This window comes from Sphingobacterium siyangense (assembly GCF_023277505.1).
GTDB classification, from domain to species: domain Bacteria; phylum Bacteroidota; class Bacteroidia; order Sphingobacteriales; family Sphingobacteriaceae; genus Sphingobacterium; species Sphingobacterium siyangense.
Map to the genome: position 1 here is coordinate 3,283,931 of NZ_CP080574.1, position 57,671 is coordinate 3,341,601.

General features: G+C 39.3%; 49 protein-coding genes (2 of these 49 running past the window's edge). 22 read left to right on the forward strand and 27 right to left on the reverse strand.

The features are described 5' to 3' along the window. On the reverse strand, window positions 1-173 hold the 5' portion of the coding sequence (locus K2F45_RS13475) for a glutamine synthetase family protein (protein WP_157626096.1). The gene continues 1,189 nt to the left of window position 1, outside the view; the window shows 173 of its 1,362 coding nt (coding positions 1-173); its start codon is at window positions 171-173; its stop codon lies beyond the left edge, outside the window. Next, entirely contained in the window at window positions 170-1,492 is a 1,323-nt protein-coding gene (eat, locus tag K2F45_RS13480) for an ethanolamine permease (protein ID WP_075992640.1), read from the reverse strand. The genes K2F45_RS13475 and eat overlap by 4 nt, the downstream gene beginning before the upstream one ends. A gap of 192 nt (window positions 1,493-1,684) precedes the next feature. Here eat and K2F45_RS13485 point away from each other — a divergent pair, with 192 nt between their 5' ends. After that, window positions 1,685-2,149 carry an Lrp/AsnC family transcriptional regulator gene (locus K2F45_RS13485; RefSeq protein WP_075992641.1) on the forward strand — a complete coding sequence of 155 codons (465 nt, stop codon included), beginning with the start codon at window positions 1,685-1,687 and terminating at the stop codon, window positions 2,147-2,149. Window positions 2,150-2,318: 169 nt separating this feature from the next. Here the strand turns inward: K2F45_RS13485 and K2F45_RS13490 are convergent, their stop codons facing one another. Next, complete coding sequence (locus K2F45_RS13490) at window positions 2,319-2,726, reverse strand: pentapeptide repeat-containing protein (protein ID WP_075992642.1); 408 nt, start codon at window positions 2,724-2,726, stop codon at window positions 2,319-2,321. 295 nt (window positions 2,727-3,021) lie between these two features. Between K2F45_RS13490 and K2F45_RS13495 the strand changes: the two genes are divergently transcribed. Then, on the forward strand, window positions 3,022-4,599 hold the full coding sequence (locus K2F45_RS13495) for a Na+/H+ antiporter (protein WP_075992643.1): 1,578 nt from the start codon (window positions 3,022-3,024) through the stop codon (window positions 4,597-4,599). A gap of 72 nt (window positions 4,600-4,671) precedes the next feature. On the opposite strand, the gene K2F45_RS13500 is transcribed toward K2F45_RS13495, so the two are convergent. The 3 genes from K2F45_RS13500 to K2F45_RS13510 form a co-directional block, all read right to left on the reverse strand. Beyond that, window positions 4,672-4,947, reverse strand: a complete 276-nt coding sequence (locus tag K2F45_RS13500) for a hypothetical protein (protein WP_075992644.1) — start codon at window positions 4,945-4,947, stop codon at window positions 4,672-4,674. Between the two features lie 38 nt (window positions 4,948-4,985). Continuing rightward, window positions 4,986-6,782 carry a serine hydrolase gene (locus K2F45_RS13505; RefSeq protein ID WP_172840690.1) on the reverse strand — a complete coding sequence of 599 codons (1,797 nt, stop codon included), beginning with the start codon at window positions 6,780-6,782 and terminating at the stop codon, window positions 4,986-4,988. Window positions 6,783-7,154: 372 nt separating this feature from the next. Further along, complete coding sequence (locus tag K2F45_RS13510) at window positions 7,155-7,502, reverse strand: hypothetical protein (RefSeq protein ID WP_157626098.1); 348 nt, start codon at window positions 7,500-7,502, stop codon at window positions 7,155-7,157. A gap of 216 nt (window positions 7,503-7,718) precedes the next feature. Between K2F45_RS13510 and K2F45_RS13515 the strand changes: the two genes are divergently transcribed. Together K2F45_RS13515 and K2F45_RS13520 are read left to right on the forward strand one after the other, a co-directional pair. Then, complete coding sequence (locus tag K2F45_RS13515) at window positions 7,719-8,378, forward strand: FadR/GntR family transcriptional regulator (RefSeq protein ID WP_075992647.1); 660 nt, start codon at window positions 7,719-7,721, stop codon at window positions 8,376-8,378. An 88-nt stretch (window positions 8,379-8,466) separates the two neighbouring features. Then, window positions 8,467-9,678 carry an MFS transporter gene (locus K2F45_RS13520; RefSeq protein ID WP_075994804.1) on the forward strand — a complete coding sequence of 404 codons (1,212 nt, stop codon included), beginning with the start codon at window positions 8,467-8,469 and terminating at the stop codon, window positions 9,676-9,678. A gap of 49 nt (window positions 9,679-9,727) precedes the next feature. Here K2F45_RS13520 and K2F45_RS13525 read toward each other — a convergent pair whose 3' ends face one another. Then, on the reverse strand, window positions 9,728-11,605 hold the full coding sequence (locus K2F45_RS13525; protein ID WP_075992648.1) for a RagB/SusD family nutrient uptake outer membrane protein: 1,878 nt from the start codon (window positions 11,603-11,605) through the stop codon (window positions 9,728-9,730). A 37-nt stretch (window positions 11,606-11,642) separates the two neighbouring features. Further along, the gene (locus K2F45_RS13530; protein WP_083663633.1) at window positions 11,643-14,858 is read right to left on the reverse strand and encodes a SusC/RagA family TonB-linked outer membrane protein; all 3,216 of its coding nucleotides are present in this window, start codon (window positions 14,856-14,858) and stop codon (window positions 11,643-11,645) included. 492 nt (window positions 14,859-15,350) lie between these two features. Here K2F45_RS13530 and K2F45_RS13535 point away from each other — a divergent pair, with 492 nt between their 5' ends. After that, window positions 15,351-15,893, forward strand: coding sequence for a GNAT family N-acetyltransferase (locus K2F45_RS13535; RefSeq protein WP_172840692.1), 543 nt, complete (start codon window positions 15,351-15,353; stop codon window positions 15,891-15,893). A gap of 43 nt (window positions 15,894-15,936) precedes the next feature. Here the strand turns inward: K2F45_RS13535 and K2F45_RS13540 are convergent, their stop codons facing one another. From K2F45_RS13540 to K2F45_RS13565, 6 genes are all read right to left on the reverse strand, one after another. Then, on the reverse strand, window positions 15,937-16,833 hold the full coding sequence (locus K2F45_RS13540) for a polysaccharide deacetylase family protein (RefSeq protein WP_075992649.1): 897 nt from the start codon (window positions 16,831-16,833) through the stop codon (window positions 15,937-15,939). Between the two features lie 249 nt (window positions 16,834-17,082). After that, window positions 17,083-17,832: a succinate dehydrogenase/fumarate reductase iron-sulfur subunit gene (locus K2F45_RS13545; protein ID WP_248931718.1), complete on the reverse strand. Its 750-nt coding sequence runs from the start codon at window positions 17,830-17,832 to the stop codon at window positions 17,083-17,085. A gap of 11 nt (window positions 17,833-17,843) precedes the next feature. Next, complete coding sequence (locus tag K2F45_RS13550) at window positions 17,844-19,760, reverse strand: fumarate reductase/succinate dehydrogenase flavoprotein subunit (RefSeq protein ID WP_075992651.1); 1,917 nt, start codon at window positions 19,758-19,760, stop codon at window positions 17,844-17,846. 12 nt (window positions 19,761-19,772) lie between these two features. Then, window positions 19,773-20,429 carry a succinate dehydrogenase cytochrome b subunit gene (locus K2F45_RS13555; RefSeq protein WP_075992652.1) on the reverse strand — a complete coding sequence of 219 codons (657 nt, stop codon included), beginning with the start codon at window positions 20,427-20,429 and terminating at the stop codon, window positions 19,773-19,775. Between the two features lie 15 nt (window positions 20,430-20,444). After that, window positions 20,445-21,875 (reverse strand): anion permease, encoded by a 1,431-nt coding sequence (locus tag K2F45_RS13560; RefSeq protein WP_075992653.1) that lies wholly within the window; start codon window positions 21,873-21,875, stop codon window positions 20,445-20,447. A gap of 20 nt (window positions 21,876-21,895) precedes the next feature. Next, a complete protein-coding gene (locus K2F45_RS13565) occupies window positions 21,896-23,062 on the reverse strand; it encodes a porin (RefSeq protein WP_153847323.1) in 1,167 nt (388 codons plus the stop codon). A 322-nt stretch (window positions 23,063-23,384) separates the two neighbouring features. On the opposite strand from K2F45_RS13565, the gene K2F45_RS13570 reads away from it, so the two are divergent. The 5 genes from K2F45_RS13570 to K2F45_RS13590 all read left to right on the forward strand — a co-directional run bounded on the left by K2F45_RS13570 (window position 23,385) and on the right by K2F45_RS13590 (window position 27,522). Beyond that, window positions 23,385-24,776 carry a glycoside hydrolase family protein gene (locus K2F45_RS13570; RefSeq protein WP_248931719.1) on the forward strand — a complete coding sequence of 464 codons (1,392 nt, stop codon included), beginning with the start codon at window positions 23,385-23,387 and terminating at the stop codon, window positions 24,774-24,776. Window positions 24,777-24,879: 103 nt separating this feature from the next. After that, complete coding sequence (gene glsA, locus K2F45_RS13575) at window positions 24,880-25,911, forward strand: glutaminase A (protein ID WP_248931720.1); 1,032 nt, start codon at window positions 24,880-24,882, stop codon at window positions 25,909-25,911. A 27-nt stretch (window positions 25,912-25,938) separates the two neighbouring features. Then, complete coding sequence (locus K2F45_RS13580) at window positions 25,939-26,304, forward strand: VOC family protein (protein ID WP_075992655.1); 366 nt, start codon at window positions 25,939-25,941, stop codon at window positions 26,302-26,304. 126 nt (window positions 26,305-26,430) lie between these two features. Next, on the forward strand, window positions 26,431-26,871 hold the full coding sequence (locus tag K2F45_RS13585) for a carboxymuconolactone decarboxylase family protein (RefSeq protein ID WP_075992656.1): 441 nt from the start codon (window positions 26,431-26,433) through the stop codon (window positions 26,869-26,871). A gap of 138 nt (window positions 26,872-27,009) precedes the next feature. Beyond that, window positions 27,010-27,522, forward strand: a complete 513-nt coding sequence (locus tag K2F45_RS13590) for an SRPBCC family protein (RefSeq protein ID WP_248931721.1) — start codon at window positions 27,010-27,012, stop codon at window positions 27,520-27,522. A gap of 79 nt (window positions 27,523-27,601) precedes the next feature. Here K2F45_RS13590 and K2F45_RS13595 read toward each other — a convergent pair whose 3' ends face one another. The 8 genes from K2F45_RS13595 to K2F45_RS13630 form a co-directional block, all read right to left on the reverse strand. Then, window positions 27,602-28,288 (reverse strand): Bax inhibitor-1/YccA family protein, encoded by a 687-nt coding sequence (locus tag K2F45_RS13595; RefSeq protein ID WP_046673344.1) that lies wholly within the window; start codon window positions 28,286-28,288, stop codon window positions 27,602-27,604. A 125-nt stretch (window positions 28,289-28,413) separates the two neighbouring features. After that, a complete protein-coding gene (locus K2F45_RS13600; protein WP_248931722.1) occupies window positions 28,414-29,853 on the reverse strand; it encodes a TolC family protein in 1,440 nt (479 codons plus the stop codon). After that, window positions 29,846-33,010: an efflux RND transporter permease subunit gene (locus K2F45_RS13605; RefSeq protein WP_248931723.1), complete on the reverse strand. Its 3,165-nt coding sequence runs from the start codon at window positions 33,008-33,010 to the stop codon at window positions 29,846-29,848. Before K2F45_RS13605 ends, K2F45_RS13600 begins: the two co-directional genes overlap by 8 nt. A 21-nt stretch (window positions 33,011-33,031) precedes the next feature. Further along, complete coding sequence (locus tag K2F45_RS13610) at window positions 33,032-34,114, reverse strand: efflux RND transporter periplasmic adaptor subunit (RefSeq protein WP_248931724.1); 1,083 nt, start codon at window positions 34,112-34,114, stop codon at window positions 33,032-33,034. 178 nt (window positions 34,115-34,292) lie between these two features. Continuing rightward, entirely contained in the window at window positions 34,293-34,694 is a 402-nt protein-coding gene (locus K2F45_RS13615) for a hypothetical protein (RefSeq protein WP_248931725.1), read from the reverse strand. A gap of 84 nt (window positions 34,695-34,778) precedes the next feature. Beyond that, window positions 34,779-35,993 carry a DUF763 domain-containing protein gene (locus K2F45_RS13620; protein ID WP_248931726.1) on the reverse strand — a complete coding sequence of 405 codons (1,215 nt, stop codon included), beginning with the start codon at window positions 35,991-35,993 and terminating at the stop codon, window positions 34,779-34,781. A gap of 158 nt (window positions 35,994-36,151) precedes the next feature. Beyond that, on the reverse strand, window positions 36,152-36,802 hold the full coding sequence (locus tag K2F45_RS13625; RefSeq protein WP_201668344.1) for a hypothetical protein: 651 nt from the start codon (window positions 36,800-36,802) through the stop codon (window positions 36,152-36,154). Between the two features lie 93 nt (window positions 36,803-36,895). After that, window positions 36,896-39,817: an FAD-binding and (Fe-S)-binding domain-containing protein gene (locus tag K2F45_RS13630; RefSeq protein WP_075992663.1), complete on the reverse strand. Its 2,922-nt coding sequence runs from the start codon at window positions 39,815-39,817 to the stop codon at window positions 36,896-36,898. A gap of 214 nt (window positions 39,818-40,031) precedes the next feature. On the opposite strand from K2F45_RS13630, the gene K2F45_RS13635 reads away from it, so the two are divergent. The 6 genes from K2F45_RS13635 (at window position 40,032) to K2F45_RS13660 (ending at window position 45,460) form a co-directional block, all read left to right on the forward strand. Then, window positions 40,032-40,535, forward strand: a complete 504-nt coding sequence (locus K2F45_RS13635) for an FUSC family protein (RefSeq protein ID WP_075992664.1) — start codon at window positions 40,032-40,034, stop codon at window positions 40,533-40,535. Between the two features lie 184 nt (window positions 40,536-40,719). Further along, window positions 40,720-41,193 (forward strand): Lrp/AsnC family transcriptional regulator, encoded by a 474-nt coding sequence (locus tag K2F45_RS13640; protein WP_046673335.1) that lies wholly within the window; start codon window positions 40,720-40,722, stop codon window positions 41,191-41,193. A gap of 18 nt (window positions 41,194-41,211) precedes the next feature. Further along, window positions 41,212-42,279, forward strand: coding sequence for an EamA family transporter (locus tag K2F45_RS13645; RefSeq protein WP_075992665.1), 1,068 nt, complete (start codon window positions 41,212-41,214; stop codon window positions 42,277-42,279). Between the two features lie 145 nt (window positions 42,280-42,424). Further along, window positions 42,425-43,186 (forward strand): 5'-nucleotidase C-terminal domain-containing protein, encoded by a 762-nt coding sequence (locus tag K2F45_RS13650; protein WP_248931727.1) that lies wholly within the window; start codon window positions 42,425-42,427, stop codon window positions 43,184-43,186. Beyond that, window positions 43,164-44,123: a bifunctional metallophosphatase/5'-nucleotidase gene (locus K2F45_RS13655; protein WP_075992666.1), complete on the forward strand. Its 960-nt coding sequence runs from the start codon at window positions 43,164-43,166 to the stop codon at window positions 44,121-44,123. Before K2F45_RS13650 ends, K2F45_RS13655 begins: the two co-directional genes overlap by 23 nt. 122 nt (window positions 44,124-44,245) lie before the next feature. After that, the gene (locus K2F45_RS13660; protein ID WP_248931728.1) at window positions 44,246-45,460 is read left to right on the forward strand and encodes an MFS transporter; all 1,215 of its coding nucleotides are present in this window, start codon (window positions 44,246-44,248) and stop codon (window positions 45,458-45,460) included. Window positions 45,461-45,534: 74 nt separating this feature from the next. Here the strand turns inward: K2F45_RS13660 and K2F45_RS13665 are convergent, their stop codons facing one another. The 4 genes from K2F45_RS13665 to K2F45_RS13680 all read right to left on the reverse strand — a co-directional run bounded on the left by K2F45_RS13665 (window position 45,535) and on the right by K2F45_RS13680 (window position 49,500). After that, entirely contained in the window at window positions 45,535-47,538 is a 2,004-nt protein-coding gene (locus K2F45_RS13665; RefSeq protein WP_075992667.1) for a M13 family metallopeptidase, read from the reverse strand. A 111-nt stretch (window positions 47,539-47,649) separates the two neighbouring features. Continuing rightward, the gene (locus tag K2F45_RS13670; RefSeq protein ID WP_075992668.1) at window positions 47,650-47,853 is read right to left on the reverse strand and encodes a hypothetical protein; all 204 of its coding nucleotides are present in this window, start codon (window positions 47,851-47,853) and stop codon (window positions 47,650-47,652) included. A 61-nt stretch (window positions 47,854-47,914) separates the two neighbouring features. Further along, window positions 47,915-48,856: a homoserine O-acetyltransferase MetA gene (gene metA, locus K2F45_RS13675; RefSeq protein ID WP_075992669.1), complete on the reverse strand. Its 942-nt coding sequence runs from the start codon at window positions 48,854-48,856 to the stop codon at window positions 47,915-47,917. A 113-nt stretch (window positions 48,857-48,969) separates the two neighbouring features. Then, entirely contained in the window at window positions 48,970-49,500 is a 531-nt protein-coding gene (locus tag K2F45_RS13680) for a TlpA family protein disulfide reductase (protein WP_248931729.1), read from the reverse strand. Between the two features lie 230 nt (window positions 49,501-49,730). Between K2F45_RS13680 and acnA the strand changes: the two genes are divergently transcribed. The 3 genes from acnA to K2F45_RS13695 all read left to right on the forward strand — a co-directional run bounded on the left by acnA (window position 49,731) and on the right by K2F45_RS13695 (window position 54,884). Further along, entirely contained in the window at window positions 49,731-52,499 is a 2,769-nt protein-coding gene (gene acnA, locus K2F45_RS13685) for an aconitate hydratase AcnA (RefSeq protein ID WP_237241669.1), read from the forward strand. A gap of 276 nt (window positions 52,500-52,775) precedes the next feature. Beyond that, the gene (locus K2F45_RS13690; protein ID WP_083663636.1) at window positions 52,776-53,360 is read left to right on the forward strand and encodes a pentapeptide repeat-containing protein; all 585 of its coding nucleotides are present in this window, start codon (window positions 52,776-52,778) and stop codon (window positions 53,358-53,360) included. Between the two features lie 138 nt (window positions 53,361-53,498). Beyond that, window positions 53,499-54,884: a WG repeat-containing protein gene (locus K2F45_RS13695; protein WP_075992673.1), complete on the forward strand. Its 1,386-nt coding sequence runs from the start codon at window positions 53,499-53,501 to the stop codon at window positions 54,882-54,884. Window positions 54,885-54,967: 83 nt separating this feature from the next. Here K2F45_RS13695 and K2F45_RS13700 read toward each other — a convergent pair whose 3' ends face one another. Beyond that, window positions 54,968-55,837, reverse strand: a complete 870-nt coding sequence (locus K2F45_RS13700) for a DUF808 domain-containing protein (protein WP_248931730.1) — start codon at window positions 55,835-55,837, stop codon at window positions 54,968-54,970. A 133-nt stretch (window positions 55,838-55,970) separates the two neighbouring features. On the opposite strand from K2F45_RS13700, the gene K2F45_RS13705 reads away from it, so the two are divergent. From K2F45_RS13705 to K2F45_RS13715, 3 genes are all read left to right on the forward strand, one after another. Further along, window positions 55,971-56,528 carry a DUF4256 domain-containing protein gene (locus K2F45_RS13705; protein WP_075992674.1) on the forward strand — a complete coding sequence of 186 codons (558 nt, stop codon included), beginning with the start codon at window positions 55,971-55,973 and terminating at the stop codon, window positions 56,526-56,528. A gap of 35 nt (window positions 56,529-56,563) precedes the next feature. After that, the gene (locus K2F45_RS13710) at window positions 56,564-57,421 is read left to right on the forward strand and encodes a DUF6265 family protein (protein WP_075992675.1); all 858 of its coding nucleotides are present in this window, start codon (window positions 56,564-56,566) and stop codon (window positions 57,419-57,421) included. 61 nt (window positions 57,422-57,482) lie between these two features. After that, window positions 57,483-57,671, forward strand: partial view of a GyrI-like domain-containing protein gene (locus tag K2F45_RS13715; protein ID WP_075992676.1) — the start only. The gene runs 270 nt beyond the window's last position; 189 of the gene's 459 nt are visible here — the first part of the coding sequence; its start codon is at window positions 57,483-57,485; the stop codon falls past the right edge of the window.

Sequence of the window (57,671 nt, forward strand, 5' to 3'; positions counted from 1 at the left end):
TCCCATCCAAACACCACCGAACAAAATCCAAATTCATTGTCCAGTGCAGAGATAAACTTATCGCGATGCATGAATTTTCCACGTAAGACCCCGTCTATATCTGCAACGGCAACTTTAACGTGAGTACTTGTGCATGCTTTTAGTTTGGAAATAATTTCATTTTTAGTTATCATAATTCGATGGTTTTATCCTTGTCAAGGAAGATTAGGAAATAAAGGTATGATAAGATGACAAGCCCAAAGAATAATAGAGCTGTCAATGGGTTATAATATATCATTGCAATGAGACAAACGACAGCGATAATCAACGCAATCGCTGGAAACAACGGATACAACGGAACTTTGAATGGGCGTTCCAGATCAGGTTCCTTTTTTCGCAAGGCAAAAAATGACCACATGGATATAATGTAAAGACAGATTGCCCCAAAACATGCGATGGTAATAATACCTGCGGTCTTCCCGGTCAGTAATGCTATGATGCCAATAGCCATATTGATTAAGAGTGCATTGGCCGGAGTCTTAAATCGTTGATGTACTTTTCCAAGAATCGACGGTGCATAACCCACTCTCCCAAACTCGAAGGTAGCTCTGCCACCAGCGAGAATGATACCATGAAATGAGGCTATAAGACCCAATAGGCCAACACCTATAAGTAATTTATAAAGAATATGGCGATTATCAATGACGTGTGCAATAGCAAGTGGCAACGGCGAATCTGACGGTTCAGTACTTCCGACAGGATACACAACAGCCTCCCAACCGCCGACACCCACCGCCGATAAAAATGTAATGATACAAAGCACAACTAAAGTCACTATGGCCGATCCAAAACCGATTAACACATTTTTCTGTGGATTGATAGTTTCCTCAGCGACATTGGCCACACCTTCAATAGCGAGAAAAAACCAGATAGCAAACGGAATAGCAGCAAAAATGCCAGAGAACCCATTGGGCAATGCGTTGTGCTCAAGGTTAGAGAATTCGAAAGCTGGAAATGTAACCCCTGCAAATATCAGTAATTCAATAACCGCAAGAACAGTTACAACCAATTCAAATGATGCAGCGAGCTTAACCCCCAGTATATTCATTGAAGTGAAAATCACATAGGCCCCAATCGCAAAAATAAGATAGTCAACCGAAGGATGCAGTAAATGTAGATAAGCACCTATAGCAGCGGCAATGGCAGGCGGTGCAAAAACAAACTCGATATTTTGTGCAATACCGGCGACAAATCCCAAATGCTTGCCCAGTCCTCGATTGGCATATTCAAAGGCTCCGCCAGCCCTAGGAATCGCACAAGCCAGCTCTGTATAGCTGAATGTAAATGTAAGATACATGATAATAACGAATACTGTAGCAATGGCCAATCCCAATGTGCCGCCTTCCGCCAAACCGAGATTCCATCCAAAATACATTCCCGAGATAACATAGCCTACACCTAATCCCCATAACATAACAGGACCAAGGACTTTTTTTAATTGAGGCTCACTCATAATTTTATTTAGGTTGGTAAATTGATAGTAATTAACTAATCTAAATTTACTACATATAGTTTAAATGATAGTGTTATATATCTGTGATTATAGCTATTTTAGTAAAATAATATGGTTAGATATCATTTACTAGTGTATACGATCTAACTATAGTCTTAGATATACTTTTTTTAGATTTAATTTACTACGATCATGAAATTGGATGAGAAAGACCTCATGCTTCTGGACCTGTTGCAACAGGATGCGAATATAAGTAACAAGGAAATATCTGACCGTGTTAATTTATCGATGACTCCCGTATACGAACGTATTAAGAAATTAATAGCAACCTCTGTTCTTAAACAGAAAGTCTTTCTGCTGGACAGAAGAAAACTTGATCTTAATCTAATGGTACTCGTATCCATCAGTATGGAAAAACATTCCAATGAAAGTGCCTTGTTATTTATGGAAGAGATACAAAAATTTCCAGAAGTAGTCGAGTGTTTTCACGTAACGGGCGCATTTGACTATCAAATAAAGGTCATGGTTAGGGATGTCGATCACTATCACGAATTCAATTTTAATAAACTGGCAACAATCAAGGGAATCAGACATATGGAAAGTTATTTTGTGATGAAAGAAATCGTGAATACAACTCGTCTCCCAATCTTTCTTTGATAATTTAGTCTAGCGTATTTTGGATTTCAAATGATTCAGCTTTCCGATTCTGCACTGATGACTCTCCTAATTTAGCCTCCCAAAATTGATGGATTTCATTGGTATAGCAACTGCACTTAGGCAATGGTTCATACCTGCAGAACCATGCCCTTTGTATGTAAAGTGTTGTTTATAGGAGGACAATATTCTCAAGCGATACGCCTACTCCCTTCAGAGCAGCATAGGTTAATTTGTCCATTGATGCTCCGTCAAAATCAATAGTTTTAAGACTCTTATAATATTTATTCGTAAGCGCAAAGGTTGGCCGAAAGAAAACATTTCTAAGAATCACCCCGCTAAATGAACTGTTTGCTAGGTCTGCATTATCGAATTTTACATCCATAAAAACTTGCCCATCGAAGCTTATGCCTCTCATATCACAAGACTGAAAGCTAACACCATTAAATTCACAGTCTTCAAAAATAGTTCTTCTGAGATCCGACGCTGTAAATTTTACATCAGCCACCTTTATACCAATACCTCCAGTTGTAATTATGCTACTATCGTTGTATTCTAACAACTTCGCGTTGTTACCCATAAAATATAGCCCTATGCAGCTGTTTAAACAGGATTTTAAGTGAAAACTCCTAAAAGACGAACCTTTGTTTATAGTGACACCATCCAATATTTTAAATCTTGGGGTAAAGTCAAAGACAAATTTTGCCTAATTTAGGAAGATTTACCATAGGAATATAAGTTAAAACATGTTGCCTTCAATTGTCCAGTTGGTAGATGACTTTCTTGTAGCAATTCGTAGGCAACCATGAATACCGCCAAGCTAGTTTAAATATTTCTAGAAATTTGATCTATATTTATGTACCTAAAATTTACATATGTTGGAGAATTTTGAGTTTTACCTTTTTTTAGTTCTACTAATCACTATGTTGATCATGTTGGCGAAGAAAATTCAGGTTGCATACCCTGTTTTACTCGTATTAGCGGGACTTGTAATAAGTTTTATCCCGGGAGTTCCTCCTATAAAGGTAGAACCCGAATTGATATTCATTATTTTTTTACCGCCACTCCTCTACGAGGCCGCTTGGTCAACTTCCTGGAAAGAACTCTGGCGATGGCGTCGGATTATCTTCAGCTTTGCCTTTGTTGTCGTCTTTTTTACAGCATTATCCGTTGCCGTTTTTGCCAACTATTTTATTCCAGGATTCTCCTTAGCTCTTGGCTTTCTATTGGGTGGAATAGTTTCCCCTCCCGATGCGGTTAGTGCTGGTGCAATTTTAAAATTCGTGAAGGTACCCAAAAGGCTGGCGTCCATACTGGAAGGTGAAAGTTTGTTGAATGATGCTTCCTCATTAATAATTTTTCGCTTTGCAATGATTGCTGCTGCTACTGGCCAATATGTTTGGTACCAAGCCGCCGGAAGCTTTATTTGGATGTGTATTGGTGGAGTGGGAATCGGACTTACAATTGCCTATGTTTTTTTGAAAATGCACAAACTTTTACCAACCGATTCCAATACAGATATATTGCTAACTTTTATTGCACCGTTCTCGATGTATTTGGTAGCGGAACAGCTCCACGCTTCTGGGGTTCTTGCGGTTGTCAGTGGCGGCTTATTTCTCTCTTATCGTAGTCACGATTTTTTGAGCAGTGCATCCCGGATCCGGACAGTAACCGTATGGGAAAGCTTCTGCTTTCTGTTGAATGGCATCGTCTTTATGCTTATCGGATTAGATTTACCGGAAATTGTTTTTGGATTGGGTGATACCAATATCTCTACTGCTATTGGATATGGCGTAGCAGTTACAATAGTCCTTATTCTTGTACGAGTTTTTGCAGGGTATGCTGCAGTAATTACCACCTTGATTATGAGAAATTTTATAACGGTCGCAGATGCTCAATCCCCGGGTTGGCAAACGCCAATGATTATCGGCTGGACGGGAATGCGTGGTGTCGTTTCTTTGGCAGCAGCACTATCCATCCCATTAACTTTAGCTGATGGATCTCCTTTCCCTCAACGAAACCTTATTCTTTTCATCACATTTGTTGTGATTCTGTTGACCCTACTCGTTCAAGGCTTGACGCTCCCTTTTATATTAAGAAAAATCAAATTAGTAGATAGAGACTTTATTAGAAGTGAAAAGGAGATCGATTATGAAATTCAGAACAGATTGGCCCAAGTCGCCGTTGACAAGATTCGTAATGATTACGCGGACAAAGTTGAAAGTTTTCCTACCTTGAAGGATCAACTACAGAAGTATGAAAATCAACTGCGGAGCTCCGAGATCATCATTAATTACGCCGAATACCGTAAAATCTATATCGATATCCTCGAAACCCAGCGCATTTGGCTTATCAATAAAAATCGTGAGGAACTTTTATTGGACGAAGAGATCATTCGAAAACACCTTCGTTTACTAGATCTTCAGGAAGAAAGATTGAATATGAGAAGTTAGTTTATCCCTAGATCAGCCTAATACTGTACATTAATGATCGACAATACCGTTTGAATTGTCGATCATTAATAGCTAATTTACTTCATCTTCATCCAAATAAATGTCGTGGACAACAAAACGAATATTTTTGCTAAACACCAACATATCCTCCACATCTTCAGAATCTATAGCATAAAGTGTTTCTACCCCACCTTCATCCAGAAGTTCGGAATCTGGTATAAGTTCAAAAAAAGTGATTCCTTCAACAATGGATAATTCTTCAACTTTAATATATGATACATCCTGGCTTTTCCAAAGTGAGAGAATTTCCTTGGAAAACAATCGATAATTATTAGCTTGATTTGACATGGTCGCAAATTAGCAAAAAAAAACTCATTATATTTCTGTTATAACGTTTCTAAAATCTTACTGACTTTTTCATTTTTAGGATTAATTTCAAAAACTTTTCGATAATTCTCCTTAGCGCTATCTATTTGTCCTGACTTCAGGTAGGCTTCCGCTAAACTATCATACACATTTTCACTTTTAGGATATAGCATCGTATTCACCTTAAATATATCAACAGCTTGATTTATTTTATGCTGATTGAGCAGTTCATAACCTACGCCATTCAGGAAACCTTCTGAAAGCAAATCATTGGAACTATCCTGTTCTTTTGCTTTTTGATAAGCTTTTAATCCATCCTCGAAATTTCCTTCTAAAATAAGCTCCAGCGGAGTCCGGTCATTTGCATTGACTTTCGGATTTCTGGAATAAATCTTTTTATCGCGCAAAATCTGTACAAGCTCATATTGACCGCTTTCGGTATCCTTTGAAAATATGACGTTTACGTTTCGATCTCGCATAGCAAATGTATTTGCCGACACTTTAACCAATTCTACAGGCTTGTCTAAATTTTGGGCTGACATTAGCTTGCCATTTTGATTATAGACCCTTATAACACCATATTTTCCAGATCTATAACGTCCACTATTGTCATGCAGTTCTTGAGGACTTAGTGGCAAAATTTTATTTATTGGAGCTAGATAATTGGGCCATTGATAAGTTAATGCGACCGCTCGGACAAGTTCGTTGATAAATTCAGGTTTGTTTGTGTTCGTAAGAATAACTACTCCATCACCGCTTGTTTTATTTCCAATAAAATAGGAGCTAAAGCCTTCGTTCCATCCACCATGGCAAAAATAAGATGAGCCGTTATAATCTTCTAGGAATACACCTAATCCTATAATAGGTTCAATATAGGGACTTGTGAATTCTTCTGCCATCTTCTTAGAGATAACAAGACTACTTTTGCCATTTAAAGTCCGTTGAATATCGATTACGAATCTAGCGTAATCTTCTGCTGTTGACCATAGGCCCGCAGCCGCCTGTTCTGGGTAGACATGATATCTTCCTTCTACCTTTTTGCCATCCATCGTATAAGCCGTCGCCGCAAATTGTCTTTTCGATTCAGGAAGAGGCTGGGCAAAAGTGCTATTTTTCATACCCAAAGGTGAGAGTACCTTTTCTTCCATAATACTGCCATAATCTTTTCCTTCAATGTCAACGAGCATCTGTTGAAGTACCGTATACCCACCGCCTGAATATCGAAAATCTGAGCCGGGAAGTTTATCAACATAAACCATAGGTGTATTAGCTGGCTTTACACCACTCAGTACTTCAACCGCTGTAGGAATTGGGTCTGTTATCCGATACCCCGGGAATCCACTTACAGTAAGTCCCGCAGTATGGCTAACGATATTTTTGAGTGTAACATTTTCCCTTTTGGTCCAGTCATTTTTAGGTATTTTCCAAGATTTTAGGTACAAATTCACATCGACATTCGATTCCAACTTGCCAAGCTCAACTTCCTTCAGTGCGGCATATGCACTTACAGGCTTGCTCATGGAGGCCACCTGAAATAAGGTATTTGACCTGACAGGCGTTTTCGAATCGAGATCGGCAAAGCCATAAGTTTTGCTCCATAATACTTCAGAGTTTTTTATCACAGCGATGCTTACCCCTGGAACCTGATAGAATTCCATACGCGATATAATATTCCATGTCGGTTCACCCTCAAAACGAACAGGGGGTATTAGACTGGATTCTACATGAGAAATCTCATTTATTTTTTGGTGGGCCGTTTGAGCAAATGCGGTTGACACTAGTATCGCAAAAATTCCAGTAATTGGTAAAGCTTTCATTTTATTTATGATCATTTAAATGGTAATACAAAGCTTCTATCCTATCAATCTTTAGCTTTGTAATTCTTCATTGAAATCTAATGCCAATTTTATTGCCAAAAACATAAGCCACTATAAGACAGTTTGATATCATACTGTTTTAATATAAATTGATCGTATTCGGACATTTAATGTCCGAATACGATCAATTTAATTAGGTAAGTGGTACCTCGATTTTCTAATATCATCACCTGTCTGCCTTATCGCATGTTCGCATGCAGCAGCCATCTTCATTGTCGTAGTAGGATCGTAAATAAAAGTTTCCTTTGGATTGTATTGCGGAAAATATGAGCGGGGATACTAGCCCCGCTACATCATTTGATTAATTGATACTTAATGATTAGGATTACCATAGTAGTTTTGGTAATTCTGAATGGTAGCGCTAAACCATGCTCCACAGCTACTATAATACATATCATTGGCTCCATAGCTGGTGTATGTTAGAACTTGAGTTTCGATCAACTGACCACTTGTATTATAGATACTCATCGTCAATCTACATAGCGTACGAGACTTTCCGAGTTTGATCTCTTTGGCTTCGCTCACAATATTCAAATTAGTTTTTCCAGTTTGTGATTCGTAAATCGTTGATTTTTCAACAACGCTGTTGTCGACCGATTTTGGACCTGTTTTTGCAAAAGTAGCAGATGACATTAAAGCCAAGGCTACGACGCTCATCATTAATTTTTTCATGTTTTTAAGTTTTAGATAAATACATTGGAGGACCAGCCTCTCTGTTAATTAATCCAAAACTGCTAATAAATTTAATTCAGTAAACCCTGTAATAAATATCTGTTGTAGTGGTAACAATATTCGGTTAGTTTGATCAAATTTTTGAAAATAAATAAGAATTCAAAAAATTCTACTACCTTTGCAATCATCAGATGATATGATTATATGAAGACTGAAGCTATCGTACGAAGATCCTTGGCGGAGGAAGTTGCCGCGGCAATAGAAGAAAAAATCAAATTGGGTGAATTTCCTGTAGAATCTAAACTTCCTACGGAACCAGAATTGATGAAGCAATTTGCTGTGGGCAGATCCAGCATTCGTGAAGCTGTCAAATATTTAAGTCAATCAGGCTATCTAAATGTGCAACAAGGGCTTGGTACTTTTGTCAAAAGTAGTACGGGGCATCATGCCCTTGATTCAAAAATTGAGAAAGCCAATTTTAACGATATTTTTGAAGTTAGACACGTATTAGAGTTGCGAATTATTGAAAAAGCAGCCTTAAATCGTACTTCGAAAGGTCTCAAAGATATGGCGCAAGCACTTAAAAATAGAGCTAGATACGCCGAAATGGGAAATTTGACCGCATGCGTTAATGCTGATATTGCCTTTCACAGTGCAATTGCTGAATCATGTGGAAATAGTATTTTGACCGCTTTATATACAACCTTATCTGAGCATGTCAATAAGTTCTTCATGACGATTTATAAGGATACAGTCCCCTTCTTAACTTCTCAACAGCAACACGAGGAACTGATGTTGGCAATTAAAGATAAAGAAGTGAAAAAAGCTGTTGATATTGCTAACCGAATTATCCAACAACTGTAATTTTCCTGTAGCATATACAAACTATCATTCTAAATATATTCAATTTTTATAAACTAAAACATCAGATGACCTGATGAATATTTCCTTTATGAAAACACAATCACTAAACCCGAGTGGATCTTGGAAAAGTTCCGAAACCGTCTATCCGATTTTATTTGCGATTAGTCTTTCACACTTGCTCAATGACCTGATTCAATCTGTCATCCCAGCAGTGTATCCCATGTTAAAGTCAAATTATGCCCTTAGTTTTACCCAAATTGGTATTATAACGTTGGTTTTTCAGCTTACCGCCTCTATTTTGCAACCTTTTGTAGGTTTGTATACAGATAAAAACCCTACTCCCCGGTCACTTGCTGTCGGTATGCTTTTTTCTTTAGCCGGATTGATATGCATTTCTTTTGCGTCAAACTTTATCTACATTCTCCTTTCTGTAAGTCTAATTGGGATGGGTTCGTCTATATTTCATCCTGAAGCTTCTCGAGTTGCTCATTTAGCTTCCGGAGGCAAAAAAGGTCTCGCCCAGTCGATCTTTCAGGTCGGTGGTAATGCTGGTGGTGCGATAGGTCCCCTTCTTGTCGCACTTATTGTGATCCCTTTTGGCCAACAATACATCGGTATGTTTGGGGTATTGGCCATTGTAGCCGTTATGATTCTTACTTATGTTGGTAATTGGTATCAAATACACCTCAAGCCTAAGGCACAAACAACTTCCGTTGCTGCTTCAAAATCTGATCTGTCAAAATCAAAAGTAATTTTTGCACTTGTAATTTTATTGATACTCATTTTTTCCAAATATTTTTACATGGCTTCAATGACCAGCTACTTCACCTTCTATTTGATCAATAAATTCCATGTTTCTGTTCAGGAATCTCAGATTTATTTATTTATATTTCTTGCTTCTGTTGCCGCTGGCACTATATTGGGTGGTCCCTTGGGCGATCATTACGGACGTAAATTAATAATTTGGGTATCAATTCTTGGGGCAGCGCCATTTACGTTACTATTACCCCATGTAGGACTTGGACTAACCATTGTCCTTGCTATTATAATCGGTTTGATCATCTCCTCGGCATTTTCTGCTATCTTGGTTTATGCGACAGAGCTTATCCCCGGGAAAGTTGGGATGATTGCAGGCTTATTTTTTGGTTTTGCCTTTGGCATGGGGGGCATTGGTTCGGCTGTATTGGGCTGGCTTGCAGATCGCACTTCAATTGAATATGTATTCAACATCTGCGCTTATCTTCCATTAATTGGAATCGTTACAGGATTACTACCTAATATTAGTCAAAAGAAAAACTAGTTATTAATAAGAAAAAGCCCTTCTACTATTAAAGAAGGGCTTTTTCTTATTAATAACCTGGATTTTGAATTAGTTTAGTATTTCTATTTATCTCATCTCTGTGTATAGAGGTAAAATACATTTTGTCGTCCCAACTTCTATTTTCAATTCCTGGATCAATATTTGAAACAGCATAGGTATAGGTGTAATTCTCTGGATTATATTGGTAAAGAGTCACATTTTTACCAGCCTTAAGGGTTCCCGTGATATTTATAATGTTCGCCTTTCTGCCTAATGTCTCAGAAGCAATCATCCAACGCCTAGCGTCAAAAAAGCGATGTTCTTCGTAAGCTAGCTCAATCCGGCGCTCGTTTCTATAGCGTGCTTTTAATGCCATACCCGTTTCGCTTGTGGATATTGCGGGCATTCCTGCTCTGAATCGGATTTTATTTAACCATATTTTAGCTTCATTCTCTTCCCCTAATTCAATACATGCTTCTACATAGTTCAATATCGCTTCCGTATAGCGAAACATTGGCCAAGGAATACGTTGTCGTGTATTTTGATCTTCCATTGTAGGATCTGGATCTGTAAATTTACGAATATAATACCCCGTCCTCGAACCATTCCAGTCTTCAATTGGACTCTTTCTTGTATCGAGACCAAATTGAATAACCTTCTGTCCTTTCGCATTAATTACTTCGTATTGTCCAGTTTGAATTTGATTTGCCTTATCTCTTTCAGCAACATCTGCTGTCCTGGGCTTCCAATCTGCACCATCATATAAAATCGTTGCCTTTAAACGTGGGTCGCGGTTTTGATAGGGGCTTGCGGCCATAGAAGGATTGGACCAATCAAATTTTTGGCCATTACTAGTCTCATAGTCGTCTACCAATAGCTGAATCGGTGTATTTCCTGCCCAGTTATGATAACCATTTGGCCCGTTGTCACGTCCTACCCAACCACCTCGCTCGTCTTTTTCATCAATAAAGAATCGACCTAAAATTATATCTTTTCCAGCTGTAAAATCAACGGTCTTACTACCCCCTCCTAATGATACAGCCATATAGTTGGCCGTTCCCTCACTAGGTGACGCTGGTTGAGTCAAGTCTAACTTATAGGCGAATTCTGTATGATCCAATACGGCTTTTGCTGCAGTTTTTGCTTTAGTCCAGCGTTCCATTTGACTACCATTGGTATACATTAGATACTCGGGATTTTTATATGCTGCTAATAAGGTAGATTTTGCTTTTGCTTTACTTCCATCATGGAGGTCACTGGCAGCATATAATAGCACTCTTGACTTTAAGGCCAATACAGCGGTTTCATTTGCACGTCCCTTTGCCGATGAAATACCCTTTAGCAAAAGAGCTGCACTATCGAGATCTTTCACGATCGCATTGACACACTCCTCATAGCTGTTTCTTGGCACCATATAGTCTTTATCATTCAATGTATAGATCTTATTATCAATCGGTATACCTCCATAAAAACGTAACAGCTGTTGATAATAATACCCACGTAGGAAATACGCCTCGCCTAAAAGCTTGTCAGCCTTTGCTTTGTCAAACTTGGGTGAGCTTAAATTAGCAATGGCGATATTTGTTGCCCGTATACGCGTATACATACGTCCATATTCATAAGTATCCATTATATAGCCTTGATCAGCTGGATTTGATCGAGATTCGGTGACAGTATTTATCCCGCGATTAGGGTGTGTAAATAAAGCCTCATCTGTCATGGACGCCATTTCCTGTTCATAAAAGCCTCCTACTCCAAAGCCGTTATAGATTTCTGTCACGAAAGCCTCAGACAACCCAGCATCCGACCAAACAATCTCCTGTGGCACTTCACTGAGTGGCTTTGTACTTACAAAATCGTCATTACAAGCTTGTAATGAAGCAGAAAGTACAAATAGTATAAGTGATATATTCTTAATTTTTTTCATTTTTTTTTCTTAGTTAAGTTCTTGCGATAACAGCTGGTTAGAACGATAATAATGCGCCGACATTAATCAATCTCGCCTGCGGATAATATTGGCCCAACGCATTCACAGCTTCTGGATCGTACATTTTTATCTTACTCCAAGTAATGAGGTTCATCCCATTTGCATAGAGACGTAATGAACCAATACCAATTTTGCTACAAATACTTGAGGCTAAATTATACCCCAATTCTACGTTTTTCAACCTTAGATAATCTGTACTGCGCATCCAATAGGTGTTGTTATAGGAATAATATTGATTACCACGATCTGTCAAACGGGGGTATACACTGCTCGGGTTACTAATGCTCCAGCGTTTATCGTAGAACTCTTCTACAAAATTTCCGATAGAACCCGATTCATCCGTGCCTACACGTATCTCTCCACCTGTAGCTCCCTGAAATAGTACCGATAGATCAAAGTCTTTATAAGTTAAGCTAAAATTGAACCCGCCCTGGAACGTAGGATCACTATTTTTGTCACGTCTAACTTTATCATCTGGTGTTATTTTTCCATCACCATTGAAATCTTGATACTTCATGTCTCCTGGACGTAAAGTTTTTGTAATGGCGCTGTAATCCAACTTATTGTTGGCAATGTCTTCCATGTCACGGAATACGCCATCATAAACATAATAAATATCCGTTTTGATAGGTTTACCTGTGCTTTGTTGCCATGCTGGCGCGCCAGGAGCTTCATCCCAGAAGATAATTTTGTTTTTCGCATAACCACCATTGACACCTACAGTATAGCCCAAATCTCCCACTTTACCACGGTAACCTAAATTAAACTCCCAGCCCTTATTATCCACTTTACCAATATTTTCTGCTGGCAATGTCATCCCTGTACTTTGCGGTATGGAAGCATTTTTCCGCCATAGAATAGAATTGCGACGATTTTTAAAGATGTCAAACTCGAAATTTAACTTTCCTTGCAAAAACTGAAAATCAAATCCAAGATTATAATTATTGGCGACCTCCCAAGTAATCATTTCGTTAGGAACGCGGCTTTCATAAAGAGTCTTAGCTAGTTTATCGTTGACGATATAGGTTCCAAAAGAATAGGTTGAAAAATACTGATATTCTTGTAACTTGTCATCATAATAGATGTTGTCATTCCCCATCTGGCCATAGGAGGCACGTATCTTGAAATAATTAATTACAGGTACATTTTCCTTCCAGAAATTTTCTTCCGATACGACCCAGCCCGCCATAGCACCTGGGAAAAATCCAAATCTTTCACTTTCAGGGAACATATACGAGCCGTCATAACGCCACAGAAATTCCGCGATGTATTTACTTTTGTAATTATAGCCGAATCGACCAAAGTAATTTAACCTTGCTCTTTTCCATGCAGATCCGTCATTATTTTTTTCCTGTTCTCCACCCGCGAAAAGATAATCGATGGCATTTGAAAGAAAATAGCGACGATATGCACTAAATTTATCATTATCGATTGTTTCTCTGTTGATACCAGCAATAGCATTCACTTGATGGTCACCAAATTTTCGGTCAAAGCTCAAGATCCCTCCAAGCAAGATATTTAGCTGATCTTCATTACTTTGATTTAAATTTGGGTCGGCAGGACCGCGTCTTCCCGGAACCAGTTGTGGTGTAGTACCATCCGCTTCATAGGCCCCTTGCCAAGAATATAATGTCCAGGGTGTAACCCATGTTTTTTGATTTTTTACATATTTGTCAACAGAGGCATTCAATGTTAATTTAAGGCCATCTATCCATGGATTTGTAATCTCAACCTGCCCATTTGTTTGAAAATAGTAGCGTTTATCGTGATCGTAGCCTGTCGCATTAGTGGTAATTACCACCGGATTTTCGCCATTTTCGATATCTGGTCCTGGCATTCCATTGGGCCAAATTGCTGGTTGTGTCGGATTTCCCCGCATCAACATCCTAAAGACAGTACCAGCACTCTTAGTAGGGAAATTCCGATTTTCCTGTCTTCCTAAAACACCAAATTGTGTTTTGATATACTGGCTGATATTAGCATCTAGATTAATCCTTAAATCATATTGTTTATATCCTGTAGCCGAGTTCTTATAATAGGCATCTTGATTTTGATACCCCAGAGACATGAGATACTTTACATCCTCGGTACCACCATTAATTTGCAAGTTATGCCGTTGTTGAGGGGACCAGTCTTTTAAAGTTGCCTTATACCAGTCCGTATTCGGATGTCCCCAAGGATCTGATCCATCCTTGAACTTTTGGATATCTTCCGGTTTAAATGGCGCATCTAATACTCCGCCCCCCTGCTTATTGTAACTACCTTTATCATTGATAGCGGTGTAAGCCGCAGACCATTCTTCAACAGGTAGGTTATAAATCTCCAACTCATTACGGATCTCAGCAAATTGAGCTGCATTGGTCAATTTAGGTATTACAGTCGGCTGAGAATATCCCTGATTAAAAGTATAAGAAAACTGAGGCTTTCCTGTCTTTCCTCTTCTTGTCGTCACAAGGATAACCCCATTTGCTGCCCGGGCACCATAAATAGCAGCGGATGCATCCTTTAAAACCGAGATATTTTCTATATCGCGGGGATTGATCCGGTCGATTCCGCCTTCCCGTGCAGGAACCCCATCGATAACGACCAGAGGACTGCTATTTCCTAATGTATTCGTACCCCGTATTTTGATATTGGAACCATCGTATCCAGGCTCAGCGCTTCCATTGGTCGCTGTAACTCCCGGTACTCGTCCTGTTAATGCATTGGAAACGTTCAACGCCGGAGATTGAGCAAGGTCACTTCCCTTGACAGTAGCTACAGCACCTGTAACCGTTTCCTTACGTTGTTTCCCGTAACCAACAACAACGACTTCTTCGAGATTGGATTCCGAATTCAAAAGCGTGACATCTATCGCATGCCGTCCTTTAACAGATTCATCCATAGACTGCTTACCCACCATCCTAAAATTAATGATCGCATTCATAGGGACCTTATCCAACTTGTACTTACCTTGACTGTCGGTTTTTGTTACAAGGTTCGTTCCATTTACAGATACTGTTACTCCAGGAATAGGAATTCCTGTTTCATCATGTACAGTTCCGGAAACGCTTTGCTCCTGTTGAAAGAGAATTCCATAGCTTGCGAGGGTTGCAGCATCAACGATTTGAGGACTCAGGGCCACTAAAGAGCACAACGATCCAGTCCAAAACGCTCTCTTCCATTGATTTGAGAAATAATGGCAGTTAATCATAAAAACTGTTTAATTGTTTAAATTTTGTGTTTAATTAGTTATTTTTTTACTCCTTAAAGACATATCGGTTTAGGCGTCTTATCAGAAGTGGTTTATAATTGTTTATCTAACATGAAAATACGAAAATAAATATACAAAGCAAGTGTTAATTTTACACTATTTAACACTTTAACTTTAATAAGCTGAAAATAAATAGTTTGCAAAAATAAAAATGGTTCGCCTTATTTTTCGATCAGGTATAAAACAACCTTATTAGGATGATACCTTGTACAAAAACGCTAACTGCTCGTCTTTAAAAGAAATTTCCGACAGAAAAGTATACTCTAGTAAATCGAAAGTATATTATCAATTTTTTAAATAATAATATGCATCTTTATTCCTTATAATTAGATCTATAATTGATTGTTTTAAAACAACTATGTGTGTACAAACAATGGAGCTCAATACGGATCTATTAATAGCAAAGAAATAGTTATATCTACGAACAAAACTATGCACATAAAAATCAGGCAAGAAAAGTCAAGTGATCCAACTATTGTATTCGAACTGATCCGACTCGCTTTTGAAAACGAACATTATAGCGATCATCAAGAGCACATTCTAGTAGAAAAACTGAGAAAGAGAGCGGAATTTATACCACAACTGTCCATGGTAGCAGAGGTTGAGGGAGAAATATTAGGCTACATCCTCCTGACAAAGGTGCAGATTATTGATAAAGAGAATCAAAAAGTTTTCGATTCTCTTGCCTTGGCTCCTGTCGCTGTGCTGCCTCTGTTTCAAGGAAAAGGAATTGGCGGAAAATTAATTCTTGGCGCCCATCAGATTGCAAAAAAATTGGGTTTTGGATCGGTAGTTGTGCTCGGACATGCAGACTATTATCCTAAATTTGGATATGTACCTGCATCAGTCTATGGTATAAAATTTCCATTTGATGTTCCTGATGAAAATTGTATGATAAAAGAACTGACAGACAATTCCTTAAAAGGTATACAGGGCACTGTCCATTATCCAGAAGAGTTTGGTGTTATTTCATAAACCAAACTCTTCATTATGATTTGATGCTAATTAACAATTCTATTTAATATTTAATCGGATAGTCTTGCATAAATTCAAACTGATAACCATCTTTTTTCAATGCATCTATTAAAGAAGACAACTCCTGCTGTCCCTTTTGCGTTTGAAACATATCATCATGCATCAAGAAAACAACATTATTAGGCACCATTGAGCTTTTATTGTTCATGTAATTCCGAATGTGTGACAAAGTAGACTCCTGGCTTTGTATTGGTGCACCAGTGATGCTATTAAGCCGCCACTCGACATCCCAACCATAAATTGTATATCCGTTCTTATGCAATAGATCGGCGGTGCTGGATCCATTCTTCAGGTCGATCTTACGAACATCATCATATATCCAGATATTCCTGCCCGGAAGTCGAACGATCTTATGTTTTAGATTGAGATCTTTTTCATTCTTTTCAAAATCAGCAAATGCATTTTGGGGGTTATTATAAAATCGAGAATACTGATTGTTTGCATGTGTATAGCTATGATTATAACAGGCTATAAGCGGATTGGATTCATAACGGGCAAGATCGCGTTTCCGCCCTTTGCTCATATTAGCGTGCTTACCAATCAAGAATACACTCACTTTAATGTTTTTTTCTTTCGCTATAGAATCAATAAAGGCACTACCAATCAATGGTCCGTCATCGAAAGTAAGGTAGATATGTTTTGGATACGTATCAAATGCTTTCCGCAGGGAATCCTTAAGTTCACGTTTTTGTTGTTTGATCGGAACAGGATGCAAGCTATCTACTGTAAATTGAATCTGATTTTTCTGAAGTGAATCCCACCTATTTAACAAATGTGGTATTTTTTCCTTGACAACCAATTTTTCCGTAAGTGTGTCTTTCAGCTCGCCTTTTCCCAAGACTTTGTTTGAAAAATCCTTACATGCGGTTACACTAAACATTGTACTACAAATGAAAAGTACCACAAACAACCTACTACACTTCATATCAATCGCTATAACTTTAATGAATTTCTTTTTTCAAAATTACTACAAAAACCTATTTATTAACCATAAAATCTTACAAATCCCTACTTTCAGGGATAAGGTTAGTAACCTTCAACAATCCCGTACACCTCTTTTTATGGCTTCAGTTTTTATTATAAATCCGATATAAGAAACAATCGTGCCACTTTTTTCGACAGTTGGTCTCTATTTCTTTTTGAAAAATAGTGCTTTGTTATATTCAAAATTCATGCGCGCTATATTCAAAACTGATATACCTTGTGGGCACTCCACCTCGCAGGCTTCTGTATTCGTGCAGTGACCAAATGACTCCAAATCCATTTGTTTCACCATATTTAAAACGCGTTCACTGCGCTCTTCTTTTCCCTGTGGAAGCAAAGCCATATGGGTAATCTTTGCGGAGGTAAATAGTGCTGCACTACCATTTTTACACGTTGCAACACAAGCACCACAGCCAATACAGGCCGCTGAGTCAAATGCTGACTCAGCTAACTCATGAGAAATAGGAATCACTGTCGCGTCTGGGGCTTGACCAGTATTGATGGATACAAATCCCCCAGAAGAAATAATTCGGTCAAATGCCGAACGGTCCACTTTCAAATCCTTTTTAACCTGAAATGCTGCTGATCGAAAAGGTTCGATAAGAATCGTATCATTATCTTTAAATGAACGTAAATGTAGCTGACAGGTGGTTGTATGCTTAAGAGGTCCATGTGCAATGCCATTGATCATCATACCGCATTGCCCACAGATCCCTTCACGACAATCATGGTCAAACTCTACAGGGTCGTCTCCATGCGTAACAAGCTGTTCATTCAGGGTATCCAACATCTCCAAAAACGACATATGTGGATTGAGATCTGTTAAGGTGTAAGTAACTAATTTTCCTGTAGCGTTGCGATCTTTTTGCCGCCATATTTTAAGGTGTAAATCCATAATCGTTCTATTTATTTATAGCTCCTTACAGTTGGTTGTATCTCTTCAAAAATTAATGGTTCCCGAATTAGCTCAGGTTCTTGCCCCTCTCCCTTCCAGGCCCAAGCGGAAATAAACTGGTATTCAGCGTCATTCCGTAATGCCTCCCCATCTGCAGTCTGATATTCCTCCCGGAAATGTGCCCCACAGGATTCGTTCCGCGTCAACGCATCATAACACATCAATTCTCCAATTTCAAAGTAATCGGCTACACGTCCAGCTTTTTCCAGTTCCGTATTTAAGGTATTGGCTTCACCACTAACAATAACATCTTTATAAAACTCTTGCTTCAACCTATTAATCTCCACAATAGCATGACGGAGGCCTTTCTCATTACGCGCGAGCCCACAATAGTCATAGAGTATTTTACCCAGTGTTTTATGAAAATAATCCACGGTTTTACTGCCTTTAATCTTTAAAAATCGATCAATTTGTGCACGAACACCTACCTCTGCACGTTCAAACTCAATATGGTCTGTAGAAATTTTTCCCGTGTGAATATCGTTTGCCAAATAATTTGCAATCGTATAGGGCGCAATAAAATAACCATCCACAGAGGCTTGGAGTAAGGAATTGGCACCCAATCTATTTGCACCGTGATCTGCAAAATTAGCTTCACCTAACGCAAATAAGCCCGGCAGGCTTGTCATCAGCTCATAATCTATCCATAATCCCCCCATTGAAAAATGCGCGGAAGGTGAAATCATCATCGGTTCTTTATAAGCATCATATCCCGTGATCTTTTCATACATATCGAACAGATTACCATATTTCTCTTGTATTTTTTGTTTCCCCTGTTCTCTAATAGCTTTCGCAAAATCAAGGTAAACAGCATTTTTAAGTGGACCAATCCCAAAGCCAGCATCAATCCGTTCTTTGGCCGCTCGAGATGAAATGTCCCTTGGAGCAAGATTACCAAATGCCGGATAACGACGTTCTAAATAGTAATCTCTCTCTTCCTCAGGAATAGCGTTTGGTTCCCGCTTCTCATCTTCTTTCAAAGGAACCCAAATCCTTCCGTCATTACGTAACGACTCTGACATTAGTGTTAATTTAGACTGATAATCGCCGGACTGCGGCAACGAAGTTGGATGAATCTGAATCCAGCTCGGGGAGGCCATTAATGCCCCCTTCTTGTGTGCCCGCCAAATGGCAGAGCCATTACAGCCCATTGCTAGTGTCGATAGATAATAAATTTTACCATACCCTCCGGTTGCCAATATAACGGTATGTGCAGCGTGTCGTTCAAGCTCCCCTGTATCAAGATTTCGAACAATAACGCCTCGGGCCTTTCCATCTATTACGACGATGTCGAGCATTTCATGTCTGGAGAAAAGCTGTACGGCACCTTTGCCGACCTGACGCATAAGTGCCTGATACGCTCCCAAAAGAAGCTGCTGTCCAGTTTGACCTCTCGCATAGAATGTACGACTTACCTGTACACCTCCAAAAGATCGATTATTCAGATAGCCTCCATATTCACGACCGAAAGGAACACCCTGTGCAACTGCCTGGTCGATTAAATTGAGCGAACATTCGGCCATACGATAGACGTTGGCCTCACGGGCACGAAAATCACCGCCCTTTAGCGTATCAACAAACATACGATAAACACTGTCCCCGTCATTTTTATAATTTTTTGCGGCATTTACACCTCCTTGAGCAGCCACAGAATGTGCCCTTCTCGGACTATCCTGAAAGCAGAAGGATTTTACCTGGTATCCCATCTCCCCAAGAGAAGCCGCGATGGAGCTACCTGCCAGTCCGGTTCCGATAACGATAACATCCAGTTTTTTACGATTTGCAGGATTAACAAGCTTGGCAGTCTTTTTATAACGGGTCCATTTTTGATCCAATGGTCCATCCGGTATTTTTGAATTTAATGTCATAACTTCTCCCCCTTATTTAACTGTAAAAAATATATAAATAGGCATCAAAGCAAAACCAATGCTGATGATGACCGAATAGCTGATACCAATAATCTTAAACCATTTAACAAATTTGGGATGGAATAAGCCTAAAGTTCGAATCGCACTATGAATCCCATGAATAAGATGATAACACAAGGCAACCATCGATAAAACGTAAATAAGAACATACCACCATTGCTGAAAAACCTCGATTACAAGTACATATAAATCCTTGTTACCGCGTTCATCAAGTGGAGGAGCGCCAAATTTGTACACGTACCAAAAATTCTGGAAATGGATAACTAAAAAAATGAGGATCAGGGTCCCTAAAATCCCCATATTGCGCGAATACCACTTACTTGCTCTTCCCCGATGATCTGAAACATAGTGGGCACCGGTCTTTTTATTCTTTACGGTGATGATCAATCCGTCCAACGCATGCAAAATAATGCTGGCATAGAGTACGTAAGAAATAATTTTGATCAAGATATTGCCTGCCAAAAAATGGGAGTAGGCATTAAATTGTAGATGTGCTTGTTCCTGCGGTAAGAATAGCTGTAAGTTCCCTAGAAAGTGAATCAGTAAAAAGAACGCTAAAAATAAACCCGTCAGACACATAAGCATCTTCTTTGACAATGTAGATAACATAATAAGATCTTAATTTTAATAATAGCCTATAACCTTCATCCACAATCCACCAACGCCCATATAAATCACCAATAACACGATACCAATTTCCAGTCCACGCAGCCACCATGATTTTAAATCGACATATCCGCTTCCAAAAAATACCGGTGCAGGGCCGTGGCCATAATGTGTCAAAACACCATAGATAGAGCCCAAGAATCCAAGCATCATTGCAAGCAACATTGGCGGAATACCCAAAGAAACACCAACCCCCAACAAGGCCGCATACATAGCCGCAACATGGGCGGTAGCACTCGCAAAAATGTAGTGACTAAAGAAATAAACAAGAATGATTACCGGAAAGGCTATTTGCCAACTTAAATCACCAATCTGTACTTTGATCAGGTCGCTAAACCAGCCGATAAAGCCAAGCTCATTTAAGGAACTGGCCATCATAACCAAAACAGCAAACCAAACAATCGTATCCCATGCTCCTTTTTCGGCTTTAACATCCTCCCAGGTCAATACAGAGGTCAGTAAAAGTAGTGTCAAACCGATGAAGGCTGTGGTTGTAGCATCAATTGAAAAAGAACCACCAAAAATCCATAATGCCAATAAGATAAAGAACGCCAAAAGCATTAACCATTCATTCCTGGAAATTGGTCCCATCTCTTTTAATTTCTGCGCCGCCATCTTAGGTGCATCACCTGTTTTTTTCAATTCAGGTGGATATAACTTATAAAGAACAAGCGGTACTACAAAAAATGCGACAATACCGGGTATAAATCCAGCAATCGCCCAGGACATCCAGGTAATATCAATTCCTAGGTTCGCAGCAAATTTTTGACACATTGGATTACTGGCCGTTCCCGTCAAAAACATCGAAGAAGCAATTAGATTCATATAATAACTATTTAAAGTTAGATAGGATCCCAATTTTCGATGTGTCTCTGGCTTATCTGGAACAGAATCAAAACTAATTGCCATCGATTTCATGATGGGATAAATAATCCCTCCCCCTCGGGCTGTATTACTGGGAATAGCCGGAGCCAAACAAACATCCGCCAAGCCCAATCCATAAGCAAGTCCTAATGAACTCTTTCCAAAAACTCGAATAAAAAGAAAGGCAATTCGATTTCCCAGTCCTGTTTTAATAAAACCCCGGGCAATGAAAAAGGAGATACCAATCAACCAAATTACCTTATCTCCGAAACCCGTCAAAGCTTTAGTAATCGACTTACCCGCATCTCCAGGGGCTAATACTTGTGTCAGGGCCGTAAACGCGATGGCCATCATACACATGGTACCCATAGGAGCTGCTTTTAAAATAATCCCAAGAATGGTTGCAGCGAAAATTGCAAATAAATGCCAAGCTTCCGGACTGACGCCTTTCGGTATTGGGATAAACCATAAAATGAGTGCTACTAGAAAAGTAATGGCAACATTTTTAATACTGATTTCTTTCATGATAAACGTAGTTTAATAGATTAGAATCGACTTTGTACTTGAACAATAAATAAATTTTTGTTGAATTCGCTGGTATTCTCTGTCTGCTTTTTATATCGGTCCAATTGAAGTCCCAACTGTATCCTTGCACCATAATTTTTTAAAAATTCCAAACCAAACATCGGCGTATATGTTTGACGCGCATTTGCATTGAGTTTATAATTAGGATCAATGTATTCATATCGACAAGATAGCTCGAAAGCGCTTAAATTGAAATAATTTACTTCATACCTTAAGTTCGGTAGAAAGTAGATGCCGCGGACCAGATAGTCACTCAACTTGGATGTCCGCGCACTTTCTTCCAAAGAATAATACAGGTTATGATTGATCGCCTGCTTTGCTTCCAGTTGCATATCAAGATTCCATCGTTTGCCAAAACTGACATTACCAGTTAGATCTACCCCCAATGCATGTACCTGTTTCTTCATCACATCGCCAACGCCACCATTAAGTCCTAAATTAACACCGTACTTCTTTGAAAGTCCAAAAACCAGACGAGTGGCATATTGCTTACCATTATCGTTATCAACAACTTGATTCTTCCCGTTCCCATTCACCACAGATAGGGAATAACTAAAGGGCATATCGCCTAGCGTAGTCTCGCCTGTCGCAGCAACCCCGATTTGAAAACTTGCCCAACCTAATTTACCGAATTCAAGATACTGGTTCGACCAGTCCAAAGATTTGATGATGTCAATAGGATAAGTTTCCTCGATGCCAAACCAAGGACGAAATTGGCCCACTGTGATTGCCAATTTGGGACTAAATGTATATTTCAAGTAGGCATTTTCGAGCACTTTTGTTTTGGGATCACTTTTGAAATCTGCAAGGTTAGCTAATACGGCAACTTCAGTACGCTTACTAATTTGAGCGCGCATCTGTACCCGCATATATTTCACCATAAAATTGTTATCCGTACCTGAACCATCACTGTGATGTAGCCCATTGACATCAACATCTTTTGTCGCACTAACAAGGTAACGGGCCTGAAACAAACCTTTCACCTGAAGCTTGGGATAAGTCGTGTCATCTTTTTTTTGTTGCACAGAATCAACTTTATTTTCTTGTACAGTACCTGGTTCTTGCCCTTTGACCAAGGTATGGCTCAATAAACATGCAATTGAAATTGGAATGTAGCGTTTCTTCATACTTAAACAATTTTATTCTTAGCCAGTAGCCCAGCTCACTTCTCATTGTTAATAATCTTGTCGTTTAAATCTAATGTTGTATTATCAACACATAGCTTTAAAAAATGTTTTGTTATTCTAATAAAATTTAATAACTGTAAGAAAATCAAACTGATTAAAAAAAGATCAGGTATAAATTCCACGTTTTTATGTAATTTCACAAGCGAATTTCAATACAATCTAAATTTAAAACCTATAGATTGATCTTTTTATGAATTTTGAACTTCATAAAAAAACTTCATCATTTAAATATGTAATACATTTTAGAATCGATAAATATATTATGAAAGAAAAACTAATCAGAACATGCTTTATTGGCCTTGCGCTCCTTTTGATCCAAAGCTTTTCAGTATCAAGCGTTCAGGCTACAGACAAAGAAAAACCCGCTATGTTTTGGACCTGGCTAGATTACAACGCCAAAACAAACTTTGATTCTATTTGCCGTGAGATGAATTATCTAGGTATCGATGGCGTGATGTTAAATGCTGCTAGTCCAGATGAGTATCGTGTAGCGATTCCTATTGCAAAAAAATACGGAATCCAGGTTATAGCCTGGCTTTGGACGATGAATCTGGAACACGACAGAGATAAAATACTTAAAGAGCATCCAGATTGGTTCAGTGTCAATCGCAATGGAAAAAGTCTCGCAGATACCACTGCATACGTTGGTTATTATAAATTTTTATCGCCTGTAGTACCAGGAGTAAAAGAATATATCAAAAAGAAAATTGAATCCTATTGTGAAGTTGAGGGATTGGAGGGTATCTCTATTGACTACAATCGTTATGTGGATGTTGTCCTCCCCACAACCCTTTGGCCTAAATACAATATTGTCCAAGATCGCGAGTATCCCGCTTGGGATTACGGATACCATCCCATTGCTATAGAAAAATTTAAAAAACAACATGGCTATGACCCTCGTGCACAAAAAGATCCATCGAAAGATCTCAAATGGCGCCAATTTCGTTGCGATCAGATAACAGATATCGCCAATATGATTGCAGAAATTGTTCATTCTCATGGCAAAACAATGGCGGCATCCCCTTTCCCGACCCCCAAAATGGCTTCACGTATGGTACGTCAAGATTGGGGTAAGTGGAATTTAGATGTTGTTTTTCCGATGGTGTACAGCAATTTTTATACAGAAGATCCAAGCTTTATTAGCGATTGTACCTTAGAAAATGTGCGCGACAAAGGTGCAAATACGACCCTATATTGTGGGTTGATGGCTAAAAATAATGAGGAAATATTTACCGATATGGATGAAGCGCTAAATAATGGTGCGCAGGGAATTTCTATTTTTACCATCCATAGCTTAAAAGATCCTCAAATCAAGGAAAAATTCAGAGCCTATACAGCTGCTGCGAAAGCGAGAAAAGCTCAAAATAATGGAACTTTAACACGCTTGGCACACGTGAAAATCGAAAATAATCCCTTCAAAAAAGAAGGAATTATGAAATTAATCAACCAAAAGATACAAGATTTAGTCCGTTCAGAAAACCCTGCTGCGAGCCCGATAGCATTATCAAAATATAAAAAAATAGATGCATATGATGTGACTCAAAAATACCTGGTTACTGATAAAGTGAGCAAAAAGAATTTTTACGTCACCTTCTTTTTCTATGGCGGTATACTTTCCGGTTGGAATGTTGATCCAGCTCCAAATGCAGCCTAAGGGATGACCTACTAGGAAGAGGTGCTAAAATGTTATCTATTTAGCACCTCTTTTCTTTTTAATACACTGTTCCCTATCTTTGGAACGAACAAATAATTAAAAAATGAGAAAAAATGTTAGGTTGGTAGCCTGTGTTATAGGCTTGATATGTTGTGGATCAATTCCTGTCGCCTTTGCTCAAAATAGCATTCAAAATCAGCAGGGTGCTAAAACCGCGATTATTGATAAAGCATTATTGGATAAAATATTGGATAAAAATAGACAGTCATTCAAAGAAGGTAAAGTGGCCGATTATATTCCGGAATTGGGTAAAGCCAACGCATCGTCCATTGCTCTTTCGGTTGTAAATAGTGATGGAACAATCGTTAGTATCGGAGATGTGCAACAAAGATTTACAATTCAGAGTATTTCAAAAATTGTTTCATTAATGGTCGCTGTATTGGAAAACGGAGAACGAAATATTTTTGATAAAATGGGGTACTTTGGTACAGACAAACCTTTCAATCATTTTGCGAATTTGGAAACATCGGGTAAACCGCTCAATCCAATGATGAACGCTGGCGCCATTTTAACGACATCGCTTATTAAAGGAACAGGTGAGGAACCTTTTCTTAAAATACTCAATATGATTCGTTTTATAACAAATAATGAAAAGATTGATTATAGTAAATCCGTATATAATTCGGAACGGGAGACTGGAAATCGAAACAGAGGTATGTTCTATCTGATGCGCAACAATGGACTCATTGATGGTGAAGGTGAAGATAAACTAAATAATTATTTTAAGCAGTGCTCAATTGAGATAACCGCAGAGGATCTAGCTAAAATAGGTTTCTTTTTTGCCAATCATTGCGTGCGCTATGATGGAAATAAGCAATACAATAATCCAAGTCTATCTCAGCTAGTTCAATCACAAATGCTCATTGCAGGAATGTACGAATTTAGCGGCGAATATGCCAGAACTGTGGGACTTCCAAGTAAATCGGGCGTTGGTGGCGGAATCGCAGTAAGTGTACCGAATAAAATGGGTATAGGAGCCTATAGTCCAGCCTTGGATCAACACGGTAACTCGGTAGCCGCTTATCGCATGATATTAGATTTGGTGAAAGAGAAATCACTGAGCCTCTTTTATTAACCTTAGTAAATTCTAGTTAACTATAACATGATACGGACAGAACCAATCATCGCAGTGGATAACGTTCCCAAAAGCTCACAATTCTACCAAAAGCTTTTAGGCTGTGCGAGTCAACATGGAGGAGAAACATTTGAAATTCTCACGGATAACGGAACTGTTATTCTCTGTTTACACAAATGGGGTGAACATGATCACCCTACTATGCGGAATCAAATACATGCAGGGAATGGATTCATATTATTCTTTAGGGTAGATAATTTAAAGCAAATTTTCGAAAACGCTACTTTGCTAAATGCAGTCATAGAGAAAGATATACATTACAATGAGAATTCTTTGAAGGATCAATTTATCCTACGTGACCCCGACAATTATTACCTAATTGTATCAGCCTAGTCAGATTTATTTGTTTGTCGATCGCATGTTTGATTGTATTCATCAGTTAAAAAAGTCCGTTCTTAAACCAGTTTAACTTTTGTGTTGAATGTTTGATGCAACTTTGTCTTATCAAAATTTAAAACAATGACCACACGATTTAATATTGCAAAAGTAGATGCAACCGCCTATAAGGCGATGATGGGATTGGAAACATATCTCAACGATATTTTTTTAAATCCTATTCAAAAGGAACTCATAAAAATACGTGCTTCACAGATCAATGGCTGTGCCTTTTGCTTAGATATGCACACAAAGGATGCGCTGAAGTATGGTGAAACTCCACAAAGGATATTTTTATTAAATGCCTGGCGGGAAACGGATCTATTCACCAAGGAAGAACAGATATTGTTGGAGATGACAGAAGAGATCACATTGATACATCAAAAGGGATTGACAGAAAGCACTTTTCAAAAAGCAAAAGAAATATTTGAAGAAAAGGAGATTGCACAGATTATTATGGCAATTATTACCATAAATGCGTGGAATAGAATTGGCATCAGCACGCATTTGGAACTATTAAAGTAGTTTTAGGCGCTTTCGCAAAAAAGCCTTGTCCAATATTGGACAAGGCTTTTTCATTTACAAATAATTTCCTTTTATTTTCCTGTTAAAATCCCAATTATCATTTATCTTTATTAGGAAAACCTATATAAATACATGATTATGAAAATTATAAAAAAAATCCTAATTGTTTTAGCGATCATCATCGCTATCCCATTAATTACAGCGATCTTCGTCAGTAAAGACTTCTCGGCCCAAAGTGAGATCACGATCGATAAGCCAAAGCAGGAAGTGTTCAACTATGTAAAAATGCTTAAGAACCAAGATAACTTTGGTGTATGGCAACTCTCAGATCCCCAAATGAAAAAAACTGAACAGGGTGTAGATGGTCAAGTTGGCTATAAATCCAGCTGGGATGGTAAGAAAGTTGGTAAAGGTTCACAGACTATTACAAAAATAGTCGATGGCGAAACGATCGAAACATCCCTCGATTTCGGCATGGGTGAACCAGCCAAGGGTTATTTCATCTTAAAAGAGATCTCGCCTAATCAAACGTCGGTGACTTGGGGGATTTCAGGAAAATCGCCCTATCCATGGAACTTTATGAACTTATTTATGCATATGAACAAAGATTTCGATCAAGGGCTGAAGAATCTAAAAAATAGACTAAAATAGAGACTATACAAAGTAAAAAAAGGTGGTTAAAATAAACTTTACTTTAACCACCGTTTCTTATTTTTAAAATGAACAAAATTTATCTTCTGCGCATTAAAATTCGTAGAATATACCAAAACAGCAACATTATTGATGAAAATAGCTGTAGGGCTGCCCCAACGTATTGTTCGTTGCCGTAACTATACTTCAGATTTTGAGTTTGATAGAGTATGCTTCCGGAAGCAAGTGCAATCATTGCAACCGAGAACCATAATCCAAGTTCAAAACCAAAAATAGCTCCAGCGACAATTGCCCCCAAGGATAAGAAACCCCCAATTACCAGGATATTCCTGAGAAATGAAAAATCTTTATTGGATACAAATGCAACGACAGTAAGCCCAGTAAACAATGCCAAAGTCATTATACTTGCTTGATAAATGACACTAATTCCTTCGGTCATAAACACCGCCATAAAAATCATTGGGAGGAAGATGATCGCTTCCAGTACAATATAGAAAGCTAGTCCTAGATATTGGGTTTGACGGCTTTGCGAAAGTGTCCATCTTGATGAAAGTGTGGACCCTAACCAAAAACATCCCAATAAGAATAACCAAATAAATTTTCCGCTAACCATCCAAACGATAAAATCATAAGGGATCAATTTGATCAGCAAAGTTTCCAAAACGATAAATGCTAAAATCGAAAGCGCAACATGAAGATAGGTTTTTTTATAAAACACTCCCCTTTCAGCGTCATCATTGATAAGAATGTACTCTTGTGATTCCATAAAACAAATACGATTGATTAAATAACGATTAAAAATAAGCATTAATTCTATTTCCACAAGAAAGAAGTTTGCATAGGCTTATAAAAAAAGAACCCCGCCTAGCGGGGTCCATTCAAACAAACAACTTATTTCCAGCCTCCTCCCAAATCTTTATAGATATTGACAACAGCATTGAGCTGCTGCTTCTTCGTTTCTATCAATTCAAGTTTCGAATCCAGCACATCGCGTTGTGTCATCAAAACCTCCATATAGTCTGCCCTCGCTGATTTAAAGAGATCATTTGACACAGACACGGAATTATTCAGAACCTCAACTTCTTTTGTTTTGAAATCGTAGCTGCGCCCTAGGTTTTCAATATTAGAAAGTTGTGTAGAGACTTCTAAGTAAGCATTCAGAATTGTCTTCTCATAATTATATACAGCCTGTATTTGTTTGGCGTTGGCCGTATTAAATTCCGCTTTAAGCCCATTTTTATTTATCAATGGTGCTGCAAGCTCCCCTATTAGATTATACAAAACTGATTCAGGCATCTTAAATAGATAAGAAGGCTTGAATGCCTGTAAACCCAAAGCCGCCGAAATCTCCAAAGAAGGGTAAAACTCTTTCCGCGCGATCTGTACGTCCAACTTCGCGGCAGCGAGCTCATACTCTGCCTCACGAATATCAGGTCTATTGCTCAGTAATTGGCTCGGTATGCCTGTTTGAACCTTCGCCGGGATCAAATCGACAAAATTGCTTTTGTCGCGTTTGATCTCTTGTGGAAAACGCCCCAATAGAAAATTAATACGGTTTTCAGTTTCTTTGATCTGTTGCCTCGTCTCAAATTCCATACCCTTGGTTTTCAATACTTCAGCCTCAAACTTTTGAACCGCCAGTTCTGTTACACGAGCAGCCTGTTTCTGCAATCGGATTACCGCAAGTGCATTGTCCTGTAGCTCGATATTCTGTTTGATAATGGTCAACTGATTGTCCAATGCCAATAATTCATAATACGAACGGGCAACCTCGGCAATAAGGCTACTCAAGACAAAATTTTTCCCCTCTACCGTAGCAAGATAGCGGTTGAGTGCGGCTTGTTCAGAGTCCTTAAGTTTTTTCCAAACGTCGATTTCCCAACTGGCATACGCACCAATTGTCAAATCTCCTAGTGGATCCGGCATTTCCTTTCCAGGAGCAATTTCTGTGCTGGCATCACCCGCCCCCTGGCTGGTATATCGCCCAACTTTTTCAACACCTCCTCCAGCACGTAAACCAACGGTAGGTTTCAACGCCCATTTTCGTAAAAGAATATCATTCTTTGCGATTGCCAACTCCTGCAAAGTAACATTCAGTTCCTGATTGTTTTTTAACGCTGTATCTATTAATACAACTAGATTTGGATCAGTAAAAAATTCACGCCACTTAACCGATGCTGAATTTGTTGTGTCAGATTTATCTACGTCTGTAAATTGCTGCGGAACAAATTTATTCTCCTGTATTTGTGTCGCTTTCGGAACCTTACATCCCGTCACTGCTGCTGAAAGCGAAAATGCAATGACCCATTGTATTTTTCTGCGATTAGTCATTATTATCAAGTTCTTCAGTTAATGGATTTTCATCCTCGTGTTTAATAAGCTTACGTCTAGAGGCAATAGTTCCGAAGATATAGTACAAGCCTGGTATCACTAAAATACCGAACACTGTTCCAAACAACATACCTCCCGCTGCTGCCGTACCGATCGTACGGTTTCCTATTGCACCTGGGCCAGACGCCATAACTAAGGGAATCAAGCCTGCGATAAAGGCAAATGATGTCATCAAGATAGGTCTAAACCTAACTTTTGCACCATCCAAGGCAGCTTCAATAATACTCAATCCTTGCGAATGCCGCTGGGCTGCAAACTCAACAATCAACACGGCATTTTTACCAAGTAAACCTATGAGCATGACCAAAGCGACCTGTGCATAAATGTTGTTTTCCAATCCCAATAACTTCAATAATAGAAAGGCCCCGAAGATTCCGATTGGTAAAGAAAGCAACACCGCAAAAGGCATAATAAAGCTCTCATACTGAGCGGAAAGTATCAAATAAACGAAACCAAGACAAATTAAGAAGATATAAATTGCCTGATTTCCACGACCTACCTGATCTTTGGAGATACCAGCCCAGTCAATGCCATAGCCTCGAGGTAACGTTTTGGCAGCGACTTCATTAATCACCTGAATGGCTTCACCACTACTGTAGCCTGGTGCGGCAGAGCCCGAGATTTCAGATGCCATATACATATTGTGCCGAGTAATCTCAGAAAGACCATAAACCTTTTCCATATGCATAAATGCTGAAAATGGGACCATTTCTTCTTTTTCATTCTTCAAATATAGCTTTAAGATATCTTCCGGCAAAGCCCTATATTGCGGCAAAGCCTGCACCATAACTTTATATTGGCGGTCGTACTTAATGAAGTTCGTTTCGTAATTACTACCAACCAAAGTCGAAAGCGTATTCAGCGCATTATCAATGGTAACACCCTTCTGTTGCGCCAGATCATTGTCTATATGCAACATATACTGCGGAAAACTCGCGCTGTAGAAGGTAAATACAGACGATAATTCAGGCCTCTTGTTCAACTCACGAACAAAATCCTTACTTACCGTTTCCATTTTCTTGTAGTCACCAGAACCTGCTTTGTCCAGAAGACGAAGCTCAAATCCACCCGCGGCACCATAGCCCGGTACGGCTGGTGGTTGGAAAAACTCGATAGACGCCCCTGGGATATTTTTGGCAGCAGCCTCTAGTTGCTCAATAATCTCTTGCGAGGATTCTTTACGTTCTTCCCAGCTTTTCAAGTTGATCAAACAAGTACCTGTATTTGCTCCAGTTCCTTCAGTCAGGATTTCATAACCAGCTAACGACGATACCGATTGTACACCATCAATGTTTTCAGCTTCTTTTTGCAATGTCTGGGCTGCTAAATTGGTTCGTTCCAATGTCGATCCCGGCGGCGTTTGAATAATGGCATAAATCATCCCCTGGTCTTCATTGGGGATAAAACCTGCAGGAACAGCATTATTCAAAAAGTAGGCTCCAATACAAAAACCAATTAATACTAAAAATGTAAACACCCGTTTATCCACTATCCCTTTCAACAAATAAACATATTTGTTGGACATCTTATCAAACAATCTATTGAAAGAATCAAGAAACTTATCGATAATGGATTTCTTTCTTGCCTTGCCATGATTATTCTTCAGCATGATCGCACATAATGCTGGAGTCAGTGTCAATGCCACAACACCCGATAGGATGATGGATGTTGCCATGGTAATGGAAAACTGCCGATAGAATATTCCTACGGGACCAGACATAAAGGCAACGGGGATAAAAACCGCCGCCATAAGAAAAGTGATCGCAACAATGGCACCGCTGATTTCATGCATCGCTTTTTTGGTTGCCTTATAGGCCGAAATATGAAGCTCTTCCATTTTGGCATGGACGGCTTCAATAACCACAATCGCATCATCCACAACCACACCAATGGCGAGCACCAATGCAAACAGGGTGATCAAGTTAATGGTAATTCCAAAAAATTGCATGAACAAAAATGATCCCACCAATGAAACCGGCACTGCAATGGTTGGAATCAAGGTCGAGCGCCAATCTCCTAAGAATAGAAAGACGACAATAGCAACAAGCACAAATGCTTCCAATAAAGTATGGACCACCTTTTCCATGGATGCATCCAAAAATTTTGAAACGTCATAACTGATTTCGTAATCCAGCCCTTTAGGAAAAGATGCCTTCAATTCCTTCATTTTACTTTTAACGTCTTGGATTACCTGAGAAGCATTACTTCCATAGGATTGTTTTAAGACAATCGCTGCGGAGGGTTTTCCGTTCAGTGTAGAATAGATATCATACATCGCCGAACCGAATTTGATGTCCGCAACATCTTTTAAGCGTAACATTTCACCATTTTCACCCGCACGTAACACGATATTGCCATAACCTTCGGTTGTCGTAAAACGTCCCGGGTATTTCAATACATATTCGAAAGATTGGGAGGTCATACCAGACGACTCGCCGGCTTTACCTGGTGAAGCTTCCAAACTCTGCTCTGATAAGGCTTTCATCACCTCTTCTGCAGAGATCTTGTAGGCTGTCATACGATCTGGTTTCAACCAAATACGCATCGCTAATTCGCGCGTTCCAAGAATATTAGCCACCCCAACACCGTCTACACGACGTAATTCGGAGACAATGTTCATGTCCGCATAGTTATACATAAAGTTTCCATCAAGCTCTTTGTCTTTGCTATAGAGATTGATGTACATGAGCATGTTGGATTCTTCACGTGTAATCTTAACCCCCTCACGTACCACAATTGGAGGAAGCTTATTCACCACAGAAGCCACACGGTTCTGCACATTTAATGAAGCCTGATTCGGATCTGTTCCTAGGTTGAATACCACCTGGATACTTGCTTCCCCGTCGTTACCGGCATCAGAAGCCATGTATTTCATGCCCGGAACCCCATTTATCGCCCGCTCTAGCGGAATGATAACTGATTTAATCATCAACTCACCATTTGCTCCAGGATACTCCGCAGTGATATTCACCTTCGGTGGCGATATAGATGGAAATTGTGTTACAGGAAGCTGTACCATAGAAAGCACACCCAAAAACACAATGATCAGTGATATAACGATCGAAAGTACTGGTCTATTTATAAAACGACTAAACATAGTAATTTAAGTGTAAGGGGTCTATTCTGTTTTTAACTTCAAATTTGAAATGGCGTCTTTAGGTTGCACAAAGCTGTAGCTGATTTTATCATCCTCTTTTGCTTTCTGAATACCGTCCAACAAAAATTTATCATCTTTTTGAAGTCCGCTCGTTACCACATACAGATCTGGTAGGGAGTTACCGATTGTGATATGACGAGCTTTTAATTTGCCATCCTTATCGACTACATACACATATTTACGGTCCTGCATTTCGTATGTCGCTTTCTGTGGAATAATTAAAACCTGTTTCAACGGAAAGTTCATTACCACCTTGCCGCTCTCGCCATGTTTTAATAGACGGTTTGGGTTGGGAAATTTCGCTCTAAAAGCAATATTTCCTGTTTCACTGTTAAATTCACTTTCTATGGTCTCTACAAGACCATTTTGAGCAAATAGCTCATTATTGGCAAGTAACAGGCCCACATGGGTATCCCCGCGTTTACTAACGTTAGTTTGATAACTTAAATATTCTGGTTCGGAAACATTGAAATAAACCAACATCTCACTATTATCGGACAGACTTGTCAATAATTCACCTTCATCCACCAAACTTCCCAATTTCAATGGAATCCGATCAATGGTTCCGTCAAAAGGTGCCCTGATTTCTGTAAAGGAGAGATGTAATTTTGCAATCGCTGCCGCAGCTTTGGCTTGCTCAAGCTTCGCTTTAGCCATAGCGAGTTCGTTGGGCGATACAACATTTTTATCAGCTAATGTTTTTGTATTTTGAACTTCAATTTCTGCTACATTAACTTCTGCAGAAGATTTGCGGTATTCGGCCTCATACATCTTCGGCATAATCCGAAAAAGGAGTTGCCCTTTATGGACAAATTGTCCTTCGTCCACGAAAATCTGCTCAAGATAGCCTTTCTCTTGAGCCCGAAGCTCAATATTTCGGAAAGATCTAATCTGGGAGACAAAATCCTTACGGATAGTTGTATCCATTTGTACCGGAGAGGTCGCTGTAAATTTCTCTTTTTCTTCCTTTTCTTCCTTTTTGGAAGTACACCCGATTTGGCATAAGCTAATAGCCAAACTAGCGAGCATAAATACTCTTTTCATTTGTAAGCGTCTAATTAAAAAAATAAGTTTGATTGTTTGTTGTGCTGGTTGGTGAAATAACCTCTACTTTGATTTATGGTCGTTCCGACTTGTCAATAGATTGTACAAATCGATTACAACGCAATGGAGCATCCCTTAGGATATCCACCAAAGCATATGAAATTTCGAAGGGTATATTTTAAATTCTCCAGTTTTGTTGAAGAACATATCTTTGAGGGAAAAGATAGGCTATGAAATTGCAAAAAGGAATCTTCTTTGCAAATCGAAAAACAAAAACAAAAAGGACAATTGCAAAAAGCAGCAGCGCAACAAATTGAGAGGTTACCTGCAAATCCTTGGTCAATTGAAAATTCTCGGCATCAAATTCTTCTATAACGGGATTATCACCGTGTATATTACCATAAAATAGCGGATCGATGTGATCAACCGATGCATCAATATACTGCTGTACGTCAGCATGATTATGCTGATACATAAAACTAACAGCTGGTCGATCGGATTCAATGAGCACAGCATGGCTATTACTGCTTCTGATAAATAAGAAGCATAGGAAAAGGAGTATGGTAATAACCGCTTTCATTGCGGGGCAAATATACTAGCGTACAAATAATTTTAACGATCTTTAACACATTTTAACAAAACAATTACAATCCGCTGATTTCCGCTAGAAAAGTGATAATTGCAAACCCCGTCCATTTGTTCGCAAAGGTTCTGCATCTCCAAAGACTGTCCTGCCTCCATACTGCCAAGAATCCCTCCGTTCCTCCGCTATAATTTGCTGAATATCAAACTTTGGCTGAAAATCTCTTTCGCTATCCAGGACGATCTGGTGCAACTTGTTGATTGATTTTAACTTTTCACCATAACCCAATTTAGATTTTTCAACACCTTTTTGTAAAATCTGAATGCTCTCATCGTAAATGGTTAATGGAACCGGAAAAGGATGTCCATCTTTTCCGCCATGAGCAAAGGAAAATCGTGCGGGGTCGTTGAACCGTGAAGGCGCTCCATGGATAACCTCACTAACCAAGGCCAATGACTGTAACGTGCGGGGGCCAACTCCTTTTAACAGCAGTAGATCTTCAAAATGGCTTGGTTGACTTTCTCGGGCGACATACAACATCGCTCCCAATCTTTTCAAGTCAACATCTGCAGCACGTACATCGTGATGAGCTGGCATAATAAGTTTAGCGAAATCTTGCATTACTTTACTTGAATCCTCTCCCACTATATTCATGATACCGGCTCTATTGGCTGCCGCTTCTGCAGCTGTCAAGTTGAGGATTATACCTTGCGAAGGCCCACTGATGCCAGCATGAGGTTCTTCAACGAACGACTTGACCTTTTCAGAATGCCAATGGTAGCGACGAGCGGTGCCATCCTTTTCATGCATACCTTGCTGGACAACAGACCAATTACCACTATCTGTTACGATAAAATTATGTAAATACAGTTGGTAACCATCTTGAATGGCTGTGTTATCCACTTTAGCGACAAGCTTACTGCTGCGAATCAAGCCGTTGCCATCCAACCCAATTCGATCTGACAACTGAAGTAGTTCCTGTGGGGTCTGCATAGACAATTTGCCTTTCCCCCCACAGATATAAAGCCCCAGCGACTTCGCATCTGGATTAATAGCGCGTTTTAATGCCCCCATAACAGCCGTTGTGATCCCTGAAGAATGCCAATCCATCCCGAGAACAGCACCGAAACTCTGAAACCAGAATGGATCCGCTAGTCTTCTTAAAACTTCATCTTTACCATAATCCATAAGGATAACTTCAACTATTGAACGACCTAGGGAAGCCATTCGTTCGTAAAGCCACGCTGGTACTTTTCCATAATGTAATGGGAGATCTGCAGTGCCGGACCGTTTCATTGTAAACTAAATATATTAGTACAAATCTATCTCTTTTTCACATAAAATAAAAACGGCTAGATAATTTCTAGCCGTTTTTATTTTATAATCAATCTATACACTACACCTGAGCATACAACTTAGGGCTCATCGAAGTAGCGGCACATGTCACAGCTTCCCTATTTACCGGTTAACGCTGACAACAAACCAGCACGGAACGAAGGATCTTTCTCTGAAAATTCAATAGAATGCTTATATGTGTCTACATTAAAGAAGAGCTCCGCTGGAGCAGCTTTTTTATTGTCCAAAAATAGTTTAAAGCTATATGCTGTTTTTTTGGACAAGTCAGCATTCACCTTATTGGATGAAAAGACATTCGGAAGAATTACATCTTTTGTAAAAGAATCAGTTGTAGGCGTCTGAAATAAGTCACCTAACGCTTTAATTAAATTATCAGACTGTTGACCCGATGACGAGATTCTAATTTTACCTTTGGTAAAACCGACGTCATCACTCGGCTGGCCGTCTATTATACCTGCGGGTATAAAATCTACAACCTCAAACTTCGCTCCAACAGTATCTTGTTTGTAAAGAGATTTTGTGATATAAATCCGACTTGAATCGGTTAAGATCTCATCTGTGATACGTAGAAAAAAGTTCTTCTTTTCTGCGCCCGGTGTACCATTCGTAAATTGTTCGATTTTTACACCTTCAATTTTGTTAACCGTTGTTGTATCACTTCCATCAGTTTTCTTCTGATTGGAATTTCCGCAACTAGCCATCAGCACCGTAGCGGTTGCAAGAAATGCTATAGATTGAATCTTGTACATATTGAATTGTTTGTTATCAGTTATTAATGAATATTGCTCTTATAATATTACCATTATTACTGATAACAAACAACTATTATCAATGTTTTTATTTTATTTCAATAAAGCATCGTATAAAATTTCCACAGGATGATAAGATTTTCTTCCTACACCATCTTTAATCTGATGCCTACAGGAAGTACCCGCCGCAGCAATTAGCGTATCGGATGATGTTTTACGTATGGTTGGTAACAAAACCAGCTCGGCCACTTTCATCGAAACATCATAATGTTCAGCCTCATAACCAAATGATCCTGCCATACCACAACAGCCCGAAGGAATAGTTTCTACGCTAAAATTCGTCGGGAATGATAGAACCTGTTCTGTCACAGTCACGAGGTGAAAAGCCTTTTGGTAACAGTGACCATGCAGCTTTATCTTTTTTGTTGTTCCAGTAAACTGTTCCGGATGAATACGCCCAGCCTTCATTTCAGTCAACAGAAATTCGTCAATCATCAACGCATTTTTGGCTACTTTTTGTGCCTCAACCCGCAAATCATCGTCTACTAAACTCAAATACTCGTCTCTAAATGTAATTATCCCTGATGGTTCAACGCCTAAAAGTGGCGTATCATCCGTAATTAACCCCTTTAGGAAATGGATATTTTGATTCGCAATCTTCTTTGCTTCTTTCACAAACCCTTTGGAAAGATAAGTCCGCCCACTTTGCACATGTTTTGGAATGATTACTTCATACCCCAATGCCGTCAATAATTTATATGCTGTAATACCGATCTCTGCATCATTATATTCCGTAAACTCATCCGAAAAAAGATAAACACGACGCTTGGCATCACTTACCACTGCTTGCTTTTTTACCCATTGGGTTAAGGTCGTTCCATTGACGGTTGGCAAGGAACGCTTTGGCGCAAATCCTACTGTTTTTTTGACCATTCCCGACAAGAAATCATTTTTGACCACAAAATTATAAAGAGGTGCAACCCACGATCCAAGTTTCTGAGACTGGGTGAAATTAGCAATTAATTTTGTTCTAAACCCCGCGCCATGCTCATCATAATAGTGTTGTAAAAATTCTGCTTTCATTTTAGCAACATCAACGCTGGAAGGACACTCCGTTTTGCAGCCTTTGCAACTTAAACAGAGATCCATGACCTCTTTGATCTCTTCATGATCGAAACGGTTTTTCTTTGTAGAATTCGTCAAAAACTGACGCAGCATATTTGCCCGTGCCCGTGTTGTATCTTTTTCATCACGTGTAGCCATAAACGACGGACACATTGTTCCACCTGTAATTTCAGTCTTTCGGCAATCTCCCGAACCAGAACACTTCTCCGCCAACCGAAGGATAGACTCATCTTTAGAAAAATCGAAGTAGGTCTTTATTTCAGTTCGGTTGTTATCGTTGTCATAGCGCAAATGAGAATCCATCGGCGGTGTGTTAACAATCTTATTTGCATTAAAAACTCCCTGTGGGTCAAAGATGAATTTGACTTCCTCAAGTAATTTATAAACTTTTTCGCCAAGCACTTTGCCAATAAACTCTCCGCGCAGACGACCATCACCGTGCTCACCACTCAGCGAACCGTTATATTTTAACACAAGATCACTCGTCTTCTCGAGGATTGAACGAAAAGTACGTTTCCCGGCTGCTGTTTTCAGATTTACAAAGGGTTCGATATGCAGCTCTCCCGCTCCTGCATGCGCATAATAAGATGCGTGTACGCCCTCTTCTATCAAAAGCTTTTGAATATCCCGCACGTAAGCAGGTAGGTCCTCAGGTGAAACAGCACAATCTTCAATCAAATTTACAGGCTGACTGTCCCCAGGCAAATTACGGATTAAACCAAGGCCCGCTTTGCGCACATCCCAAACTAAATTCGTCTGTTCAATACCGGTAATATAAGGATAGGCATATCCTAAGCCACGAGCAATTAGATCCGCTTTCAAGGCCATCGCTTTCGATTCTGTTTCAGCTGCTGTCTGCCCCCTAAACTCAACAATTAATAAAGCTTGGGGATCACCCTCAATAAAAAAACGATTATACTTATAGGTTGGATGCCCAACCGTGAAATCCATGATGTATTTGTCTACCAATTCAGATGCTTCTGGCTTATGCTCCAGGGCAATCACGTTGCCATGCATACACTCCACCATATCTGCAAAGTGAACACAGAGTAAACCTAGCTCCTGAGGTGGTAAGGACATCAATTTGAGTTTCGCCTCTGTAACGATAGCCAAAGTTCCCTCGGATCCTGCTAATAAATTACACATATTGAAAGGGGCTGAACGATCAGCAAGAATATCCAATGCATAACCGGTATTTCTTCTTGTGATGGATCGTTTGGGGTAGCCCGCTTCTATAGCACTTAAATGCTGTGGATCTGTCAATAATGCATTCATATTACGATAGATATCCCCTTCACGACCAGCCAATAATAATTTCTTAAAATATGCTGCTTCATCAATCGCCTCAAAAGTCACTTCAGAACAGTCGTCCAAAAGTACGTTGGCCGAAATCAAATTGTGCCGTGTATCTCCCCAGACAATTGAATGCAAACCCGAAGAGTTATTGCCAATCATTCCACCAACCATGGCACGGCTTGCCGTCGAAGTTTCAGGCCCAAACATCAGTCCGAATGGTTTAAGATAACTATTTAAGTCGTCACGGATCACGCCGGGTTGCACCCGAACCCACTGCTCTTCGACATTAAGTTCAATAATACCCTTAAAATGACGCGAAATATCCATAATAATACCATGGCCTACAACCTGTCCCGCCAAAGAGGTACCGGCAGTACGTGGTATTATAGTTATCCTCTGCTGCTGCGCAAAATCAATTAATTTTTTAATGTCATCAATATCAGCTGGTATTGCTACAGCCAACGGCTTTTCCTGATAAACCGACGCATCGGTCGAATAGGCAAGCAACATTGTTTGATCCTTGGTTTCATTGGTATAAAAGAGCTCCCCCTTGAGTTGAGACGCTAATAAGGCTAATTGATTTTGATCTTTCACTTAATCTGCATTTAATGTATGAAACAAATTTAGTCAAATTTATGCATCGGAAAAAGAGATGAATGCAAGAAACGCACAAATCAAAAACAAAAAACGCATAAAAACGCAAAACAGGGTAATTTACCACAAAAGTCAATTTTATTTCGTTCCTTCAAACAATGCGTGTATTTTTGTGGCGCTACATCATTTAGTTAACGATTGATATCTTCCTTATATGCGTAATCTATTCCTTCGCTATACGCTTCATTCTGATTTTATTATATACACCATTCGGGTATTGATTGGCTTCCTTATAGGCTACCCACTCTTTGTATCCTTTCCCCAGTATTCTGTTTCTTGGACACTCATATCGATTATCCTGGTCATTTCGCCGCAAGAGAATGAATCAAAAAAAATAGCTATCGATCGCGCTAAATCCAATTTTATAGGTTCGGCAATCGGGCTTAGTTTATATTTTGTACCTATTTCACAACTGTACGCCATGATTATTGGCATTGTCGCGTCGTTGATCACATGTAAGCTACTCAACATCATGGCTGTGGCGCGAACATCTATGGTCGCACTAATTATCGTCTACCTTCATGAACAGCAAAGCCGCTCCTACTTCGCTGCCTTGGATCGCTTTGGCTGTGTCTGTTTAGGTTGTCTGATTGGATTGGGGGTCATCCTGTCTACAAGAAATATTATTCTGAAATTAAGAAAAAGGTATAATTGTTGAATTATATCGCTAGGCAACCTAAAAAGCAATATACTTACTTTCAGCACCATAACCCAGATGGTTATGATTTCTTTACAATGAATTCGAATAAAATTCACATATCGTTCCGCTTTATCAGAATAATATTCAGAATTGTACAAATAATTTTGAATATTATACTTTTTTACCTACCTTTGCAGTCGAAATGACAAAAGTAGAATATAATTTAGACCAAGTCGACTATAAAATCTTGCGCTTAATGCAGGATAATGGACGGATCAACAATGCCGATATCGCAAGAGAGTTAGGCATGGCACCATCAGCAATTCTCGAGCGCGTAAAGAAGCTTGAGCAAAAAGATGTGATTTTAAAATATAGTGCCAAGATCAATCCTGCCGCGGTCGATCAGAAACTTTTATCGTTTATTTTTATCAAAGCCAATGATATTATTGGCGAACAGGGTGTAGGGTTGGCACTTGCCGAAATCCCTGAAGTTCAAGAAGTACATGACATTGCAGGTGATGATGGTTACCTTATTAAAGTAAGAACTGCAGATTCTACAGGTTTAGTGGATCTCATGCGAAATACCTTAAGTAAAGTTGAAGGTATTATTTCAACGCGAACAACAATTGTACTTCAGACAGTCAAGGAAGATCAGCAGGTTGTGATACCTGAGTAATAGAAAGGAGGTTTAATTATGTTGCAAGGACAAAAAAAGGCAGCTAGCCCAGTAATGGTTGTTGTTGCTTATTTCATTATTTATGTGGTATGGGGCTCTACCTTTTTCTTTATAGAAAAAGCATTGCATAGTTTCCCCCCATTTATTTTGGGTTCGTTTCGATTTGTTGCAGCCAGTGCAATCCTAATGACATATTGCGCCATAAAAGGATATAAATTATTTAACAAGCGTTCTATTCAGGAGGCCGCAATCGTAGGTTTTTTATTGCTCTTTGTCGATATGGCAGGGGTTATTTGGGCCGAGCAATATGTATCTGGTGGTGTTGCCGCTATTATTGCTGCTGCTGCTGCAATCTGGTTTATATTATTGGACAAACCAAAATGGAAAGAAAACTTTAGCAGCATTAGCACAGTTGCTGGTGTAGCATTAGGTTTCTGTGGTGTTGTGATGCTATTTGCTGAACAGATCATGGCGACCAATGACAATACAGATGGCACCCTTAAGGTGATTGCCTTATCGATTTTAGTATTGGGTTCTATCGCTTGGACTGTAGGTTCATTGATTTCCAAGTATTTTAAAAAATCTGAGAAAGAAGAAAAAGAGGATCTACATGTTATGGTGAAGACCGCGTGGCAAATGGTTACCGCGGGTGTACTCTTTAATATCACGGCGCTTTTTACCGGCGAATATGCGTCATTTACACTGCGTAGTGTGGCGCCTGTAGATTGGTTCAATTTGGGGTATTTAATTACATTTGGCTCAATTCTTGCTTTTAGCTCTTATATTTGGTTATTGCAGGTGCGTCCAGCAATGGAAGTAAGTACCTATGCGTATGTGAACCCAATTATTGCACTTATTTTAAGTCATTTTTTCACTTCGCACGCGGTAACCTCCTTGCAAATTGTCGGTTTAGCCGTTATTCTATTTTCAGTCTTGTTGATGAACTGGAAAGCGTATCGCACCAAACTGTCGTCGCGCAGCAAAAGGAAAAAGATCATCCAACAAGGTAATAAGCTGGAGAACTTGAAATCAGCAGATCGCCAAATGGATGCCAATACTATTCCTGACACGGAATTAGTTCACTAGGTTGTTATTTTTCTAATTATATGGACAAAGCTTAATGTGTAACAATGTTAAGCTTTTGTTGTTTTTAAAAATTAGCTAACATTGGATAAGATTTGTTCATATATAATTGGCTAACTTTGCAAAGTATTTGGTTAAATTAAAAAGAATGAATATATCGAAGCAAATTGCCTTTATTGGTAGCCTTGGTGTCGCTTCGCTTTTGATGGTTACAGGTTGTACAAAACAGCTCCATCCAACGCAAAAAGATTTCCAACAATATCATATCAATAGCGATATGCAAGCTGATCCTGCAGTCGTATCAATCTACGAGCCCTTCAAGCACAAAATGGAAGCGGAAATGAACCGTGTGATTGGACATGCGGACAAAGCATTGACAAAAGAGAAAACAGCGGAAACATTAATGGGCAACTTTTTTTGTGAAGCCTTGTTGTGGATGAGTGAACATAATGCCCATAACCCTGCGGATTTAGCTTTCGCAACAAAGGGTGGGATTCGAAATGACCTTAAAGCAGGAGATATTACCGTAGGACATATTTTCGAGGTTATGCCCTTTGAGAACACGTTGACTATACTCGAACTAAAGGGTAGTCAGATTCGTCAGCTTGCTGACTATATCGCAACAACACATGGTCAACCTATTGCTGGAATGACTTTGAAAATTACAGGCAACAAAGTTCAGGACATCAAGATCAAAGGTCAAGCTATTGAAGACGATAAGTTATATAAACTAGTGACCTATGATTATCTTGCCAATGGTGGTGACAACCTTACCCTGTTGACACAACCTGTATCGCGGGCAGATTATCCGCAACGTATGCGTGAAGGTTTGATTGAATATGTGAGTGAATTAACGAAAGAAGGCAAAAAAGTAAATGCAGAATTAGATGGAAGAATTAAAATCAATTAACCGAAGATCATTTATCAAGCAAGTTGGGGGATTTTCTGCTGCAGTTGCTTTGGGATCACTTCCTTTTCAAGTCGACGCGAAAAGCAAAAAGGTAAAACTTACAATTTTACATACCAACGATGTTCATAGCCGTATTGAACCGTTTCCAATGGACGGCGGTAAATATCAGGGATTGGCTGGTGTTGCGCGCAGAAGTACACTTATCAATAAAATCCGCAAAGAAGAAGAACATCTTCTATTACTAGATGCAGGCGATATGTTTCAAGGTACCCCCTATTTTAATCTTTTTGGAGGAAAACTTGAACTTGATCTCATGACAAAGCTGGGTTATGATGCGGGAACATTCGGAAATCATGAATTTGACAATGGTCTTAACGGCCTTGTAAAGTATCTGGATCACGCTAAATTTCCGTTCTTAACGGCCAATTACGACTTCAAAGGAACTGTATTGGAGGGGAAAACCCAGGATTATACCATATTCCATAAAGGTGGAATAAAAATAGGCGTGTTTGGACTAGGAGTAGATATTGAAGGATTGGTTGACCCCAATAACTTCAAGGGAATGAAATATTTGGATCCTATTGAAGTATCCGACAAGGTGGTCCGCATATTGAAGGAAAAACACAAATGTGACTTGGTCATCTGTTTATCGCATTTGGGCTATCAATATGAAAACGATAAAGTGTCAGATCTAATCCTTGCCGCTAAAACCTCAGATATTGACCTAATTATCGGCGGCCATACTCACACCTTCTTAAATGAACCAACACTGGTTACCAATTTAAAAGGAACGAAGACCGTTGTGAATCAAGTCGGTTTTGCCGGGATTAATCTGGGACGAATTGACTTTATTATGGAACCGGGGTCTGAGAAGAAACAAATGGTCGCAAGTACCTATCAAGTCAATCCTTCAATTCCGGAGTCCATGTTGGCATAATGTGATCTAATTTTAATAAATGCCAAGTTGACTAATCAATTTGGCATTTTTTTTACCAATACTACAAGAAGACGTATGAATTAAAAAACTTATACGATCTATACAAGCTGATTCATCATTCAATGAAAAGAATTTTATCGATATACCTCGACTCCTTTAAGGGACTGTCTCAAGCCGCATGGCTACTTGCCATAGTTATGCTCATCAATAGAATGGGAAGTATGGTGATTCCCTTTCTTGGTCTCTACATGACCCAGGTTCTACATTTTGACATTAAACAGGTCGGTGTGGTATTGATGAGTTATGGATTCGGCTCCGTTTGTGGTTCCTATATCGGTGGCTGGCTGACTGATCGGATTGGTAGTTTCAAGGTTCAGTTCGGAAGTCTCGTATTGGCTGCTCCTTTATTCTTACTGATTCCACATTTCAAAGAGGTGCAGTCGTTATCCATCATGATTTTTACGTTAAGCTTAATCTTTGACGCCTTTAGACCTGCAAACTCGGTGTCAGTGGCGAGTTACGCTAAACCAGAAAATATCACGCGTGCTTTTTCATTGAATCGCCTAGCCATAAATTTGGGATTTTCAATCGGCCCAGCGGTTGCTGGCTTTTTGGCCACCATCTCATTCAATTGGATCTTTTATGGAAATTCTTTTGCCGTCCTTTGCGCTGCAGTCATTTTCTTTGTCTTTTTTCATAAACGACAAAAAAGAAGCGATATCAAATCAAAAAAAGAGATTATCTCCGAAAACGAATTACCTCAAAAAGGACGAAATCCTTATACAGACCTGCCCTTTGTCTTATTCAATATCTTTTGTTGTATTTTCTCATTTTGTTTCTTTCAACTGATTACCACTTTACCTATCTTTTACCGTGAAGTCCACCATTTGAACGACCACCAAATCGGATTTCTACTCGGTTGGAGTGGTTTCGTTATCGTATTGCTGGAGATGTTTATCGTCCATATCGCTGAAAAAAGATTCTCGTTAATTAGCACGCTCGTCTTTGGAACATTTTTATGTGCCAGCTCTTATGCCATGCTAAATTTTACAGGCGGGCTGGGTTGGTTATATTTCACATTCTTTATTTTTGGTCTCGGCGAAATGCTGACATTACCCTTTATGGCAACGGTCTCCGTTAACCGCTCGACACCCAAAACACAAGGAGCATACATGGGCTTCAATTCCCTTGCTTTTTCAGCTGCAAATATATTTTCACCACTTTTAGGGACAAGCATAGTTGACTCCTTTGGTTTTACAACACTATGGTGGGCAACTGCATTGACTTTATCTGCAACGGCAATCGGGTTCTATTTGGTTCTGAAATGGATGAAATAGTATAAACTAAATAAACAAAAAACGGGTGTATTTAATTTTAAATACACCCGCTTTTCATTACCTATAGCCGAAACCTACCAAATTTTGATACGCTTATCGACTGGAACAAACATTTTGTCGCCGTTCTTTGTATCCCAAGCTTTATGGAAAGCATCCAGGTTAATGATCGGCGCAAAAGCACGGTACTGTGCCGGAGAATGCGGATCAGTTTTCACTTGATTGACCACAAACTCGTCTGTTGTCTTCGTTCTCCATATGGTAGCCCAGGAAAGGAAAAAGCGCTGGTCCTGCGTAAAACCATCTATTAATCCAGGATTTCCCTTATCTTTCAGATAGAGTTGCAATGCATCAAAAGCAACTGATGAGCCTCCCAAATCCCCTATATTCTCCCCTAATGTAAAGCGACCGTTCACAAAAACGCCTGGTACAGGTTCATAGGATTCAAATTGACGTACCAAAGCATCAGCCGCTGCTTCAAATTTCGCCTTATCACTGTCGCTCCACCAGTTGTTCAGGTTTCCGTTTCCATCGTATTTCGCACCCTGGTCGTCAAATCCATGCGAAAGTTCATGACCAATTACCGCACCGATACCACCAAAATTAACTGCAGCATCAGCCTTATAATCATAGAACGGCGGCTGGAGAATAGCTGCCGGAAAGACAATCTCGTTAAACAATGGGCTATAATAAGCGTTTACAGTCTGCGGAGTCATCCCCCATTCTGACTTGTCTACTGGCTTATCTTGTTTCGCCAAATTTTGGTAAAATGCCCATCTACTCGAAGCCAATACATTTTCATACAACGATGTACCAACATCAAGTTTGCTATAATCTTTCCATTTATCCGGATAGCCAATTTTAACTTTAAACTTAGCCAGTTTGTCCAATGCCTTTACTTTCGTTTCATCCGACATCCAAGTTAATCCCTTGATATGCTGCCCGAAAGCTTTAACAAGATAGCTTACAAGTTCTTCAGCTTCAGCTTTGGCCTTCGGAGGGAAGTTTTCTTTCACATATAATTTCCCTAATAATTCTCCTGCGATCGAATTGACAAATTCCACACCACGCTTATCTAAAGCACGCTGCTCCTTTTGTCCTTTTAACTTACGACCCCAGAAGTCAAAATACAGATCATTAAGCTCCTGTGTAGTATATGACGCTGCATTATTTAAAATATGAAATGTCAATATCTCTTTGATTAGCGGTAGATTTTCAGGATTGAAAACTCGATCCAAATTCTCATAATACTTTATTTCCGGCACAATCACAGTATCAGCCTTAAAACCGACATCCTTTAGGTACTTTGCAATATCCACGTTTTTCACCATCTTTTTTAGATCTGCTACAGCGATCGGATTATATCGACCATTAGCATCACGTGATTGCTCAACAGTTTTAAGGTTTGCGGCCATCTGCTTTTCAAAAGCAACAATTTTTGGACCTTTTAAATCCTTCGTAACTTGGCCCGATTTAGCATAAAGTGCAGAAATATAATTTGAATAGTCAGTTAAGGTTTCTTCGTTCTTCTTGTCTTTTACTTGATAATATGAACGTCCTAAACCTAGACTTCCGCCACCAAGGTATACCGTATTAACATCGGAATTTTTAAGATGTGCATATACATAGCCACTAAAAAAAGGATTTCCACCAATGGGTGCTACCTCAACAAGATATTTATATAAATCATCGAAATTCTTAACGGCTGCAATTTTAGTGAGATAAGGTTTAACAGGCGCTAAACCAAGTTTATTGCGCGTTTTCATATCCACAAATGATTTATACAAATCACCTATCTTCTGATTGTCTGTACCCTTTTGGAACTGTCCAGATAATGATTCTTGCAAAACCTTCAAAGTAGCAATATCGGTATTTTCACGCAATTCGTCAAAAGAACCCCAACGTGCTTTATCAGAAGGTATTTTGACCGTTTTCATCCATTGCCCGTTCACAAAATTATAAAAGTCATCTTGCGGACGAATACTCTTATCCATGTAACTCACATTGATTGCATTGTTTTGCGCATGGCTTGCCAACGAGCCACAGGCTAACAAGGCTGCTAAAAGTAGATTTTTCTTCATATAAAAATTTAGTTTGTTTATCGCTATACACAAACTTAAGAAAAGTTCTTCTATTGTTGATGCAACAAATATGGTTCTAATGACAACCAAAAGTAAGAAGCATAGCTGGGTCTATGCTTTATTGCGGGTTGATTTGCGTAGTATAAGGATAAAAATAAGGAAGAATAAAGCGATACCAGCGATCCAGACCCACGGATTAGCATACCATAAAGTACCATTCGCTTCTTTCAGTTTTTGATTTTCTTCTTGCGTAACCTGTGCTTTCAATACAAAAAATGAAAGAACAGAACCAACTAGTAAAGCAGTCTTTTTCATATTTAATCACTTAACATGAATAGAATGCTTTTTTAGCCGTTTTTGTTTGAAATGAATTAAATTATCCTTGTTTGATTTCGCCTAAGTAAACCACATCTTTCAGATCAAAAGGAGTTTCTTGATACACGAAGTAATTCAACCAGTTATTGAAAAGCAGGTTCGCATGGCTTGTCCAACGCACTAGAGGACGATTTTCGGGATTGTCATCGACATAATAATTTGCAGGCATAGCAATCTCCTGCCCTTTTTCTAAGTCTCTTTTATACTCTTCGTCCAATGTAAAAGGAGCATATTCTGAATGTCCCGTCAAATAAAATTCTCGTCCACCTCGTGAAGAAACAATAGCAATACCTGCTTCCGGCGATTCCGAAAGAATTTCTAAACCCTCTTTCGCCAGTAGATCATTCTTCTCAATGGTCGTATGGCGGCTGTGCGGTATAAAGAACTCATCATCAAATCCACGGAATAGCGGATGTCTTTTGTTTAACGTAGTATGCTTAAATACACCAAAAAGCTTTTCCGCTAATGGCTTCTTCTCTACACCATAGAAATGATACAATGCAGCTTGAGATGCCCAACAGATATACAAACTTGATGTTACATGGGTTCGTGCCCAATCGAAGATGGTCTGAATTTCTGCCCAGTAGGTCACTTCCTCGAAAGCAACCATTTCAACTGGAGCCCCCGTAATAATCATTCCGTCGTAGAAATTCTCCTTAACCTCAGTGAGGCTCTTATAAAACATTTCCAAATGCTCTTCAGGAGTGTTCTTTGACACATGCGTTTCAAGTCGCAAAAATTCCATTTCCACCTGCAAAGGATTATTTGACAGCAAACGAATAAAATCTGTCTCTGTCGTAATTTTAAGCGGCATCAAGTTCAGCACTAAAACGCGAAGCGGTCTAATGTCCTGCTCATTTGCTCTTAAATCACTCATGACAAATATATTCTCCTTTTTCAACAGCTCAATGGCAGGAAGGTTATTAGGAAGTTTGACCGGCATAGATAATTTCTCCTTATACAATTAGCATGCAAAATTAGCAAGAAAATGCCATAAATGCTAAATGAAACATAAATTATCTTCCATTATATTAATATAATCTCCAACATCAAAATCTATTCCTTACTTAAATCCAATAGGGATTTTCTGAATTTCTGCGACCCAAAATTCATTCCACCTACATGCTTAATGACCAGCTTACCAGCCTTGTCCAAAATAATTGTTGTGGGTATGCTTGTGGTACTCAATCCATTCGGCAACGCCGAATTTAATTGATAGACAGGTAGACTATATTTCCTTTTCGCCATAAATTTCCTCGAAGCGCTAAGATTTCCATCAATATCGACAGACAAAATAATAATACTATCGTTGCTTTTAAAATCCTTATAGAGTTGATCCAATGAAGGCATCTCCGCAAGACAAGGTGGGCACCATGTCGCCCATAAATTAATAACCACAACTTTCCCCTTGAGTTGATTTAGGGTCAACACATTGTTTTTACTGTCCCTAAAACTAAGATCATATCCTTCGGTCCAGCCATTGTCCTCCCCTTCGGCAACAGAAAGTGTACTTGCTTTACCCGGAAATGGGCTGCAAAACAACAAACTAACCAAGAAAAGGACAGTATAATTTACTCTTTTTCTCATACAACACTGTTTCTAAGCATAAACATTAACATAACGTTTGCATCCTAATTTGATTGTCTCTAAATCAGAAAAAGCAATCTTTTTTTATCCTATTTTTTAATTCATTATTTAGCGCCGATATAGGCATAAATTCCGTTTTGGAATACAAAAGCCGAAAGATATGTGTAAAAGATATTACAAACAAATTCGGGGATATGTGTATTATATAGTATGAAAATAAGTAAATGAATATGAGCAAAGAGAAATCAATACGAGAAATTGAAATTAACGGAAAAGTTTACCAGTATAGTGCTATTAAAGATCTTCCTGAAGGTAATATCACGCACCTGCCATTTAGCATCCGGATACTACTGGAAAATGTATTGCGTAACCATGATGGATTCAGTATCACGGACGAGCATGTCAATACCCTGATTCATTGGACTCCACAGCCTGTTGACAAAGATATACCCTTCAAACCGGCCAGAATTTTAATGCAGGATTTTACCGGAGTACCTGCTGTAGTCGATATGGCTTCCCTACGTGCCGAATTCATCCGTCATGGCAAGGATGGACAAAAAATAAATCCCGCTATCCCTGTGGATCTAGTCATAGATCATTCCGTTCAGGTCGACTACTTTGGCACAGACTACTCGTATGACAAGAATGTCGAGTTGGAATATGAACGCAACCGCGAGCGTTATGAACTCCTTAAATGGGCACAGAAAGGATTGAAAAATTTCACTGTTGTTCCTCCGGGTATGGGTATCTGCCATCAGGTCAATTTGGAATATCTTGCCAAAGGAGTAATTGAACGCGACAATTGGCTTTTTCCGGATACCTTAGTAGGGACGGATTCGCATACACCAATGGTCAATGGTATTGGTGTACTGGGTTGGGGAGTTGGTGGCATTGAGGCTGAAGCAGCCATGCTTGGACAACCCATCTTTTTCACCTGTCCTGAAGTTATCGGCCTTAAACTTATGGGCAAGATACCAGCGACATGCACCGCCACAGACATGGTCCTTTCGATAACAAAAATACTTCGCGATAAAGGTGTTGTGGGTAAATTTGTTGAAGTATTTGGCGATGGATTGGACAGCCTTTCGGTGACAGATCGTGCGACAATCTCCAATATGTCCCCAGAATTTGGCTGTACGGTTACCTATTTTCCGATTGATGACCGAACCCTTGAATACATGCATAGCACCAATCGTAGTGCAGAGCAGATTAAAATCGTTGAAGATTATTGTAAAAGCAATTTACTCTGGCGCACTGGCAAGGAAGAAATTCAATATTCGTCGGTCGTTGAATTCGATTTATCAAGCCTTGAACCAACTGTATCTGGACCCAAAAGGCCTCAGGATAAAATTCTAGTGAAGGATTTAAAAACCACATTTTCACAACTTTTGGACAGCGAACACCATCGACAATATGTCCCTGTTTTGCAGCGATCGGAATCTGCCTGGCTTGCTGACGGCGGTTCAGGAACAGAGTTTACCTTTGGTAAAGTACCTGTCGAACATGATTCACCGCATGAAGTTATTCAAGAGTCTATTCATGCCGTTCGCATCAAACACAATCATAAGGAGTATATTGTCAGTGATGGCAGTATTGCGATCGCAGCTATAACAAGCTGTACCAATACTTCGAACCCTACTGTCATGATCGGTGCAGGATTATTGGCCCGTAACGCCATCGAGCGCGGACTGCGCACCAAATCCTGGGTAAAGACCTCTTTAGCCCCTGGCTCAAAAGTCGTTACACAATACCTTGAAAGATCAGGACTTAGTGCTGATCTTGATGCCCTGCGTTTTCATACCGTAGGTTACGGTTGTACCTCCTGTATTGGAAACTCCGGTCCTCTTCCGCCACAAATAGCAGAAGCGGTGGAAAAAGGTGAATTGATTGTTGCCTCGGTATTATCCGGTAACCGAAATTTTGAGGCCCGTGTGCATCCACAGGTCAAAATGAACTTCTTAATGTCGCCAATGCTTGTTGTTGCCTATGCACTGGTCGGAAGAGTGGATATTAATCTCCTGGAGGAACCATTGGATTACGACCCTAACGGTCAGCCCGTATATCTGAAAGATATTTGGCCAAGCCGCGAGGATATTATCGAAACCGTCAATGCCTGTGTCAAACAATCGGATTTCCAAGAAGTCTATGATGTCATCTTCGACGGGTCGACAGACTGGCAAGAACTTGAAGTGAATCTTGATCAAAATTACCAGTGGGACAATACGTCCACCTACATCAAAGAATCGCCATTTTTTGAAAATTTACAAGCAATTCCTAATCCAATACAGGATATTCAGAATGCAAGGGTATTACTTTATCTTGGTGACTCGGTGACAACAGATCATATCTCACCCGCTGGTTCATTCAAAGAAGAAACTGCAGCTGGACAATACCTCAGATCACATCAGGTAAGTAAAGAAGATTTCAATTCTTATGGATCTAGACGTGGGAACCACGAAGTCATGATGCGCGGAACATTTGCCAATGTGCGTATTAAAAACAAAATTACCGATCGTGAAGGTGGATTTAGCCGTTACTTTCCCACAAATGAGGTGAAGACGGTGTATGAAACCGCAATGGAATATCGCAAAAACAACACAGCGCTCATCGTACTGGCAGGAAAAGAGTATGGTTCGGGTTCCTCCAGAGATTGGGCAGCAAAGGGAACATTTCTCCTTGGCGTGCGTGCGGTTATTGCTGAAAGTTTCGAGCGTATCCACCGAAGTAATCTTGTCGGTATGGGCGTAGCACCGCTTGTATTTATCAATGACGAAAACGCAGAGAAATTAGGACTAGATGGGACAGAAGTCTATAGCATCTCAGGACTTGAGACCGATTTAACACCCCATAAACTTCTTTCGGTAAAGGCGGTACATGACAATGGAACAGTAACCAATTTTCAAGTGAAAGCAAGACTCGATTCAGCCATTGAAATAGAGTATTTTAAGAATGACGGTATTCTACAATATGTACTGCGTCAGTATTTAAAGAACAACTAACATTGTGCAAATAGAGAATCGGAATACCTAAAATAGTAAAGGGCACTGATCAGTGCCCTTTAACAACTATATAAAAACCTACCAGAGTTCTACAATACTTCAGTCTTACACCCAGCACCCCAAGAAGTATGTTTTATGGCTACGCCAAAAATAGCCATAAAAAATCCCACTTTTTATCCCTGAAATCAGGTATTTTGTTCGCAAGCGAAAATAGCGCCTTTGACTTTATTTTAAAGTAAAATCATTCGGCAGAATTCCTTATTTTCGCTAAAATCAATGCCAACACGATACAGAATGGAAGAACTTGTCGAAAAAACAATCTCTAAACAAACATTTACAGCTGAACTGAAGCAAGTTCAGGAATTCTACAAATGCACCTTTGAGCAATGTGATTTCCAGAACGCAGAACTCGTAGATCTCCTATTCACAAATTGTGAATTTAAATCATGTAATCTTTCCAATGTCAGTCTAAAGGGCACACAATTAGATCATGTTGTTTTTAATGACTGCAAAATGCTCGGCATACACTTTAATGAATGTAGTTCATTTTCCTTTCATGCCAATTTCAGCAACTCGGTTCTGGATTACTCCTCTTTTTTTGAAAGAAATATAAAGAAGTTCCAGTTTGAACAATGCTCTTTGCAACATGTGGATTTTGAACGGGCCAACCTCCAACAGGTGCTGTTTAAAAAAACGAATTTGCTAAATGCCCGCTTTGTACAATGCAATCTCGAGGGCTGCGATTTTCGGTCTTCGATCAATATCCAGCTAGATCCAGAGGTCAATCGTATGAAAAAAAGTAAATTTGGCCCGGAACAACTGCCTGGCCTACTACTTAAATATCAGCTGGTTATTGATTAAATATGGGGAAGACCGTTCAGCTAACTCCCCAAATCAATGTATTCATTTGAAACATGTTGATTTATCGTTAAATAACGGATTTCAGGGATAAAACTCCCCACTTTGAATCAGGATATTTGTCATTCAAAGTTTAAGAAGATGAAAAAAATATCCCTATCATTCGCAGCTATCTTAGCGGCCAGCACAATGTCGTTTGCACAGATCAATAAAGCATTCAAGATCAACTATGCTATTACGTATGCTGTCGATCCCAGTGAAGAAGCACAAGCAGCTCCAGTTTCTGTGTACGAAGCGTATGTTAACAATGATAAAATAAAAGTCATATCGGCTTCCGGAGACGGCGAAGAGTCAATCTTTCTCATTAAAAAAAATGAAGAGCAATCAATTATATTGTACCCAGGACTGGCAAAATACGTCGTTAAAGAAAATGCGCTCAGCCCACATGCAATCAAATTCGTCCCAAACCAGACGAAAATGATTGCCGGTTATCCCTGCAAACTAGCTCAGGTCGAAATTCCTATTTCAGAAGATAATGACGAAAACAGCACCTTATCGATCTGGTATAGCGATAAATTGCCAGCCACCTATTGGGAGGGATTTGATCTGTTTAAAAAAATCCCCGGGGCGGTGCTGCAGTTAACAACACCTCTTGGAATGGATATGATTGCCCAGAACATCGCCGATAGCCAACTGGACGATAAAGATTTTATCGTTCCTGAGGATTATGAGCAAGTAGCATCCATTTATGACGACGAGGAAGATTCTGAAGAAAGCAACCAGATTGCTGAAAACCTGTATTTATTTGAAGATGCTGCAACTAATCTCCTAGGGGTACAAGACGGTGAAGAAAAAACAATTGTACCAGCACAATATCTATACATCGCACCATTTGTTGGCGATATTAGTATAGTTCAATATAAAAATGAAAAATATGGTGCCATTAATCTGGCCGGTAAACCAATCATTCCCTTCCAATACGATTATTTAGGATACGATGATCACCTTGGACAACTGGTTTTTGGACTAAACGAAAAATATGGGGTCATGGATAAATCTGGCAAAATTTTAATTTCCGCAAATTATGATATGATATCGTTCATTAACGGTGGTTATGCCGTATTTCAGCAGAAAAATAAATATGGTATATTGAATCAGGCGGGCAAAATAATTGTCCCGGCGACCTATAGCTATATTTCTGAAAATAATTCAACGCATTTCATCAGTATTGAAAACGACACGTATAATCTTACCGAAATAAAAACCAATAAAATCGTTGCTCCCGACTACGATTTGATTTCAGTTACAGAAGAACCTAATCTTTTCCTTGCTAGTAAAGATGGAAAATATGGTTATTTAGATGGCCAGGGAAAAGTGGCCATACCGTTTATATACAGCGGGGCCACCTCTTTCAGTGATGGTGTAGCTTCTGTCTCATTAGCGGATTCGGACGATGTAATTTTGATTAATACAAAAGGTGAACGTGTAGAAATGGATGCCGCGGCAGAGGCAACAGACACAATTTAAGAACCAGAAACCAAAAAAGGCAGCAGATATACCTGCTGCCTTTTTTGTTATACGCTTGCCGATCATCAAAGATCAATAGGAGTTTATTTTTTCCTTTTAAACAGCTTTTTGCCGATCGTAAATAAAATCACCACGATAATACCTCCTCCTAGGCCAAATAACAGCTCTTTTATCATTCCTGGCAGAGTTGGTAGCGCATGGTGTAAGAAATCAATATAATGCGCAAATATTCCGCCTGAAACCAGAATTAAAGCAAATGTACCTACAACAGCCAATAATTTGATAACAAAGGGTAGCGCACGGACTAAAAACCGACCTAGGCTCGCAACAGGACCTTTTTCACGGGAGGTTTTAATTAATTTATAACCTGCATCGTCCATACGAACGATAAGTGCTACAATACCATAGACTCCGACTGTGGCTAGAAAAGCAACAACCGAAACCGTAATAATTTGTAAGGATAAGCTTTTTCCCAGAACCGTTCCCAAAGCAATAATGACGATTTCCACAGAAAGAATAAAATCTGTAGTAATAGCCGATTTTACCTTCGCTTTTTCAGCGGCAACTGAGTTTTCAGCAACGACAGTCTCCACTTTTGTTTCCTCCGTAGGATGTTTGCGATAGAACAGGTATTCAATAATCTTCTCAACACCTTCAAAAGCAAGATAGAAGCCTCCCAAGATTAAAATATATTTGATGGCAATTGGAAAAAAGACATTCAGTAATAATGCTATTGGTACAATTATCAACTTATTGAGCAGTGAGCCCTTTGTAATTGCCCATAAAACCGGGAGCTCGCGTGAAGCTAAAAAGCCAGTCGCTTTCTCGGCATTAACCGCTAAATCGTCACCTAAGATTCCAGCAGTTTTTTTTGTTGCGATTTTACTCGCTACTGCCACATCATCCATCAACGCTGCAATATCATCTAGAATTGCAAATATTCCTGAAGCCATATTTATATAAAAATTGAACGTAAAAATATAAATTTAATTCAATTTTGAAATAAGGAATTTAATCCATTTGCAATATCAAGCTACATTACTTTTGAATTAAATACGTAATTTTAATACCACAAGGACAACCATTATGAAAAATTTGCTTACACAAGAGGAACAGTCAATGCTACTTGAAACGCTAAAAGAAAGGTTTCAGAAATTCCCCAAACGACACCCACAGATCAGCTGGGACGAAGTAGTGCATAAATTGCTTGAAAGCCCCCAAAAATTATGGAGTTTGTTCCAAATGGAAAAGAGCGGTGGCGAGCCCGACCTTGTTATTATTGATCCAAACAAAAAGCAGTATGCTTTTGTGGATTGTACAGAAGAAAGTCCCAAAGGAAGAAGAAGTCTCTGTTTTGACCAAAAAGCCTTAGATGACAGGAAGGAAAACAAGCCTATTGGAAGCGCTGTCGAAGAAGCTAAAAAAATGGGGACCGAGCTGCTTTCTGAACAACAATATCGCCAACTCCAAATGTTAGGTGAATTTGATTTAAAAACTTCCAGCTGGATACAAACTCCAGCGGGTATTCGTAAGCTTGGTGGCGCCTTATTTGGTGACAGACGTTACAACCAAGTTTTCACCTATCATAATGGCGCGATCTCCTATTATGCGGCACGGGGCTTTCGTACCATACTTTTTCTTTAAATAAAAGCACTTAAGCATCAAAATATAAAACCTATATGAAAACAATTTTAATCGCCACCCTACTCTTTTGCTTGGGAGCTGCTCAACCCCTTTTTTCACAAGTATCTTTTCCTTCTTTCTTGGAAGGGACGTGGAAGGTTGACAATAAAGAGGAATACGAACAATGGGATCGTATAAACGAACATGAATTAAAAGGCCTTTCCTATGCGTTGAAAAATGGCCAAAAGATAGTTAGCGAATACCTAAAATTGACCAAAATAAAGGATAAAATTATATATACAGCACTGGTCATCGGACAAAACAATGGGAAAGAAGTCAATTTTGAGCTAAATTACCAGGATAGTACCTATTCTTTTGTCAATGAGGTCCATGATTTCCCTAATTTCATTCGATATACACGCGTCGCTACAAACCGACTTCATATTGCAGTGGAAGGAAAATCGGGAAAAGTCAGATCTTTTTATGCGACTAAAATCGTACCGACAACGACCGTAGCGAACCCAAATTACGATCATGAACTCGCAAAAAAATTAGGGGCCGATGATTATGGAATGAAATCCTACATCTTTGTCCTCCTGAAAACTGGCGAGAATAAAACAACAGACAAACAATTTATTAATGAATGTTTCAAAGGTCACATGGAAAATATCAATCTTCTCGTAAAAAATGGGCAACTGATTGTTGCTGGCCCGTTTGGGAAAAATGACAATAACTTCCGGGGGCTTTTTATCTTAAATAACATGGCTTCTATTGATGCGGCAAAGCATATTTTAGAAAACGATCCAGCGATAAAGAATGGTCTCTTAGAAGCTTCATTTTACCCTTGGTATGGTTCAGCTGCTTTGGCAGAATACCTGTCCCAAGTAGATAAAATCTGGAAAAAACAACATTAGCTGTTTGTTCGTGACATACAGCTGTCATTTGCCGATCTAACTTTGGGGAAAACTAAAAGACATGAAAAATCAAACAATCCCTTCATTCAGTATAATTGGCCTCGCCATCCGTACGAGCAACCAAAATGGACAGGCAGCTAAGGACATTCCGGAACTTTGGGCCCGCTTTTTTAAAGAAGATGTATTAAGCCGTATTCCCAACAAGATATCCAACGAACTTTACTGTATCTATACCGAATATGAAAAGGAT

What these genes read in the sequence shown, in the direction of transcription:
- K2F45_RS13705 (WP_075992674.1), top strand. Translation starts at nt 55,971, where the DNA reads ATGAAAAATTTGCTTACACAAGAGGAACAGTCAATGCTACTTGAAACG.
- K2F45_RS13645 (WP_075992665.1), top strand. Translation starts at nt 41,212, where the DNA reads ATGTTGCAAGGACAAAAAAAGGCAGCTAGCCCAGTAATGGTTGTTGTT.
- K2F45_RS13505 (WP_172840690.1), bottom strand. Translation starts at nt 6,782, where the DNA reads ATGAAAGCTTTACCAATTACTGGAATTTTTGCGATACTAGTGTCAACC.
- K2F45_RS13665 (WP_075992667.1), bottom strand. Translation starts at nt 47,538, where the DNA reads ATGAAGAAAAATCTACTTTTAGCAGCCTTGTTAGCCTGTGGCTCGTTG.
- K2F45_RS13595 (WP_046673344.1), bottom strand. Translation starts at nt 28,288, where the DNA reads ATGGAATCACAAGAGTACATTCTTATCAATGATGACGCTGAAAGGGGA.
- K2F45_RS13585 (WP_075992656.1), top strand. Translation starts at nt 26,431, where the DNA reads ATGACCACACGATTTAATATTGCAAAAGTAGATGCAACCGCCTATAAG.
- K2F45_RS13640 (WP_046673335.1), top strand. Translation starts at nt 40,720, where the DNA reads ATGACAAAAGTAGAATATAATTTAGACCAAGTCGACTATAAAATCTTG.
- K2F45_RS13615 (WP_248931725.1), bottom strand. Translation starts at nt 34,694, where the DNA reads ATGAAAGCGGTTATTACCATACTCCTTTTCCTATGCTTCTTATTTATC.
- K2F45_RS13520 (WP_075994804.1), top strand. Translation starts at nt 8,467, where the DNA reads ATGAAAACACAATCACTAAACCCGAGTGGATCTTGGAAAAGTTCCGAA.
- K2F45_RS13525 (WP_075992648.1), bottom strand. Translation starts at nt 11,605, where the DNA reads ATGAAAAAAATTAAGAATATATCACTTATACTATTTGTACTTTCTGCT.
- eat (WP_075992640.1), bottom strand. Translation starts at nt 1,492, where the DNA reads ATGAGTGAGCCTCAATTAAAAAAAGTCCTTGGTCCTGTTATGTTATGG.
- K2F45_RS13695 (WP_075992673.1), top strand. Translation starts at nt 53,499, where the DNA reads ATGAAAAAAATATCCCTATCATTCGCAGCTATCTTAGCGGCCAGCACA.
- K2F45_RS13700 (WP_248931730.1), bottom strand. Translation starts at nt 55,837, where the DNA reads ATGGCTTCAGGAATATTTGCAATTCTAGATGATATTGCAGCGTTGATG.
- K2F45_RS13485 (WP_075992641.1), top strand. Translation starts at nt 1,685, where the DNA reads ATGAAATTGGATGAGAAAGACCTCATGCTTCTGGACCTGTTGCAACAG.
- K2F45_RS13540 (WP_075992649.1), bottom strand. Translation starts at nt 16,833, where the DNA reads ATGTTTAGTGTAACCGCATGTAAGGATTTTTCAAACAAAGTCTTGGGA.
- K2F45_RS13590 (WP_248931721.1), top strand. Translation starts at nt 27,010, where the DNA reads ATGAAAATTATAAAAAAAATCCTAATTGTTTTAGCGATCATCATCGCT.
- K2F45_RS13545 (WP_248931718.1), bottom strand. Translation starts at nt 17,832, where the DNA reads ATGGATTTACACCTTAAAATATGGCGGCAAAAAGATCGCAACGCTACA.
- K2F45_RS13660 (WP_248931728.1), top strand. Translation starts at nt 44,246, where the DNA reads ATGAAAAGAATTTTATCGATATACCTCGACTCCTTTAAGGGACTGTCT.
- K2F45_RS13635 (WP_075992664.1), top strand. Translation starts at nt 40,032, where the DNA reads ATGCGTAATCTATTCCTTCGCTATACGCTTCATTCTGATTTTATTATA.
- K2F45_RS13570 (WP_248931719.1), top strand. Translation starts at nt 23,385, where the DNA reads ATGAAAGAAAAACTAATCAGAACATGCTTTATTGGCCTTGCGCTCCTT.
- K2F45_RS13500 (WP_075992644.1), bottom strand. Translation starts at nt 4,947, where the DNA reads ATGTCAAATCAAGCTAATAATTATCGATTGTTTTCCAAGGAAATTCTC.
- K2F45_RS13670 (WP_075992668.1), bottom strand. Translation starts at nt 47,853, where the DNA reads ATGAAAAAGACTGCTTTACTAGTTGGTTCTGTTCTTTCATTTTTTGTA.
- K2F45_RS13600 (WP_248931722.1), bottom strand. Translation starts at nt 29,853, where the DNA reads ATGACTAATCGCAGAAAAATACAATGGGTCATTGCATTTTCGCTTTCA.
- K2F45_RS13560 (WP_075992653.1), bottom strand. Translation starts at nt 21,875, where the DNA reads ATGAAAGAAATCAGTATTAAAAATGTTGCCATTACTTTTCTAGTAGCA.
- K2F45_RS13495 (WP_075992643.1), top strand. Translation starts at nt 3,022, where the DNA reads ATGTTGGAGAATTTTGAGTTTTACCTTTTTTTAGTTCTACTAATCACT.
- K2F45_RS13625 (WP_201668344.1), bottom strand. Translation starts at nt 36,802, where the DNA reads ATGTACAAGATTCAATCTATAGCATTTCTTGCAACCGCTACGGTGCTG.
- K2F45_RS13530 (WP_083663633.1), bottom strand. Translation starts at nt 14,858, where the DNA reads ATGATTAACTGCCATTATTTCTCAAATCAATGGAAGAGAGCGTTTTGG.
- K2F45_RS13550 (WP_075992651.1), bottom strand. Translation starts at nt 19,760, where the DNA reads ATGACATTAAATTCAAAAATACCGGATGGACCATTGGATCAAAAATGG.
- K2F45_RS13510 (WP_157626098.1), bottom strand. Translation starts at nt 7,502, where the DNA reads ATGATGAGCGTCGTAGCCTTGGCTTTAATGTCATCTGCTACTTTTGCA.
- K2F45_RS13555 (WP_075992652.1), bottom strand. Translation starts at nt 20,429, where the DNA reads ATGTTATCTACATTGTCAAAGAAGATGCTTATGTGTCTGACGGGTTTA.
- K2F45_RS13680 (WP_248931729.1), bottom strand. Translation starts at nt 49,500, where the DNA reads ATGAGAAAAAGAGTAAATTATACTGTCCTTTTCTTGGTTAGTTTGTTG.
- K2F45_RS13490 (WP_075992642.1), bottom strand. Translation starts at nt 2,726, where the DNA reads ATGGGTAACAACGCGAAGTTGTTAGAATACAACGATAGTAGCATAATT.
- K2F45_RS13535 (WP_172840692.1), top strand. Translation starts at nt 15,351, where the DNA reads ATGCACATAAAAATCAGGCAAGAAAAGTCAAGTGATCCAACTATTGTA.
- K2F45_RS13655 (WP_075992666.1), top strand. Translation starts at nt 43,164, where the DNA reads ATGGAAGAATTAAAATCAATTAACCGAAGATCATTTATCAAGCAAGTT.
- K2F45_RS13650 (WP_248931727.1), top strand. Translation starts at nt 42,425, where the DNA reads ATGAATATATCGAAGCAAATTGCCTTTATTGGTAGCCTTGGTGTCGCT.
- K2F45_RS13610 (WP_248931724.1), bottom strand. Translation starts at nt 34,114, where the DNA reads ATGAAAAGAGTATTTATGCTCGCTAGTTTGGCTATTAGCTTATGCCAA.
- glsA (WP_248931720.1), top strand. Translation starts at nt 24,880, where the DNA reads ATGAGAAAAAATGTTAGGTTGGTAGCCTGTGTTATAGGCTTGATATGT.
- acnA (WP_237241669.1), top strand. Translation starts at nt 49,731, where the DNA reads ATGAGCAAAGAGAAATCAATACGAGAAATTGAAATTAACGGAAAAGTT.
- K2F45_RS13620 (WP_248931726.1), bottom strand. Translation starts at nt 35,993, where the DNA reads ATGAAACGGTCCGGCACTGCAGATCTCCCATTACATTATGGAAAAGTA.
- K2F45_RS13710 (WP_075992675.1), top strand. Translation starts at nt 56,564, where the DNA reads ATGAAAACAATTTTAATCGCCACCCTACTCTTTTGCTTGGGAGCTGCT.
- K2F45_RS13515 (WP_075992647.1), top strand. Translation starts at nt 7,719, where the DNA reads ATGAAGACTGAAGCTATCGTACGAAGATCCTTGGCGGAGGAAGTTGCC.
- K2F45_RS13605 (WP_248931723.1), bottom strand. Translation starts at nt 33,010, where the DNA reads ATGTTTAGTCGTTTTATAAATAGACCAGTACTTTCGATCGTTATATCA.
- metA (WP_075992669.1), bottom strand. Translation starts at nt 48,856, where the DNA reads ATGCCGGTCAAACTTCCTAATAACCTTCCTGCCATTGAGCTGTTGAAA.
- K2F45_RS13580 (WP_075992655.1), top strand. Translation starts at nt 25,939, where the DNA reads ATGATACGGACAGAACCAATCATCGCAGTGGATAACGTTCCCAAAAGC.
- K2F45_RS13565 (WP_153847323.1), bottom strand. Translation starts at nt 23,062, where the DNA reads ATGAAGAAACGCTACATTCCAATTTCAATTGCATGTTTATTGAGCCAT.
- K2F45_RS13690 (WP_083663636.1), top strand. Translation starts at nt 52,776, where the DNA reads ATGCCAACACGATACAGAATGGAAGAACTTGTCGAAAAAACAATCTCT.